The following is a 57671-nucleotide window of genomic DNA, read 5'->3' as shown; positions in this document are numbered from 1 at the left end:
TTTTGGCTGCATGGGTCTCAGCCACGCCTACGGCCCGGCCATGGAAAAGCAGCAGGCCATCCAGCTCCTGCAGGCAGCAGTCGAGCGTGGCATAACCTTCTTCGATACTGCCGAGGCGTATGGTCCGTTCACCAACGAAGAGCTCATCGGCGAGGCTCTCGCCCCCCACCGCGCAGACGTCGTGGTCGCAACCAAGTTCGGCTTCGACATCCTGCCCAACGGACAACGAGGCGGCGGCCTCAACAGCAAGCCAGACCACATCCGGCAAGTCGCAGAAGCCTCTTTGAAGCGCCTCCGCACAGACGCGATCGATCTCCTCTACCAGCACCGAGTGGACCCTGCAGTGCCGATCGAGGACGTCGCCGGTGCAGTGCGCGACCTGATCCAGGCTGGCAAGGTCAAGCACTTCGGCCTCTCGGAGGCCGGCGCAAACACGATTCGTCGCGCCCACGCAGTTCAGCCGGTCACCGCCGTGCAGAGTGAATACTCTCTCTGGACCCGCGACGTCGAACAGCATGGCATTCTCTCAGCCTGCGAGGAGCTGGGCATCGGCTTCGTTGCCTGGGGACCTCTCGGCGCTGGCTTTCTCACGGGCAAGATCGATGCCACCACCACATTCGACGCCACCGACTTCCGCAACCATGTGCCGCGCTTCACCCCGGAAGCACGTGCCGCGAACCAGTCGGTCGTCGATCTTCTGACGGGCATCGCCGAAAGCAAAGCCGCTACCCCGGCCCAAGTCGCGCTGGCATGGCTGCTCGCGCAGAAACCGTGGGTCGTTCCAATCCCAGGTACGACGAAGCTGTCTCGCCTCGAAGAAAATCTCGGGTCAGTCGCTCTCTATCTCTCCCCAGACGACCTGCACGCCATCGGCGTCGCCGTCTCCAAAATCGAGATTCAAGGACTGCGCCTGCCGGAAGCTGTCCTCAAGATGTCGGAACGCTGATCCACTCACCACGGGATGCGTGGCTCGTATGCAGGCGGGTCAGGCTCCCTACGACCACATACGCCCACCCGACGCAGGGCTCCGCGCAGAAGCCGGCAGCTACTTATGCCTGGGCGCGAGCACGACCACGCACACCCCGTCCCACCCGTCGTGCCCCACTCCCGCCGGCGGCGCATTGTCGAGCCCGATGTAACCAACATGCGCCGCCTCTAATTGGAAGTGCGCCTGCAGGTAATGGCTGACCAGTACGGAACGACGCCGCGACACTGCCAGCCGCGTGCTCGCATCCGCACCCCCCGAATATCCTTCCACGACCAGTGCTTGGTTCGTGAACTCGCCGCCGCCCTGCGCAAGCGCCTCGTCAAGTGCACTCTTGCCACGCGCAGACAGCTGCTCCGTTCCATCCGCCTGCGTATCGAAGAGGCTTGCAGTGGGAAGCCACAGCCGATGATCAGCCGGGTTCACAAACACCTTGTTCGTGCGGTACGTGGCAGGCGACAGCTCGCTCAACTGGTAATAGCCGCGCTTCTTGAAGAAGCCCTGGAAAAAGAACTCGTGCTTCAGCGCTTCCGTGTCGTCCGCCAAGTTCGCCGTGGCATTGTCGGCGTTGGAAAGTGAATCGCGCAGGTTCTCGCCGGCACTCAGTCCGCTCCGGTCCGGCGCGGTCGCTTCCGCGATGGTCTGGTTCAGCTGTTTGGAGGTTGCGTCCAGTTGGCCTGCTGCATCCTGCGCGCTCTTGAGCGTGTCGTCCACCTTCTGCGGCAGGTTGCGCGACTGTATGTCCGCAATCAGTTGATCCGTGCGCGTCGAGGCATGCGCCAGGCTACCGCTTGCATCCTGCGCATTGTCGAGCGTGTGCTGCACCTCGGCCGAGAACTTCTCATCGCGCAGCAGCAGACCCACCGCGCCGCGCCCCTGCTTGATGCCCGCAATCACGTCATTCGCATTGGCAACCGCCACGTTAACGCCGCCCAGCGTACCCTGCAGGCTGCCGCCCAGCTGCTTGATGGTGGCGTCTGCATCATTGATCGTTTTGCCCGCGTCTCCTACCAGCTTGTTGCCTTTGTCTAGCAGCGCGGCAAGATCGAACGGCTCTTTGCCCGGCAGTGTGGCATAAGCAGCCGCCGCCTGCGCATGCACGCTCCCGGTGTGAATCAAGATGTAGGTATCGCCCACAACGCCTTCCGTTGCGACGGAAGCAATGGAGTCCGTGCGGATCAGCCCGCGAAGCTTGGTATCAACCTGCATCCTCACGCGAAAGCGAGCCGAAGGAGAGTCCGGGATATCAATCCCCGTAACCTGCCCTCCCTCCATCCCGGCAACGCGTACCTTCGCGCCCTTCGCCACCCCACCCAGGTCCGCAAACTCTGTGTAGAGCACCATGTGGTGATCAAATGCCTTCTTGCGATTGCCGATCAAAAACAGGCCGACGGCAAAGAGGATGACCCCGGCAGAAACAAAGAGACCGACGATAAGGTTTCGCTTCGCCATCAGTATCGCTCCGATATCAACTTGCGCGCTGTTTCGCTTTGGCTCTGTTCCACTTCTTTTGCTGTGCCGTAGGCTACAAAGCGCCCATGCTCCAATACCGCGAACGTGTCGCCCACCCGGCGGGCTCCATGAATGTCGTGCGTGACGATCATCAGCGTCGTCTTCCGCTCGGTCTTCTGTTTCAGCAGCAACTCATCGATCTCGGAGGCGGTGATGCGGTCCAGGCCACTGTTGGGTTCATCGACCAGGAGCACCTTGGGCTCCAGCACCAGCGCACGCGCAAGGCCGGCACGCTTCCGCATTCCGCCGGAAAGCTCCACCGGCATTCGCTGGCCATCGTTCTCAAGGCCAACCTGCTGCAGCGTGCGGTGCACCGCCTCCTCCACCTCTGGCCAGGACTTGTTGCTGAGCCGTCGCAGCGGCAACGCGAGATTGTTGTAGAGCGAGAGAGAATCGAACAGCGCGGCATCCTGGAACAGGAAGCCGATCTTGCGGCGCACCTTCGACAACTCCGCTCCTTCAAGGCTGGCAATGTTGTCCCCGCAGACCCAGATCTTTCCCTGGTCAGGCCGCAGCAGCGCGATGCTCAATTTCAACGTCACGCTCTTGCCCATGCCGCTGCGGCCCAGGATGCATAACGCTTCGCCGGGTGGTACCGCAAAGGACACGTCGCTCAACACCTGCTTCTCGCCGAACGCCTTGGAGACATTCTCGAAGCGAAGCATTGCCCCCGCCTCTTTTCCGGCTGTCGTCTGGCCATCGTGCTGCGAAGCAGCCATGCCGTGGGAGGTCTCGCGCGGCTCGTTCATATCGCACTATCCGGAAACACGAAAAATATGCAGCGTATCAGGATCACGTCCGCAAGAATGATCAGCAGCGACGACAAAACAACGCTGTTGGTCGCGGCGCGGCCGACGCCGTTTGCGCCCTCGTTGGTCGTGTACCCGAAGTACGACGACACCGCACCGATGATGAACCCGAACACCGTCGTTTTGAGCACGGGCGGAATAAAGTTGGACCAGCCCAGGTCATCAAAAGCGCGCACAAAGTACAGGCTGAGCGAGATGTGCGAGTTGAAGTGCTCGCTCAGGAATCCGCCGAACAGCCCGCAAAAATCCATCAGCAGCGTCAGGATCGGCAGCGCGATCACGCAGGCAAGCACCCTTGGCACCACGAGGAACTTGAAGGAGTCCACCGAGAGTGACTCGATGGCGTCGATCTGTTCCGTTGCCCGCATATTCGCCAGCACCGCCCCAATGCCGGAACCAACCCTGCCCGCCAGCAAGAGCGCCGCCACAAGCGGTCCGATCTCCACAAAGAAAGCATCGGCCTGCACCGAGGGGATCATCGCCGTTGCCCCGAAAGTGACCAGACTGCTGCGCGTGTGGAACGACATCACTGTGCCAAGAGAGATACCGGAGGCAAACACCAGCAGCCACGACTCTGCACCCGCGGCAATCAATTGCTCGCGTAGTTGGGCCATCTCAAATGGAGGGCTGAACGCGGAGGTGATCACCCGCAGACCGAACAGGCTCATTGCCCCAAGCGCTTCGAGACTTTTTTTCAAGAGCTCCCCTTCGAAGAGATACGAGGCCAAACGCCAGCGCGGGCCTTTGCAGGCTAACACCGAGTCGCCATCCAGACCACCCAATCCCCGCAGAACTAAACCGCCACAACAGGGCAACCATACACGGGCACTGTTGCCGTTGAAGATGCAGCCGCACCTGGGCAAGTTGTTGCTCCGGGATGAAAATTCATCCTCGATGTGCATGTCGCCTTAAGGCAACAAGACTGGGCCTCGACACGTAAGCGCAACCACGGCCCACGCCACCAGGCGGTACATGTGGAAGCCGACAAACAGATCAAACATGCACACCTGCCGCGTCTGCGCCCAGCTGTCACGTTCCCATCCTTGAAATACCCAGCTCGATCCTGCACCCGCCGCTCCAACTCGGAGTCAATCCCGACCCGAATCAAGACGCGCGGAGCGTCGCGAGATCCGGCTTGGATGCAGCTCGATTATTCCCATCTGGTGCAATTATGGTCACACCCGGCACTCAAGTAACGAGACAAGGCAGTAGATTTCTTGACCTGCTCACGGATGCGCTTATTTTTGTGATCAGACGTGCAGTACTGTATGGCACCGTGTCCGTTACGTATCAAACGTCATCCAGTGGTAGGCTACGCGGCCACCTGATTTTGCGTACTCAAAAGGAGTCATGCGCATGACCGGCATCAAGCAAAACGCACTTGCAACAACCACAACAAAGGCCCTGAACACGCCACGAACGAGGATCAGCGGTCGCTTCCAATCCCTCGCGATCTGGGTGTTTGCGGCCGTACTTGTTCTTTCCTGCTCCGTCCGCCCTGCGGGAGCAGCAACTGCCACCTCCACCATGGCTGTAAGTGCCACCGTGGTGGCAACCTGCTCTATTTCCACGACCTCGCTGGCATTCGGCAATTACACGGGTGCCGCTCTCCCTGGCAGTGCGCTTCTTACAGCGCTATGCAGCAATGGCTCCACTTACAACATAGGCCTCAGCGCCGGTACATCCACCAACGCAACCGTCACCACCCGTGGCATGTTTGTGAGCGGCACACCCGCCGTCGTGCTCAACTACGCGCTCTACTCCAACTCAGCACGCACCACCAACTGGGGTTCTACCGTGGGCACTGACACCGTGAGCGGCACCGGAAACGGGGCCAGTCAAAGCCTGACCGTGTACGGCAACATACCGGCGGGTCAGTTCATCGCAGCAGGGTCCTACACCGACTCCATCGTCGCCACCATCACGTATTGATATGAGGCGGCGCTTGGCGGGTATGTTGAGAAAAGCGGTTGCTTCGGTCCTGCTTTTGCCCGGCGCGGGTCTCGCCGGCGCGCAGGCATTGGCAGTCATGCCGATCAGTGTCGCCTTGCTACCCGGGCAAAAAGCCACCAGCCTCACCGTGGTCAACAAGGGGCAGACTGCAACCTCCGTTCAGATCCGGGTCTACGGGTGGAGTCAGTCGGATGGCGACGATCACCTCGTGGCGTCGGACATCGTGATGGCGAGTCCACCGATCGCCACGATCGCGCCCAATGCCTCGCAGACAATCCGCGTGGTTCTCCGCCGCTCGCCCGAAGGTGAGGAGGAGACCTATCGCATCATCCTGGATCAACTCCCCCCGCCGCCGGAGCCCGGCGTCGTCCACGTGGTGCTGCGTATGTCGATCCCCATCTTTGCCGAGCCACACGGGCCGGTTCCCTCGCGCCTCACCTTTCACCTTGAAAAGCAGGGTGAAAACACGTTCCTCGTCGCTTCCAACACTGGGGATACCCACGAGACGCTGCGAGATATGAAACTTGCTCTCAGCGATGGCACCAGTGTTGAGGTGAAGGCACATGGGTCCCCCTACATCCTGGCCGGCGCCACGCGTCGTTGGCCGCTGGTCTCCGGCGACACGCTGCCTGCACACCCGGCGCTCCGGGTCTCGGCGCAGGGTGTTTCCGGTGCCATCCATCAACAAGTAGCCCTTGCTGACAACTTCTGATTGCTCGGCGCCGGCAAGACGATGGCTTCTCGTCTCCAGCGCCGTCCCTCGCTTTTCTCACTTGCTTCCACCATTTCCATTCACCACTGAATCCGCCGGCTATGTCGCCCAGATCTCTACAAATGCCAGTGCTCCTGCTTCTCCTGCGGTTGACGACACTGCCTGCCCTCGGGGATGAACAGGCCCTGCTCCTGGACGTGCACGTGAACGGGCACGCAGTCGGCAAGATCGGCGAGTTCGTCTATCGCAACGGGGTGTTGCTGGCGACGCGTGCGGAACTGGAGGATCTTGGAATTCGCGGACCGCTCGGCCTCGTGCGGCGAGGTCCCGGCGCCGCCGCAATGGGCGATGGACTGATCGACCTGGCGACCCTGCCGGGGCTTACCTGGCATCTCGACGAACAAACCCAGACTATCGAAGTCACCGCCACAAACGAGCGCCTGATGCCGGCCATCCTTGCTCCGGATGAAGCGCCGGGCGTTGCCCCGCCCAACCCGCATGCGACGCAGAGCGGCACCGGGGTGACCCTGAACTACGACATCGTCAATGAACAGATCGGCCGGCAGACCGCGCAAAGCGGCTCCATCGACATGCGTGGATTTTCTCCACGCGGCGTCGTGGAAAGCACCTTCCTCGCCTACTCGGGGGCCCCGCAGGTATCGCTCGCGGCACCCGCCGGTACTGGCAGCCGCATGCTCACACGCCTCGACACCAGCTACACCCTTGCCGACGTCAAGAGCCTCCGTCGCTACAACCTGGGTGACTTCATCACGGGCGGGCTCTCCTGGACACGACCCGTTCGGCTCGGCGGGCTGCAGGTCAAGTCGGACTTCAGCATGCGCCCGGACCTCATCACCTTTCCGTTGCCCACAGTCGCCGGTTCCGCGGCCGTACCCTCGACCGTCAACATCCTTGCCGATGGAAACCTTGTATCTTCGCACCAAGTCGATGCCGGCGTGTTTGAAGTGCCACAGCTACCCGTCATCAATGGCGCCAACACCATCACCATGACTGTGACCAACGCTCTTGGGCAGCAGGTCAACATCACGCAGGACTTCTACACCAGTGCCACGCTGCTCGCTCCCGGGTTGCAGACATTCTCCGCCCAGGTCGGCGCGTTCCGCCAAAACTGGGGAGTCATCAGCAACCAGTACGGCAAAACCACCGGAGTCGTCGACTACCGGCGCGGGCTGAGCAGCAGCATGACGCTTGAAGCGAGCGCCGAGGGCGCACCCGGAACGCTTATGGCGGGTGCGGGCGCCGTACTCAAGATTGACCATTACGGTGTCGTCAATATCTCTGCGGCCGGCAGTGACGGAGCACGTAGCAATGGCCGGCAGCTCTCGGTGGGCGCACAAAGAGTCGGAACCAGGCTCAGCCTCGGGGCCTCGGCCACCTTTGCATCGCGTGGCTTCACGGATGTGGCTGCCGTCAACGGCGAGCCCGTACCCCGTAGGCAGATCAGCGCGAATGGCGACGTCATGCTGCGGCACCTCGGCTCGGTCGGCATCGCCTACGCCGGCATTGATCAGGATGCGTCCCTCTACAGCGTGAATGGCTTCCTGGCCCCCTCGCAGCGCAACCACACACTCTACGGGAGCTATTCGCTGCAGGTGGGTCGCGCCACCCTCTACGCGAACGAGTTCATGAGCCTGACCGACAGCAACTCCAACGGTCTGCAGGCAGGTCTGACCATTCCGCTCGGCCGACGGAGCATCCTTGGCGTCAGCGCCGGCACCACCGCTGGCTCCGCGCAGGTGCAGGCGCAACGCTCTGCCTCCGAAATCGGCGACTGGGGCTACCAGGCCTACACCTCGGCAGACTCGGCGCATGGGTTCGCCCAGGCGCAGTACAAATCACGTTGGGGTCTGATGACCGCGGGCATCGATCAGAACCAGGGCGCGACCACCCTGCGCATGGAAGACCAAGGCGCCCTCTCCTGGATCGACCGGGGCATCTTCCCCTCCAACACCATCTACGACAGCTTTGCCATCGTGGACACCACGCGCATGGCGCGTGTGCACGTGCTGCAGGAGAACCGCAACGTCGGCACCACCGATGCCTCCGGGCGTCTGCTGGTTCCGGACATGCGCGCCTTCGACCTTAACCATCTCTCCATCGACCCCTCGGACATCCCGGTGGATGCCTCGGTCGATACCATCAATCAGGACGTGCGCCCGCAGGACCATTCCGGCGTCGTTGTGCATTTTCGAGTGCAGGAAAGCCATGGCGGTCTTCTGCGCGTGGTCGATGAACAGGGCGCACCCATCGAAGCCGGCAGCGAAGCCCGGCTGCTCGAAACCGGCACCACCGTGCCGGTAGGCTTTGACGGCGAGGCCTACCTCGTCAACCTGAACTTCCTCAACCATGTAGAAGTCACGCGGGTCGACGGCCGGCACTGCTTTGTCTCGTTCAACTACCTGCCGATCTCCGGCGTCATCCCCAGGATCGGCCCCCGCCTGTGCCGCGCTGGTCTGCCGTGATGCGCCGCCTGATCGTTGTCCTGTGCGCGCTTCTCGGTGCCCGGCATGCCATGGCCGCGGGCACATGCAGCAACCTCACGGCGCAACCCGTAAACTTCGGCAACTACACCAGCGCTGCCACAACCACGGGCGGTTCCGCCGTCTCGGTAAGCTGTACCGCGGGCACGGCCATTACGGGCTCCATCAACGCCGGGACCACCACCGGGGCGACCACTGCGGTGCGCAAGATGAAGAGCAGTGCCGGCGCCACCATCAACTACGGGCTCTTCCAGGACTCAGCACACACCACGAACTGGGGCAACACCCCCGGCACCGACACGGAAAACACCACCGCTACCGGCAGCACCCAGACAAGCTACGTGTATCCCTTGGCTTCTGCCGGGCAGTATGTGGCGCCCGGCACCTATACCGACACGGTGACGCTCACCGTATCGGGCGGCACCAGCCCCGTCTCCGTCACAATCGCGGTCACCGCCACCGTGGTCGCCATGTGCACACTCTCGGCCGGGCCCCTGGCTTTCAGCAACTACAGCGGCAGCCTCACCACGGCGACCGCGACCCTTTCCGTAACCTGCACCAGCACCACCACCTACAACGTGGGCCTCGACGCCGGCGCCGGCAGTGGCGCGACCGTGTCGACGCGCCTAATGACACTGAACGGAGCGACGCTGCCCTACCAGGTCTTTCAGAACTCCGCGCACTCGATCAACTGGGGCAACACCGTCGGCACCGACACAGTAGCCGGCATCGGCACCGGCACGGCGCAATCCCTCACAGGCTACGGTCTGATCCCGGCCGGACACCTGGTCACCCCCGGCACCTACACCGACACGGTCACGGCAACCGTCACCTACTGATCCTCCAATCTCGAAGCACTCCGTAGCACGACTTTCGGCATACAGTCGAAAAGGGCAGCTGTGTTTTCACCCGCATGCCCGTTTGACACTCCGACAGGTATTGACCCGTCTCGGCGCCGATTGAACCACCCCTCACCCGGCCCGCAGCAGCGCGTTCCTCTGCCGAATCGCCTCCTCCGATACAGGCGCAAAGATCTTCAGCCCGAACTCGATCGCGGCACTTTGTATCTCGTTCACCACCGGCCGCAGGCTCCGGTCATACTCCGCAAAGGCACCATCGAGGTCGCCACGATATCTCGCGAGCGCATCGGCAAAGGCAGCCGCACCAAGAATCGCCATCGATCCGCCCATACCCGCGGCAGGCGACGGGCAGTATCCCGCATCGCCCACCAGCGCCACGCGGCCCCTGCTCCACTGCGGCATGCGAATCTGGCACAGCTTGTCGAAGTAAAAGTCATCCCCGCGTCCCATCTCGTCCAGCAACTCGGGCACTCTCCAGCCCTGCCCTCTGAACCGCTCCAGGATCATCTGTTTCTGCTGCGCGCGGTCCCGCCGGTCATAGCCGATCTCCTCCGCGGAAAAGAAACAAAACGCTATGTCGGTCTTGCCGTTGTACGCGTTCAGCATCACGGTCCTGCCCGCGACGTTGAACATCTCCGAAGTGTTTTCCGGGATCAGCAGCTTGTGCACGATTGTGAGGGAAAAGTAGTTCTGCAGAAACAGTGAGAACAAGTGCTCCTCGCCGAAGCACAGCCTGCGCACGGCCGAGTGCGTCCCATCGCACCCCAGCAGCAGCGAAAAACCACGGCGCGTTCCACTCGCAAAGACAACGCCCACCTCGTCCGCGCACTCCTCCACGCCGGCGACGCTGTCGCCAAACACGAACTCCACATCATCCCTCACCCGGTCGAAGAGCAGGTCGAGCAGCGTGTCTCTCTCGATCTCCCAGCCCGCTTCCCCTTGATCTTCCCCGACCGCCCGCGCGGGTCTGCGCACGACCGGCTCTCCACTCGCATCCAGGAACTCAGTAGCCCTGGGAGGCAGACTGCTTGCCACGATGTGGTCCAGCAGGCCCATGCGCCGCATCACCTCCACGACATCTTCGCGAATATCTACGGGCGTCCCGCCCTTCCGCACCCCCGGCGCCACTTCTACTACCGTAACGGCGTAGCCGAGGCGCCTCATCCACCATGCCGAGACAAGCCCGGCGAAACTGGCGCCTGCAATCAGCACGGTTGGTCGGTTCAGGACGTAAAGTGCCGATGCGTTATTCATCGCTATCCTCTTGGCTATACCCAGTATAACTATACCCGGTATAACATGAGCAATGGCCAGTTCGCACGAAAACTCCCCGGATCGCCGTACGCAGAAGCGCCTCGCCACGCGGCAAAGGATCTCGGATGCGGCAACGGGTTTGTTCATGGAGCGCGGATTTGATGCGGTCACGGTAGACCAGATCGCCCATGCGTCCGGCGTCTCCCGCATGACTGTGTTCAACCACTTCGCCCGCAAAGAGGACATGCTCTTCGATCTCGATGAGCTCGGGCGTCAGGATGTGCTGGCTGCGCTGGAATGCCGGGATCTCGGCATCGCCCCCATCGAAGCATTGCGCCTGTTCGCGCACCGGGCAGTTGCCGAACGGCGGCCATACGTTCTGTTTTGCGAAGCGGGCACCGACCGTTTTGTGCAAACGGTCCAGGCCAGCGAAGCCCTGATGGCTCGAGCCCGCGCCATCCGCGACGAGTTCTCCGACCTGGTGGCAGCCGCACTCGCGAAGGCCACCGGCAGAAAGCGACCGGATCCCGATGCGAGCCTGGCTGCCTCACTCCTTGTCGCTGCATGGGCCGTGGCCTTCGTGGAGGCGCATCGGACCTTCAACACAGGGCAGGATGCAGCCAGGGCCTACACGACTTTCCTCGCCCTCATCGACCAGGGAAGCAACGGCGCAAAAGCGGCGGTCCCGGGTACACGCTACGTCTGACCTTTGCTTGGGCCGTCCCGCGCCTTTCTCCTCCGGTGCCCGGCACACACGCCCCTAGAAGCTGAACCGCGCACCGAACTGGAACTGCCTGGGTGTGTTGGCCGCACTCAAAATACGCCCGAACCCCGCCATCACGGTAGGATCCTGCTGCGCCTGCGGGTTCCAAAACACATTGGGATACCCGAACTGCACGGAGTTCGTGACGTTGTATGAAGCGACCTCGATCCGCACGCTTCGATCGCTGCCCAATGCAAAGGCCTTGTAGATCGAAGTATCCAGCTGGTGCGCGCCATCGGTGCGCACGCTCGACAGGAACGAGGGCGCGGTACCGGGCAGCAGCGGACTGGCAGGCTGCGAGAAGCAGCTGTAATCAAACCACTGGTTCGCCGTATGCGGTGCGTGTGTCGATGGGTCGCAGCTCAGGTCCACCCGCTGGTTGAAGTAAGGGCTGCCCGTACCCACCGGCGAAGCGATGGGAACGCCGTCGCTCAGGTAGGCGATGCCGTTCAGCGTCCAGCCCCCGAGCAGTTGATTGCCAACGCCTGCAAGGTTGAGCGCGCGTCCCTTGCCGATCGGGAGATCGTACGATGCCTGCACGTTGAACTGTAACTTCACATCCTGCGCGCTCACCGAGTGTTCCAGTTCCAGGTTCCGCCAGTCCTGCGGCGAGCCAGAGTGGTAGCCCACAAAACTGAGCGGTGGCTGGTTGTCGTCGGTCATCAGCTTGCCCCAGGTAAAGGTCGCAAGCATCGAGAAGCCATTGCTCATCCGCCGTTCGATCTTGGTCTGGAGCGAGCTGTACTCCGAGTCGGCAATCGGCAGGTTGTTGACACTCACCCCATCATTAAAGCCGCCGTCGTTGAATTGCGGAAACGGCTCCAGCGTAAACCACAGCGGCACCGTCGCCGCGCCCGCAAACGGGTTGGTCGCCGGCAGGATAGAAGCCAGCGGATTCGGCACCATCTCGCAGTTGCCGTCGCCCGTCACGCACAGCCGGTCTCCGTACTGCGCAATGGTCTGCAGCGGAAGCTGGTTCAGCGAGAGACCGACGGTGCCGAACGGCAGAAAGAGCCCGCGGCTGCCCACGTAGCCGATGTTGAAGACGGTGTTCCGGCCGAGCTGCTGCTCGATGCCGAAGTTGAAGTTATACGTCGTGATCGTGCGCGGCGAGTGCAGCACCGTGTTCAGGCCAGACCCGATGTTGGTCGCGAGACCCAGCGTACTGCCCGTCGGCTGCACCACCCCGTTCGGAAACGGGTTGCTCAGCGAGTTCAGCAGCACCGTGTTGCCATCGGCGTTGTACTGCGTTGCATTCCAGGTCGTGGAGGAGCCGAAGCCATCATCGTTCAGTCCCGGGTTGGCCACCATGTCGGTGCTCGGGCCATAGTAGATCCCGCCCCCGCCGCGCACCACCAGGCTGGTCTTCGGCTGCCACGAGAAGCTCACGCGCGGCGCGAAATCCTTCAGGTTGGTGGTAAACGGGCTTCGCGCCCCATCGCCTGCAAACCGCTCGCCTCCCACCAGCGACACGCCACCCACGTTGTACGCCGCGGTGGGGTCGAAGTACTCCAGGCGGTTGTGGCGCTCGGTGCGGCCGCCAAAGATATCCCAGCGCAGTCCAAGGTTCAGCGTCAGCTTGGGCGTCACGTGGTAGTTGTCCTGCACAAACGGCGCATAGTACGGGCTGGCTTCCGCCGCGAACACATCCTTGGTAAAGTTGCCCGACTCACCGCCCGGCGTCGAACCCATGCCCAGCAGGAACGAAGCAAAGTCGCTGCCATCCCCCGCGAATGTGGTGGAACTCGTCGCCGTGTTGTCGAAGCTGTACGCACCGGCCGGCGCAGGCGGCTGGCCAATGTTCATAAACTTCTTCTGGTACTCGAACCCCGCGCTCAGCTCATGCTTGCCAAACACCTTGGTATAGGTCGCGCTTACATCACTGTTCTCGCTGGCGAAAATAAACGTGTCTTCGTTGCCGGTGCCGCCGATCGGCGCCGTATCCCCAGCGTGATCGTAGGAATCTGCTTGAACACCACCTGGTCGGCAAGCGACTGCGGAAAGCCCAGCGACGTGATATCGAAGTTGTTCTGGCGCGGGTCGCCCGTCTGGTCTTCGTAGTGCCGCGTAAACGAGTAGCGCAGCTGCAGCTCCGAGGTCGGGCTCAGCGTGCGGTCGTAGCCGAACAGCACGTTGCGGGAGTTGGTCGTGTTCAGGTAGTAGTTCGGGTCGTACTCGTTGCTGCTTCCGTACAGGTCCGCATTGCCGAACACCAGGCGCCCGAACGAAAACCGTCCGAAGATGCGGTTCTTCTCCGACGGCACATAGTCAATGCGTATGTCGAACTTCTGCTGGTGCAGCGGATCGAGTCCCGTACCGTTGTAGTTATCCGTGTGATACGTGTCGCCATTGCCGGGCAGGTTGGGCTCGGGGTACTTGTTCGCGAACTGCAGCGCGATTGGGTTCAGATTCTGCTGCGGAATGACATTGCCCGCAAACGCCTGCCGCGTGCCGTCAGCATTGTCCGGCACCAGCGGGTTGTACACCGTAAAGCTGTCCGCCGAAAAGTCACCTGCGCGCTCCGCGTCGGTCGGCACCGTGTAGTAGCCGTTCTCAAGCTGCGTCTGCTGCGTTGCTTCGTAGTCGCCAAAAAAGAACAGCTTGTCCTTGATGATGGGGCCGCCAATCGCACCGCCCTCCTGGTAGCGATGGAAATCAAGCGGCGCCTCGCCCGGGTTGGACTGCTTGAAGAAGTAGTCATTGGCCGCCAGGGCGTTGGGTCTGAAGTAGCCGAACGCGTCGCCATGGAATTTGTTGGTGCCCGACTTGCTCACCAGGCTGATCACCCCGCCGCCGCCGCTCGCGTACGTCGCGGGCGTGTTCTGCGTCTCCACGCGAAACTCCTCCACCCCGTCCTCCGGCACCTGGAAAGCCGGCAGGATCGTCGCCGCGTTGTTTTCCGCGACGCCGATCGGGCTGCCGTCGAGCATGTAATACACGCTGCCCTGCAGCGACCCGTTGATGGTGTACGACGACACATCGATCAGCGAACGCGCGTTGTTGATGCCCGGGTTCTCCGAAGAGTTTGGCGTGCCATTGGCCGGCGCAACACCCGCGCTGAGCTGCACCAGTTGGTACACGTTGCGCGTCACCAGCGGCACGCGGTCAATCGCAGCCGATGAAATCAACTGGCCCACAATCGAGTTGCTCGCTCCCACCATCGAAGCCGACTCGTCCACAGTAACGGTCTGGTTCAGATTGCCCAGTTGCATCGTCACGTCGACCTTGCTGGCCGCGTCCACCGTGATGCTGATTCCCTTTTCGACCGCGGTGTCGAAACCTTCATGGCTGATGGCGAGGTCGTACGAGCCGGACGGCACCGAAACAAACGAGTACACGCCTGCCGCGGTAGTAATCGTGGAAAGCTTTGTGCCCTTCGCGACGTCGGTCGCGACCACGGTTGCCCCCGGCACGATGGCGCCGCTGGGGTCTAGGACCGTCCCGCTCAGGGCCCCGCGGCCTGCCTGCGCAAGCATGGTGGCCGAGCAGCACAGGACGCTGCTGAAGCAGAGGAGATGCAAGGAAGTGAACGTGCCTGGCTTTCTCGGTCGCATATCCGTCTCTCCGTTACGCCTCAGAATTCACTTGATTCAAACGTTTGAATAAGCGTTATATGTATTTCGGATGAATTTAGGGCCCGCCTTTCTGCATGTCAAGGAGAAAACTGAGCGAGCCCGCTTCGGCACAGAAGCAGCCTTCGCATTCCGTTCTGGGCTGCGGCGCAACGCTTAAAATCAGCACGCATCACCAGCAGCAAAACGGAGACGCAATGCCGCAAAGAAAATCCGGACACGTCACGCTGCTCGATGTAGCGCAGGCGAGCGGCTTCTCCGTGTCCACCGTGTCGATCGTGCTCAGCGACGCGCCACTGGCCCGCAGAGTCTCCGCCAAAACCCGCGAACAGATCCGCACCATGGCGCAGACGCTGGGCTACCACCCCGACGCCCACGCGCGCTCGCTGCGCCGGCGCAGCACGCAGACCATCGGCGTGCTGGCCTTCGACCTTTCCGACCCCTACTGCATCCCCATCATGCGCGGCATCCAGGCCGGCTTGCAGTCGGCAGACTACCTACCGCTCGTAATGGACGCGCAGACCCAGCGCAAACTCTTCGATCACTACCTCACGCTGCTGCTCGAGCGCCGCGTGGAAGGGCTGATCGTCATCGCCAGCTGGGTGTTCGAAGAGACCGACCTGCTTGCCGACATCCGCAAGAACAAGGTCCCGATCATCATCATCGGGCGCGATCTGACTGCGCGCGGCATCCCGTCCATCCTGGTCGACAACGAGGCCGGCGGGGCGCTCGCCATGCATCACCTCCGCTCCCTCGGCCACCGCCACATCGCCGTGATCCGCGGACCGCAGGAGATGAGCGACAGCGCGCCACGCTGGGCAGGCATTCAGAAAGTGACCGCCAGGAGCCGCGCCGCGCTCGATCCGGAACTCGTGTTGCAACTGCCCGGGCTGGCCGACGCGCTGTCGGGCTTCCATGATGCCTGCCGCATGGTCAAGCAGCTGCTCGCACGCGATCGGCCTTTCAGCGCAGTGCTGGCCTTTGACGACCTCACTGCGCTCGGCGTGATCCGCGGACTCAGCGAAGCCGGGCTGCGCGTGCCCCTCGACTGCTCCGTCATGGGCTTCGACGACGTGCTCCCAGCGGAAGTGTCAACGCCCGCTATTACCACCATCCGGCAGCCCTTGCATGCCATGGGCGTACAGGCCGCCACGCAGATGCTGCAATGCCTCAACAGCACCGCGAGCCCCTCCGCACGCAAGGCCACCCTGCTCAAATCGCATCCGGAGCTGGTGGTGCGGGAGTCCACGCAGCGTTTGCGCGTCGAACATGGGCGCAACAAGCGACCCGCGCCAGGCCACGGCACAGCCACCTTCCAGGAGTCCAATTGATCAAGCACTGTTGCTTTTCTCTTTCGATGCTGGTGTGCGTGGCCGCAACGATCGCGCACGCGCGCCCCCTTGCACAGCCGACCAGCCAATCCATCGAGGCCGGCTGGCAGCTCCAGTCCGCATGCTCCTTGCAGGCCGACGGCGCCGCGATCTCCAGGAGCGACTTCGTTGCCAACAACTGGATCCCCACCACCGTGCCGAGCACGGTGCTTGCGGCCCAGGCAGCGGCAAAGCTCGTGCCCGACCCGTTCTACGGCGACAACCTTCGGCATCTCGCCGGCACCGATTACCCCGCGGGCAAGAACTTCTCCAACCTGCCCATGGCCGGGACCAGCCCCTACGCCTGCGGCTGGTGGTACCGCACCACCCTGAACGCACCCGCAACCGCGCCCGACGGCCACACCTGGCTGCACTTCGGCGGCATCAACTACCGCGCCGACATCTGGCTCAACGGTACGAAAATCGCCGGCCGCGACAACATCGCTGGCGCCTACCGCACCTACGATCTCGACGTCACCGCGGCTATTAAGCCGGGCGGCAACAACGTGCTGGCGGTGGAAACCTTTGCTCCCACCGAGAAAGACCTTGGCATCAACTGGGTCGACTGGAACCCCAGCCCGCCCGACAAGGACATGGGTCTCTGGGGCGCAGTGGACCTCGTGCACACCGGGCCCGTCACCGTGCGCTCGCCCCTGGCCGTGACCCACTTCAGCGACGCCAGCCTGCACGCCGCCGACCTTGCCATCTATGTGGAGCTTCAGAACGCTACCGACCACGCCGTCACAGGCACCGCGCAGGGCACCGCGGCCGGTGCGAACTTCCAGCAGCGCGTGGAGCTTGCGCCGCACGAGCACAAAACGGTGGAGTTCGACGCCGCGCACTTCCCTGCGCTGCACCTCGCCAACGTCAAGCCGTGGTGGCCCGCACAGATGGGTGAGCCGCACCTTGAACCACTCAGCATCGGCTTCAGCATCGCCGGGGTCGAAAGCGACCGGCAGTTCGTACGCTTCGGTATCCGCGAGATGACCAGCGAGCTCACCGCCGGCGGCGCGCGCCTGTTCCGCGTCAACGGCAAACCCATCCTGATCCGCGGCGGCGGCTGGTCGCAGGACATGCTGCTGCGCACCGACGCAAAGCGGCTGGACGACCAGTTCAAGCTGGTGCGCGATCTCAACCTCAACACCATTCGCCTCGAGGGCAAGCTCGAGACCGACCTCTTCTTCCAGAAGGCCGATGAGCAGGGCCTCCTCGTCATGCTGGGCTGGTGCTGCTGCGACCACTGGGAAGACTGGAAGACCTGGACTCCCGCCGACCTCGGCATCGCGACCGACTCGCTGCGCGCGCAGATGCTGCGGTTGCGCCACCACGCCAGCCTGCTCGTGTGGCTCAACGGCAGCGACAATGCGCCGCCTGCCGACGTCGAGAAAGCCTATCTCCAGGTAGAAACAGCGACGCACTGGCCCAACCCCGTGCTTGCCGCGGCATCCGCAGCCGAGACACCCGGAGGCGGCGAGGACGGCGTCAAGATGACCGGTCCCTACGACTACGTGGCACCAAGCTACTGGTACGTGGACCAGCACAATGGCGGCGCGTTCGGCTTCAACACGGAGACCAGCCCCGGCCCCGCCATTCCCTCGCTCGGCAGCCGCGAAAAGTTTCTCCCCGATGCCGCCGCGTGGCCGCCGTCCGCTACCTGGAGTCTCCACAACGGCGGAGGTGAGTTCGCCAATCTTACTGTGTTCAACCAGTCCATGGAAGCCGTCTACGCAAAGCCCAGCTCGGCAGCCGACTACGAGCGCATGGCGCAAACCATGGAGTACGACTCCGAGCGCGCGATGTTCGAGTCTTACGGCAAAAACAAGTACACCTCCACGGGCGTCGTGCAGTGGATGCTCAACAACGCATGGCCTTCGATGATCTGGCACCTCTACGATTACTATCTCGACGCGGGCGCCGGCTACTTCGCTGCCAAGAAGGCCTGCGAGCCGGTGCACATTCAGTACTCCTACGACGACCGCTCGATCGTGGTGGTCAACAGCACCTACCAGCCATTGGACGCGCTGCACGCAACCGTGCACGTGCACAACGCCGCATGGCAGGAGCTCTACAGCACCGAGGCTGACCTTGGCGCGGGCTCCGACAGCACGCAGCGCATCGCCACCCTGCCCGAGCGGCTCTACTCCGGCGGCGAACGGCTGCTGTTCATTGACCTCTCCCTCAAGGACCGCGCCGGGCACGAAGTCAGCAGAAACTTCTATTGGGTCCCCACCACGCTGACCAGCTTCGACTGGCACGGCACAGACTTCACGCACACGCCCGCTGCCCGGCATGAAGACCTCACCGCGCTCAACACCCTGCCCCGGGCCGAGATCGCCACCGACGTCGAGCTCCGCAACACGCCGCGCGGACGCGAAGTACTCGTGCACTTCCACAACACCTCCGCGCACCTCGGCTTCCAGGTGCATGCCGCAATCCGCACACCCACGGGCGGCCTCGTCGCGCCGGTACTCTGGTCGGACAACTGGATCGAGATTCCGCCCGGCGAGTCCACGACGCTCACCGCGCTGCTGCCCGACAATGCAGGCGATACACCCGTCGTGCAGGTCCAGGGCTGGAACGTCGCAGCCACAACGCTTGCTCTCAACAAAACCCCTGCGATTCCCTGAGACAAGGCATGCGAGGGCACGCCATCCGCCGTGCAATAAGCAGGCACGCAGGACCGCCAGACAAAGGAAAGCCCAGAAAGATGCCGATGCGTACTCTTCTCCTGCTCGCGAGTGCTGCGCTGGTCTGCACCTCGCTGCAAGCCCGCGCACAACAGGCACCAGCCGCCGCCCCCGCCAGCATGCCCAGACCCTGGATGAACACGGCCCTCTCTGCGGATGCGCGCGCCGACCTGCTCTTGCGGCAGCTCACGCTTGATCAGAAGATCCAGCTGCTCCACGGCACCGGCGATCCGCACGACGGTCCCGAAGACCCGCACGCAAAAGACGGCAACAGCGGCTCCGGCTATGTCCCGGGCTTTCCCGAGTACGGGCTGCCCGGCATCCAGATGGATGACTCCGCCTACGGCGTGGCCTACTCCGCGGGCAGCGGACGCTACTCCACCGCGCTGCCCTCAAACCTTGGACTGGCCGCCACCTGGGACCCCGCGGTGGCCGAGCGCTACGGCAGCCTCATCGGGCACGAGTTGCGCGACCAGGGCTACAACATGACCCTCGGTGGCGGCGTCAACCTTACGCGCGAACCGCGCGATGGCCGCACGTTCGAGTACCTCGGAGAAGATCCCGTGCTTGCCGGCACCATGGTCGGCCACCTCATCCAGGGCGTGCAGTCCGCCCATGTCATCGGCCACATCAAGCACTACGCCGTTAACGATCAGGAGAGCGGGCGCCACGCCGTGTCTTCCGAAATCTCCGAACGCGCCGCACGCGAAAGCGACCTCCTTGCCTTCCAGCTCGGCATCGAGATCGGCAGGCCCGGCGCCGTCATGTGCTCCTACAACCGCATCAACGGCGTCTATGGCTGCGAGAACGACTTCCTGCTCAAAACAGTGCTCAAGGGCGACTGGCACTATCCCGGCTTTGTGGTGTCTGACTGGCTTGCGACCCACTCCACCGTGCACGCCTCGCACGCCGGCCTCGACAACGAGGAACCCGGCAACACCTTCTTCGACACGAAGCTGAAGGCGGCCGTCACCGAGGGTTCGGTCTCCACCGCGGAGCTCGATGATCACGTGCACCGCGTCCTGCGCTCCATGTTCGCAGCCGGCATCGTCGATGATCCACCGCAGAAAGGCGTGCCCGACGTCTTCGCCCACGCACTGGTGGCGCGCGAGATCGCGCAGCAAAGTATGGTCCTGCTGCGCAACGAAGCACACACGCTGCCCATCGATACGCACGAGGTGCACACCCTCGCGGTGATCGGCCGCAACGCCGATCGCGGCATGATCTCCGGCGGCGGTTCAGCACAGGTCGATCCTCCCGGCGGCAACGCCATCGGCAAGATCGACGAGAAAGACAAGAAGGCCGACTGGCAGCGCGCCGTGTGGTTTCCCGATTCCCCCCTCGCGGCGATCCAGGAACACTTGCGCTCGCTGCATGAGTCAACCCGCGTCACCTTCAACGACGGCAGCGACCTCGCCGCAGCCGCCGAGGCCGCGCGCCACGCAGACGTCGTGCTTGTGTACGCATACCAGTGGCAGGCCGAGGGCATCGATCTCCCGACCCTCGCCCTTCCGGACGCACAAGACGCCATGATCGCCGCCGTGGCGCACGCCAATCCACATACCGTGGTTGTGCTCGAAACAGGCGGCCCTGTGCTCATGCAGTGGGTGCACGACGTAGCGGCGATCGTGGAGAGCTGGTACAGCGGCAGCAAGGGCGCCGACGCCGTTGCCGATCTGCTGTTCGGCACGGTCAACCCCGGTAGCAAGCTTCCTGTTACCTTTCCCCTGCGCGACCAGGATCTCCCGCACCCCGCTTTGATTGAGCCGCCTCCTGCCTCGCAGGAAGACTGGACCGACACTGACAGGATGTCGAGACGCCTTCTGGCAGGGCTGCCGCCGTTCAGCGTCCGTTACGACGAGGCGCTCAAGGTCGGCTACAAGTGGTACGACGCCGAAAAGAAACCCGTGCTCTTCCCGTTCGGCTTCGGGCTCTCCTATACGACCTTCGCTTACTCCAACCTGCGCGTCGAAGAAGGCAGCGAGGTCACCGCAACCTTCACGATCCGCAACACCGGCGCGCGTGCCGGCGAAGAGATCGCCGAGCTCTACTCCACCATGCCGGAAACATCCGGAGAACCCCCGAAGCGCCTTGTCGGCTGGTGCAAACTCCTGCTGCAACCTGGCGAGCAGAAGACCACCACAGTCAGCATCCCGCTCGCACGCTTCTCCATCTGGGACGAGGCACACCACGGCTGGAGCGTGCCGCCCGGCAAGTACGCGCTGCTGGTAGGCCCCAGCTCCGCCACGGCAGCCCTGCAGCAAACGTTGAACCTCAAGGCAGAACCAACGGGGCTGACTCCCACGCATTGAACGGCAGGCCTGGAGCTTACCTGGCAATCACCCCAAGCGTGCGCAGCCACGCCTCCACCAGCTGCGGCCACGCCGTAGCCTGGTACCTGGTTCTGCGCAATCCAAACGCATGCCCACCCTCGGCATACGAATGAAACTCCACGGGCACGTGCGCCTTGATCAGCGCCGCCTCATAGCTCATCGCATCCCAGATGCTGTCCACATCATCGTTCTCGTTCTGCAGCAGAAACGTCGGCGGGGTCTGCGCACTCACCCGGCTCGCAATGTCCGCGTTCAGCCCGAGCGTGTTTGCCTTGGTAAACAGGTGGCCCGGGTACAGTGCCACCGCAAAGTCAGGACGGCAGCTTACGTCGTCGGCAGCGTCCACCCTGGCATAGATACGTCTATTAAAGTGAACACTGGTCGCCGCCACCAGGTGGCCGCCCGCCGAGAATCCAAGTACCCCGATCCTGTGCGGATCAATGTGCCACTCCGCTGCATGAAAACGCACCAGCCCGATCGTTCTCTGCGCATCCTCCAGCGCCATGGGCGACCGCGGATACGGTCCTGATCGTGGAGACTGCTGCGACCCGGGCACGCGGTACTTCAACAGCACACAGGTGATCCCTCTGGAAGTGAGCCAGTCGCACACCTCTGTCCCTTCCAGGTCGATCGCCAGCACCCAGTAGCCGCCCCCGGGAAACACCACGACGGCAGCCCCCGCGTTGTTTGCCTTGGGCGCATACACCGTCATCGTCGGCTGCGAAACGTAGCCTATGGCCACCATCGGACGTCCCGCCACCACGGCTGCCTTGGTGTCCTGCATCTCGGGCTTTGCAACCGGTTGCGCATCCGGCGCCGTGCCGGGCCATATGCGTATCTGCGCGTGCCCCGGCGACGGCTGCCACACGCCCTGCGCCGCCAGCACACGCGCAGCGAAAACAACAAACAGAATCAGCACTGTCTTCACAGGAGCTCCCTGCCATCACCCTTGGAATGAAGTTGGAATGAAGCAAAAACGGGCAAGCCTCGATCGCGCCCAAGTCTAGCTGCCGGCACTCCCACCCATGTCGCCAACTTCCGCACCGCATCCGGAAGGTAAACAAGGCGAGCAACGCAAACACCCACGCCCGCGGCCGAGCGGCACCTGCCACAACAAGTTCCGCCAGGCCCGCCGCTTCGTTGCGCCCTCCCATTGGAAGCAAGCGCCCCCACAACGCACCCTGCACTAGCATCAATCCATGGCGCAGGAACACAAGTGCAATGTCGACCGATACACCACAGCAGGCGCCAAATCCGGGCGCCGACAACCAGAACGCAGCACGCACCCGTCGCCGAGCAAAACAGCACACGCCATCCGCTCGCTCCTCGCGCGCAAAGTCGGCGCAAAGCCTCGCGCCTCCTGGCCGTCGGCACCCGGCATCGCGCTGCTGCTCATGGCCGCAACCGGCTGCACAAAACATTCCGACACCGTCCCCATGACACGCGCACACTGGCAAACCACCGGCACCGATGCCGTGTTCCTCACGCCCAAGGACTCACCCCAGGGCGTTCTTCAGTTGCAACGCGGCTCGGCCGAGCTCAAGGACCTGCAGTTCAGCGACGGCACCATCGACTTCGACATCGGCCTTGTTGGCCATGGCATCGTGGGCATCCGCTTCCGGGAGCGCGACCCGCACAACGCCGACGTCTTTTACCTGCGCCCACAGCCCAACTGCTCCACCTCGTTCGACTGTATCCAGTACATGCCGCTCGAACACGGCGCCTACGAGTGGGACCTCTTCCCGCAGTACGAAGCAGCAGCGCCCATCCATCCGAACGATTGGAACCACATCCGCATGCACGTCGACGGCAGGCGCATGCAGGTCTTCGTCAACGGCTCGGCTTCACCCACCCTGTCCGTCGACGACATGGAAGGCCCCGCCTCCTCCGGCTCGATCGTCCTTCACGGCCCGGCCAGCTTCCGCAACTTCAAGGTGACGCCCGCCAGCCCCGCGCCCACTGCAACTCCGTCAGCGGCAGCGGAGCCGCTCCCAGCCGGCTTCATCCGCAACTGGCAGGTTTCCGCCCCGGTGCGCGAGCTCACCTCCACGGACCCCGCGCTGCAGGCGCCCGTGGGCGACCCACCCGCCTACACCAGCATGCCCGCAGGCTCCGCCGCATGGCGCAGCATCTCCGCGGAACCGCAGGGGCTCGTCAACCTGTCGCGCGAAGTCGGTTCCAAACCGGATGGCTCGGCCACCTCGCTCGTCTGGCTGCAGACAACGCTCGACTCCGACCGCGACCAGCGCAAGCAGGTGCACCTCGGATGGGTCCGAGAAATCTGGGTCTACAGCAACGGTAGGCTCGTGCACGCGGACAGAAACCTGTACGGCCTGCCCGCCGCAAGCAAGTCGCCGGACGGACGGTTCTCCCTGCAGAACGGCTCCTTCTCACTTCCTTTGCACAAGGGGCACAACCAGCTCGCAATCGCCATCGACGACAACCTGCCCGGCAACACTCAGCACTTCGGCTGGGGCTTCGCCATGCGCTTCGACGACCCCTCCGGTGTCACTGCACTCACGCACTCACCGGCAGCCACCAGCCCTCAGTGACTCGCCTCATCCAGGGCAGCAGCCTGTAACCGCCGGGAGACACAGCGCCGGCGCGCGCCTGCGCCGGTCGCGAACAGCGCCAACAGCCATCCCGCGCTGGCACAGAGAATAAACTGCTGAAATGAACCGACGCACCCTCCTCTCCCTGTCCGCCCGCGCCGGCCTGCTTGCCGCACTCCCCCGCATCGCCCTTGCCGCTCCCGCCGGGCCAGCGCTGGCTGCCCCTTCCGCGGACCAGGCACGCTGGCAGGACCTGGAACTCGGGATGTTCATCCACTTCGGCAACGAAACCTACCTCAACGGCCGTCCGAGCTCCTTCTCGGTTCCCGCGTCCGAGGTCAACCCTGTCGACCTCGACACGGACGCCTGGGCACGGACCGCGGTTGCCGCGGGCGCCCGCTACATCGTGTTCGTGGCCAAGCATCAGTACGGCTTCTGCTGCTGGCAGACAAAGACCACAGACTTCAGCCTGAAAAGCTCGCCGTGGAAGAACGGCAAGGGCGACATCATGCGCGAGCTCCAGGCCTCCTGCAAAAAGTTCAGCCTCGGCCTCGGCGTCTATCTGTCACCGCGCGACGACCATTTCGGCGCAGCCACCGGCGGCATCTGCAAAACGCCCGAAGCGCAGAAGACCTACGACGCCATCTACCGCGAACAACTCACCGAGCTGCTCAGCCAGTACGGTGAGCTGGTCGAGGTCTGGTTCGACGGCGCAACCGCAACCCCCGTCGGCGACCTGCTGCGGCAGTACCAGCCCCATACCGCTGTCTTCCAGGGACCCAGCGCGACCATCCGCTGGGTCGGCAACGAAGACGGCTTCGCTCCCTACCCATGCTGGAACGGCATCGAGCGAAGCTACGCGGAGCGCGGCACCGGCACCGCACTTGATGGCACGCCCGACGGCGATGCCTGGCTGCCCAACGAAGTCGATGTATCGATCCGCCGGCCCGAGTGGTTCTGGACCCCGACGAACAGCAACAAGGTGCTGACTCAGGAGCAACTGCTTTCCATCTACTACCGCTCCGTGGGGCGCGGCGCGCAACTGCTCCTCAACATTCCCCCAACCCTTCCGGGCAGTTCGATCGCAAGGATGCGGACGCCGCTGCGCGCTTTGGCGCAGAGATAAAGCGCCGCTTTCACACCCCGATCGCCGAGGTCCAGGGCCGATCGATGCTGACGCTCCGCACCGCCACGCGGATCGATAGCGTGGTGCTGCAGGAGAACACCGCACGGGGCGAGCGGATGCGCGCCTATCGCCTCGAAGGCCGCGTGCACGGAGCTTGGGTTCCACTGGGCACCGGCACAGCCATCGGGCAGAAGCGCATTCAGCCCATCACCCCGGCCACGGTCGACGCCGTACGCGTAGTCATCACTGCCTCCGCCGGAACCCCTTCGCTGCGCAGGCTGGCAGTGTTCGACACCGGCGTCGCGCCTCCCTCGGACTGGAACGCCGCCGCCTCGCTCTGGGCCGCGGACCTGGTCGGCAGCTGGACCTGCGGGCACTTCACGCTTGACCTGCACGGGCACACCCGCGACGCCGCGCAGTACCGCCTGCGCCTGATCCCCCACGAGGGCGTCGTCACCGGCATCACCGACGTGGTCCTCACGCTCGGCGGCGCCGAGCAGCCCAGGATGCTCAAAAAGGTTCCCGGCAAGCCCAACGAACTGATCCTCGACGTCACCGGCATGGGCGACACCGGAACGATCTCGGGCACGGTGCAGGGCGCAGCCTCGGGACAGATCCTGCTCGGCAAAGTCTAGCTGCGCCGACGCCGGCAGCCGGAGTCAGAACGCGCGCGCGTGCAACCACCCGTCGCGCGCGACACCCCAACCCACTCGGTCAATGCAGCCGCGACGCCACGATCTGCGAACGGGACGAACTTCCCGCCAGCGGGTGCGACTTCAGCAGGATTTCAAACGGCGGAATCGTCCCGTCCGCCCGACTGGCTCACCGGGCCGAACAGTGCCACGTCCTCCTTCCAGCCCTTGGCCTACAACGCCGCCAATGCCGGCGCCGTGCTGCCCTCCGGCATCTATGCAACAAACGGAGCAGGCGTGCCCGTCACCACGGCGGGGCTCCCGGCCAACCTTCAAAACGGCCTAGTCTATAACGGTCTCAACGGAGTGCCCCGCGGCTTCTACCACAACAGCACCATCTATCCCGCGCCCCGCTACCGCAGGCACTGGTTGAAGTCAACAACAACTTCCGCGCCTCGCAGATCCAGAACTTCAGCCTCATCGTCGAGCGCCAGCTCTTTGCCAACGCCATCTTCCAGATCGGCTATGCCGGCTCCCTGGGCCGCCATCTCCGCATCGACACTGATCAGAACCAGGTCAAGCCGACCAGCACCCCGTACCAGCAAGGCTGCCTCGCGCCGGGACAGGCTCCCTCGGCCACCTACGACTTCGATCCGTGCCTCAACATCAGCGCCGTCTCCTCCGCCTATCTCCGCCCCTACCAGGGCATCAGCAGCATCAACGAGTACGTCTTCGTCGGCAACTCCAACTACAACTCGCTGCAAACGCAGCTCCGCGTCAAGCACAAGGCCGTGCAGACCACCCTCAACTACACCTACGGCAAGGCCACGGGTGATGCCAATGGCGGTAGCAACTACCGCACCTCCTACAGCACCGACCAGAACAGCTACTGCCTTACCTGTGAGTACGGTCTCAGGAACTTCGACCGCGCCAACTTCCAGTTCCGCGCCGAAGCATTCAACGTCACCAATCACCCCACATTCAACGGCGTCAACACCAGCGTCGGTCCGGATGATCCGGACCCGGGCGTCGTCAACAGCCCCGGCGATCCACGCATCATGGAGATCGTCGGACGCATCTCCTTCTAACCAGCCGCAACGAGCAACAAACTGCGTGAGCAGCAGCTTCCCCCCTTGCACGCGCAACAACAAAAATGCGGCCGCTTGGTGCGGCCGCATTTCCATGCGTCAGCAACTTATATCTGAAAAGTTACGGATACAGACTGACCTCGCTCTGCGCGTGCGGCACCGCTTCTGTAACCGGAACCGCGAGCGGCATCCTTTGCGCATCCGCGTCATACCTTCCATCCGGACCCATCGCCGCAACGCCGGTAAGTGCCTGGAACGCACGCAGCCTCGGCTCCTTGTCCTGCACATCCACAAACAGCACCGGGTTTGCCTCGCGCAGCGGCGGGTGGTGCGGGCTTGCCCACGTTGACACACGAATCGCCGCATAGCAACCGGCAAAGCCTGCGTACAGGTAAGGCTGATACAGCAGCAGTGGGATCGCGTACTTCGGATCCAGGATCGCCGACTCGCAGATATTGCGCGAAGGCTGCCGCCACGCATGGTGAAGGTCTCCCTTGAAGTGCACCACTTCATAACTGCGCGACTGGTCTTTCAGGTTGTGCTGCAGTGCCCGCTCCACCGCACGCGGCGTGTCGATCCCAAGCTCCAGCAAGCGGTTGCCGTGGAACGAGGCCCCCAGGTACTGCTGCAGAATCGCCTGCGCATAAAACGCGCAGTTCCTCTTGCTGTAGCTGTACCGGTAGTCGTGCTGCACCGCATCGATCTCTGCCAGCACCCTGCGGTCGTCTTCCGTCGAGGTTGCAAATTTCACCACGCGCAGGCTCCGCAACCAGGTACGTCCCAGGTACTTGGCTCCCACCGCCGGCTGCACATCCGGGTAGATCTCGCCGAGCGACGACGTCCATGCCGCGGCACCGCGCCCCGCGACACCGGGCCGCGTGCCAAGAAAGAACAGCTCCGCCGGAATCGCAGCGGCTCCCGGGTTCGGCCAGTACGCCGTGCTGGTCAGCACCAGTCCCGCTGTGTTCTCGCAGTAGCGAACATGCCCGGCAGCATCGAGGCACCCATGCGAGATCCACACCGACACATGACCGACGTTGCTTAGGAAACCCAGCAGGCCCGTCGGCGTCTCGATGACCAGTCCAACATCCGCGCGCGCAGAACACGGTACAACATAGAGCATGGCTGCGGTGATACCAAGAATCGCGCTGCGGCCCGCAGGAAAGCGTTGAAGTTTTTTGATTGAATTGCCTATTCCTGGTGCCTGGCTGAGCACGGTTCGGATCACTGAAGCGGCTCTTGCCACAACGGCAATCGTGGACATCGTATCGACTGCGTGCACCCTCGTGCAGACACGGGCACACAAGCAGGCCAGGGGCAGTCCAACAGCATCAACACGCGTCTGCAGCGAAGCGCCTCATGGTCCGGCACGCTCTCACCTGCGATCGCAAAAGATATGGCACACGCACAGCACTGCAGAATCGTCTGCAGCCGCATAACTTTTTCTGGAGCGCTGACCTTGCCATCGCTGCTTCCATGCCAGTCATATCGCTCGGCCTCGCAGGCAATCCAGATCTCCATTTCCCACAAAGCACAACTCACAGCGTTGAGCTGCCCAAGACGCAACGTCGCGCTTCCAACCTTCAACGTCGACCGTAGCATCGCCTTATTAGATGCTCAAGCACGCGCGTTGCTAACTGCGTCATCCAGTGTTTCTCTAACTCCCGGCTTGTTGATCAGGAAACAACTGTTCCCGGATGTCGTCTGCTGGACGGAAGCAGCCGCGTTGCTGTGTTTAAACCATCTCAGCAAAAGCAACCGAAGTAGCCATTCGCCTCGTGCTGGCCGCACCCAACCACTCCACTCGCGCGCGGCGCCGACTCCACGCCTTTGCCCCATGCAGACTGCGCACTTCCAAGCACGTCCTCGCTGCACATCAACCCGGCGCGTCGGCCTGTGCACCCGCGCCCCGGCAATGACATGATGGGAAGGTGACTCGCAATACCCTCCTGCTGCTCGCCCTCGTCCTCCTGGTCCTCATAGGCATTGTTCTGCTCGACGCTCGAAACAGCCGCAACACGCCCAGCAACGCCTCGCGCCCGATCCCCCGATCCGATGCATCGAGACAGCACCGGCGCGAAGGCGGCCGTGAGAGCTCGCGCAGCCGCGAATCGGGCCGCCGCGAAGAACCCCGCATGAGCTGCGCCAGCATCGGCGTCGCCTGCGCCTCGCAGTACTTCGCCTCGTGGCAGTGGCCCGCAGATCAGAGTTGCCAGGCGACCACGCGCGGCGGCTACCCCGAGCCCGACCGGCGTTGCACCCCCGGCGGCGTTGTTCCAGGCGTCACCGCCGACACGCTGCGTGCGCCCTCGTGGAGCACCCGCTGCCTGCGCAACTGCCAAAGCAGCGAGCAGCAGAAACACGCAGCCTACGCCTGGTACGGCCTGTCCGTTCCCCCGCAGAACAGCGGGCAGACGCAGGTATGCGAACTCGACCACCTGGTCCCGCTTGAGCTCGGCGGAGCCGACGACATGGGCAATATCTGGCCCCAGTGCGGCCCCGACGATGCAACCCTGCGTGCTCGCTACTTCAAGCAGAAAGACATTGTTGAAAACTACCTGGCCGCCCGCGTCCGCGCCGGGCAGATGCCGCTGACCGAAGCACAGCAGGGCATCGCCACCGACTGGGTCCAGTACCTCGCCAGCGCCCGCGCTGCCTGCGCCGGGTCCCGCTGCGGCACCCATCCCGCCGAGCCATAAGCTCCGCACATACGGCAGCAGCAGCAGCGCTCGCCAAACGGACAACCCCCACGCACGCCTTGCGAACATCAAGACATCGCAACGCTGCTGCTTGCTTCCTGATTGCCGCTGACACCAACGAAAGAACCGCCCCACCCGCTCCACAAAACCGCCACCAACGCGCGCAGCCCGTCAGTCAGTCAATCAGACTCAGCCCCGCAAACCACTCTGCGTAGCAGGTATTCTTCGCCATGTGCCGATTCACATCCGGCGCGCCGTCCGTCCACCACGGAGCACCACGCTCCCCCAGCGCCACCTTGGCTGCATCCACCTGCGCACGCGCCTGCTCGCGCCCAGCCATGTCACCCGCACGCATTGCGGATCCCTTGGCCCGCCGCGCCGCCATCAACACCTTGGTCCAGTGCTGTCGTTTTTGCACGCTCAACTGCGGATTGCTGCACCGCCATAGGCGCCCGCGCACCACGAAATACCGTCCATCCGGCGTCGTCGGATACGCCTTCATCGAGCGACCCGCACCGCATCCGTCAAGCCACTTAAACCGCTCCGCACACGCAGTCCCCTCCGTCCCGCAGCCTGACTTTCTCGCACAAAAATGGCCCGCTCCAAACCTCCGGAGCAGGCCATTCTCTTAGTCCCCCTGGCCCACGGCAGCGGCTCTAAGGCAACCGCCCTGCACATGCGCCACGACCGCATACTTACTGTGGTGTCTGCGCAGCCTTCTGCTGCGCATCGATCGACTTCTGCTGGTCCTTCGCCGCCTTGGCCTGCGCCTTCGCTGCTTTTTCCTGCGCCTTGGCTTTTTTCTGGTTCTGCTTGGCCTGCTGTTCCACTTGTTTTTGCTGCGACTTCTGGTCGGCATCTGACTGCTGCGCAAACGACGCAACGTTCCCCATCAACAGCACGCCCATAGCCACCGCGACCACTCCATGTTTCACTCGCATCGTGCACTCCTCTACGTTTCTGCAACGAAGTATCAGATGCACCAGCCGGGTATTCGACCCGCCTCCGCGACGAAAAGTCACCCGCTTCCTGGCTGTCGCTTTCGACCTGCAATCAGCCCGTCCCTTGAGACTTTCCCCGCAGTCGTTCGTCACACTCTTACCGACCCCTGTCGGTTCAAGGAGTGCTATGTCGTTCATCCTCAAGAGCATCGCCACCGCTGTTCTCTGTGCGACCATCGCGGCGCCTGCATCGTTCGCCCAGGACCATCACGACGATCACGCTGCGGATCATCACGACAATCACGGCGGGGGCTATGTCCGCCACGACGACTGGAAGAAAGGCCACAGGATGGCATCGGCCGATTGGGCGCGCGCCCAGCGCGTTGACTATCGCACCTATCACCTCAGCGCGCCTCCGCGCGGCTACGAGTGGCGCTCAGTAGATGGCAACTATGTGCTGGCAGCTGTTGCCACCGGCTTGATCTCGTCCGTGGTCATCGCGTCCACCATTCACTAAAGCCCGCGCCTCAGGCGATCTCCTCGAGCGGCTTCCGCTCTGCGGCCACGCCCCAGATCGCCTGCGCGACCCCGGCCAGCAGCATGATCAACGCGCTCGCCATGAACCCGTAAAAAATCGGCGCGCGCTCCCCACGATTCAACAACATGCCGAACACTGCCGGGCCCAGCACCCCGCCCAGCAGTGTGCCGGCCGCATAGAAAATTGCAATTGCCGACGCGCGGATCGGCTGCGGAAACAGTTCGCTCGTCGTCAGGTATGCGGAACCCGCTGCCGACGCGGCAAAGAAGAATGAGGCAGCCCAGAACGCCACCTGCGCTACCGTGCTCAGGTGCCCCTGCACAAACAGCACGCTCGACACCGCAAACACCACCCCGGTCAGGCAGAAGTTCAGCGAGATCATCACCCTGCGCCCTACGCTGTCAAACAACCGGCTCAGCAGCACCGGCCCCACAAAGTTGGTGAATGCGATCGGTAGGAACAGCACCCCCGCATGGGCCGCAGAAACTCCGTAGAACCGCAGTAGCACAAGCGTGCTCGAAAAGAAAACGGAGTTGTAAAAAAATGACTGCGCCATGGTCAGCCCAAGGCAAAGCAGCGCACGCGGACGGTTCTTCCTGTTCAGCAGCAGCCCCACTTTGCTGAGGGTCGAGCGCACGTCCCGCTGGAGCGTGATCGCGTGTGGCACTGGTGCCAGGCTGCCAAACTGCGCGTGCACGCTCTGCTCGATCCCTTCCACAATCGCCGTAGCTTCCTCCACGCGCCCATGCGTCAACAGCCACCGTGGACTCTCAGGGATGAAGCGGCGCATAAACAACACCACGATCGCAATCGGCACACCGCTCAACATCGCGAACCGCCAGCCCAGCCTCAGTCCAAACATGCTGTCTGACAGGAAGCCCACCGCCACGAGCGACCCCAGGATCACCCCGACCCAGAACGTCGAACCGATCACAAGGTTGGCCGTGCCGCGCACCCGCGCCGGGATCAACTCGTCGATCGCAGACGTGATCGCCGTGTACTCGCCCCCGATGCCCGCACCCGTCAGCACCCGGCACAGCGTAAACGTCGCGAGATTCCACGAAAGCGCCGTTGCCGCCGTCGCGCACACATACACGGCCAACGTCCAGAAGAACAAACTCTTGCGCCCATACACGTCCGCGAGGTAGCCGAACAGCAGCGCGCCCAACACCGTACCGCCCAGGTAGCCCGAAGAAGCGATTCCCAATTGCGCATCGGTCAGGTGCAGCGTCGTGACCGACTGCAGGGCGCCGGACAGTGATCCGCCCACGCCGCCTTCCAGCCCGTCCAGCAGGAACGTCACACCCAGTGCCGTGGCCATGCGCAAATGCCACCGGCTCCACGGCAGGCGATCCAGACGCGGTGGAACGTCGGTCTCAAACGCGATTGCTTCCGCTTGCTGCGCTGTGCTTTGCATACTCGCCCTCAAATGCGCTTCTTGGCCCAACCGCCCCGCAGAAACAGAAACCCACTCAGCAGCAATGCCAGCACCTGCGCCAGCAGCACCGCCAGAAACACGCCGCGAATTGCCAGGTGCGTATGCCTGGCCAGCACCCAGGCAAGCGGCAGCTCCACCAGCCAGAACCCGAAAAGATTAATGTACGCAGGCGTCGTGGTATCGCCCGCGCCGTTGAACGCTTGCATAAACACGGCGCTGAACGCGAAGAACAGGTTACTCACGCTGAAGATCCGCAGGCACTCGACCGCGATCGGTTCCGCCTGCTTCTCATGCCCGAACACACTCACAATCGGCTTCGCGAAAAAGAAAAACAGCAGGCAGGCGAAGCTCAGCAGTGCCAGGTTCAAAAAGCCCGTGCGCCACACTGATGAGCGCGCCCGCGCCACGATGCCCGCTCCCAGGTTCTGCCCCACCAGCGTGGCCGCTGCATTACTCAACCCGAGCGACGGCAGCATGATGAAGTTCAAGATGCGCACCGCGATCGTGTATCCCGCAATCGCCGGCGCGCCAAACAGGCTCACGATCCGCACCAGCCCCAGCCAGCTTCCCTGCTGTAGCAGGAACTGCAACATGCCTGCACTCGCCACGCGCACAAACCGCACCATTTCGGATGGCTTCACCTTCAGGTGCTGCCACCCAATGCGCAGGTGCCCGCTGCCTTTGGCCAGCAGGTACCCCTGGTACAACAACGCCAGCCCGCGGCCTGCAAGGGTCGCGACCGCAGGCCCCGCCACGCCCAGCTTAGGAAACGGGCCAATCCCGAAAATCAGCAGCGGGTCCAGCACGAGGTTGATGCCGTTCGCGACCCACAAGAGCTTCATCGCGATCGCCGCATCACCCGCGCCGCGAAAGATCGCGTTATTCAGTGACAGCAGGATCACCACACCCGAAAAGCCCAGCGTAATGCGCGCATACGCAAAGCCCACATGCCTCACCGAGGCCGTGGCTCCCAGTAGTCCCAACAATTTGGGCGCCAGCAGAAACAGCGGCACGCCGATCACGACCGACAACAGGAGGCCCACCACAATCGCCTGCACTGCATCGATCGATGCGCGCTCCGTATCGCCTTCCCCGATCCGCCTCGCCACCAGCGCCGTGATCGCGGTGCTTAGCCCCGCGCTTACGGCGAAGGCAAGCGTCATCAGCGACTCCGTCAACCCGACCGACGCCACCGCATCGTTGCCAAGCACGCTGACCCACAAAATATCCACCAGCGAAAACACCGACTCCAGCCCAAGCTCCAGCATCATCGGGATGGAGAGCAGGAGCACAGCGCTGTTCAGGCTGCCTCCCGTCAGGTCTCGCTTCGTACCGGTAAGCGCCTCCTTCACAAGCGCGAACCAACCCTGCTTTCCCTGCGGAATCACTTCAGTCGCCACAGAACTCCTGGTCGCCCCGCGGCGCGCCAACCCGGCAACACGCCTGCTTTAGGAGCTTTATCCGAGACCACAATGCAACAAGCACTTCGCTGGCCGAGGCGAGCTGCCGCGATGAAAACTCATCAACCCCTGAAACCCATTCGCCACACTCCTGCAACGCACATGGTTGCAACAGGACGCCTACCGCAACTGCAATCTCACCCTGCAACGACGACCTCGCACCTCCTCAGGGTCAGCCAGCACGGGGCAGCAAACATGCTGCCCCGTGGGTGCACCATCCGCCCCCAGGAATGCGGCAGCGAGCCTTTACGGCTGCCCCATGCCGCCACCCGCGCCATAGATGTTCCCGGTCGTGTAGCTGGCATCGTTGGCGGCAAGCTGCACATAAATGCTCGCCAGTTCCGCCGGCTGCCCGGCGCGCCCCAGCGGATACTTCTGCCCGTAATGGATCAGGTGCTCCTGCGTTGCGCCGCCCGAAACCTGCAGCGGCGTCCAGATCGGCCCCGGGGCCACACCATTCACGCGAATCCCCTTTGGCCCAAGCTGCTTTGCCAGCGACTTCACAAAGTTCACCGTCGCGGCCTTGGTCTGCGCGTAGTCATACACGTTGGCGCCGGGGTCGTACGCCTGCTCCGAGGCCGTGGCTATAATGCACGATCCGGGCTGCAGGTGCGGCAACGCAGCCTTGAAGATCCAGAACGGCGCATACAGGTTGGTCTTCAGCGTCGCGTCGAACGCCTCGGTGGTCAACTGCAGCAGGTCTTCGCACTCCTGTTGCCGCCCTGCGTTGGACACGATGATGTCCAGCCCGCCAAGTCCAGCCACCGCCTTCGTCACCAGGTCCTTGCAGTAGCTCTCCTCGCGCAGGTCGCCGGGCAACGGAATCGCCTTGCGCCCGGCAGCCCGGATCAACTCGATGACCTCCACCGCGTCCGACTCCTCCGTCGGGTAGTAGCTGATCACCACATCCGCGCCTTCGCGCGCATACGCGATCGCCGCCGCACGTCCCATCCCGGAGTCGCCTCCGGTGATCAATGCCTTGCGACCAAGCAGCCGGCCCGATCCCTTGTAGCTGCTCTCGCCGTGGTCCGGGCGCGGATTCATCTTGCTCGCCAGCCCGGGCCACGGTTGGGTCTGCCCCGGGTACGGCGGCTTGGGGTACTTGGTTGTGGGGTCCACAAATGGCGCAGCCGTTGTCGCACTCTGTGTGCCTGCCACGGTCTGTTCCGCCACGGCCGGCACAGCTGCCGTAAGCGCCGCGCCCGCGATCCCCGCGCCAAGGTTGGCCACAAGCTCGCGTCGCGAAAATGTATTGTTGTCAGAACTCATCTCAGCCATGCCTCATGCTTTCCAGTCGTGCACCCGGGCCACGCAGTGCACTGCCACGCTTGCGCCCGGCACCCTGTAGATGGAGCGCAGCCTATCCACCTGCGTTGCCCTGCCGTAGGCCGGCTTCACAATGGAGTTTCAGTGCGTGAAGCGCTCACCCGGGTTCAGGCGCCCCCGCCGCAGTCTGCTCCTGCCCGCGCGCTCGACCGCAGTTCACCCTCGCGCCATCGCCATTTCATCCTGTCACCCCGGAGCGACGCGCGCTGTCATCCTGAGCAAAGCGAAGGATCTGCGGTCGCCCGCACACCACATCCCGGCCCTTGACCATTCGCCGCCCTGCTCGCGTACGGTAGTACAGGGCAGCCAGGCTCCCCCGGAGACACGCCGATGCGACTCGGACTCTTTACCGCGGTGTTCAACCAGCTTTCCTTCGATCAACTGTTACCGCGGCTCAGGCACTACCCACAGATCACCGCGCTCGAACTCGGCTGTGGCGGTTGGCCCGGCGCCAGCCACATCGACCCTGCTTCCCTTCTGGCCAACCCCTCCGAGGCCAGGACCTACCGCGCGCGTCTTGCGGACGCCGGCCTCGCCATCAGCGCGCTCGCCTGCCACGGCAACCCCGTGCATCCCGTCGCTGCCACTGCCGCCGCCTACGACCACGCCTTTCGCCAGTCCGTGCAACTCGCCGAGCTGCTGTCTGTACCCACGGTTGTTACGTTTTCCGGCTGCCCCGGCGGCGCTCCCACCGACACGACCCCCAACTGGATCACTGCAGCCTGGCCGCCTGAGTACCTCGAGTCCCTGGACTGGCAGTGGAACCAGCGCCTCATTCCCTACTGGCGCGAGGCCGAGCAGTTCGCCCGCAACGCCGGCGTCCGGGTCGCGCTCGAGGCACACCCCGGCTTCTGCGTGTACACCCCCGAAACCCTGCTCCAGCTACGCGCCGCCACGGGCCCATCGCTCGGCATCAATCTCGATCCAAGCCACTTCTGGTGGCAGGGCATCCACATCCCCGCAGCCATCCGCACACTCGGCGACGCCATCTTCCACTTTCACGCGAAAGACGTCTCCCTCAACCCCCTCACCACGGCGGCCAACGGCGTGCTCGACACCAAGAGCTACCTGCGCATGCAGGACCGCTCCTGGCTGTTTCGCAGCGTGGGCTGCGGCCACGATGAGCTGGAGTGGAAGCAGATCATCGCCGCGCTGCGGCTTGCCGGCTATGATGGGGTTGTCAGCATCGAGCACGAGGACGCTTTGGCCTCCACCCACGAAGGCCTGTCCACCGCCATTGCCATGCTCAGCCGCGTGCTGCTCACCGAGCCGCCTACCGAAGCATGGTGGGCGTGACCAGCAAGCATGGTGGACCTGACCAGCGAGTCTACCGAATCTGGCTCCTCATGTCGGGTCACTCGCGCGGTGATGGCTCTCTTGGAGGTTCCCAGGCTTGCAGGCCAGGATTGTTCGAGCTCTCTTCCTGCGCAAAAGCCTTGAGGTTTTGCCGGGCGTAGTCCGTGCTTTGCGTCCGGGATGCTTGTCTCACCCCTTTCGAAGCTATCGGCCACCGATTATGATCCGGTGCAGGAGGCACTTGCCATGTTCCCTGCCGGATGGACCCCTTTTGGAGGCAACCGATGGTCCATGCTTGGATGGCTGCTGATCGGTCCGGTGTACCTGGATAGCCTGCACCATGGGCCGTCCCCGCTATCGCACCGGCTGGCGTGGGCTGCCGTCGACGTGTCGGCCGCCGCTCTCCTGTACTTCGGCGAGCGAGACGAAAAGAAGAAACGCACTGCACACCGCAGGAAGGTCGACCTTCGGCACTCAGAGGACGAGACACGCGACGTTCCTTCCCAGGATCGCCAGGGCTGACATCCCATCCTTTGCCTGAAGGCTTCGAAGCGTACTCTCCGACCCATCAGCCAGCGACGAGGCAAGCCCGGGAACCGACCCGCGCAACGACCCTGGCGGCCTGCCGCCAGCCAGCATCGCACAGCCCGTCACGGACAAGCGGCTCCCGACCCACTCTCGCCCGGAAGCGCGGCGAACACCGACCGCGACATGCCCGCGTGTTCCCCCAGGCGTCTGCATGCTTCGGACCCCCACGCCGGCCCTGTTCCTATCTCCACGCAAAGCGCTATCAGAACCTGCCCATCGCAAAATCGGCCAACCGCTTGCCACCCGATTGAGCAAGAAGACGATTCCCTAGCCATTCACCCGACGCATCGAGAAGCCGGGCATGCAACCGGAAAAAGAACCACCTGTCCTGTTCCCAGAGTGCCCGCTGCACGCTACCCTCCGGGGCAGGGCCATGCGGGAATCAACCCGCTCATCACGCGGGTCCGGAACACGCATATGGCTCGGAGTCCGTGGCGTTCATGGCAGGTCGCGCCAGACGTCCACGCTGAAACCGCGGAGCGGCGGAACCGCACGAGCGCCGTGACGTGCCAACCCGGTTGCTGGCGAAAGACTCGGAATCATCCCCCGCACCCCAGGCAATAGGTATCGCAAGGTGTCCAGATATCGGTGCTGCCATGCCTCGGACACTGCAGCGCGGCATGCGCAGAAGGCTCGTGCCATCTACCCAGGGTTGACCACCCCCACGCATCCGGCACGAACCAGACGAACCCCGTGCCGTCCGAGTGAACTCCACAAGCAAACACCGCCGCAATCCGCAGGCGCACATCTTACCGGAAACCGCCACAATCCAGTGGCACGCATAAACATGCAGCGACTGAAATTGGATTTTGCAACTGGCGCGTTATCTTGTGCATAGTTATGCACCACCTTCGCAAACCCTGCATATTTATAAAACGACTTTTCGCCATGTGCACAAAATCGTGTCACTTTTGCCTAAAAATGCCAGCTTTCCGCGCTTCCGCCGCATCCGTCAAAACCGCCGCCCCAGGCCACTTCGCCCCCATCCGCTCTGCTAGTTCCGCAGCATCACCACCGACCCATCGAAGTCAAACTGGAAGCTCATCTCGTCTACACCGGCCTCCTGCATCACGCCCCGCAAACGCTTGCGATCCGCGCACTGCAACAGCAGGAAGCCCGAGCCACCCGCGCCCACCAGCTTGCCACCCGTTGCCCCGCCGGCCCCGCGTGCCAGCTCGTACAACTCGTCCACCCGGCTGCTGCTCATGCCTTCGCTGCGCTGCCGCTTGCGCAACCAATGCTCGTGCATGATCGCGCCATACGACAGCACCGCGCCGCTACACAGCACGCTCTCCGTCTCATAGCCCAGTTGCTTGGCGAAATGGAGGTCCGACAGCATCTTCTTGTCGCGCCCCTCTGACTGCGTCTTCTGCGTCTGCAGCAGCGCCGAGGCCGAGCGCGTCGATCCTACAAAAAACAGCATCAGGCTCTCCTCGAGCTCCCGCATCGTGGACTCCGGGAGATTCAGCGGCGCCACACCCACGCTGCCATCGCGCCGGTAGTCCTGGCACAGCAGCCCGCCATAGGCGGCGATGTACTGGTCCTGCTTGCCCACTGGCTGCTGCAGCCGGTTCATCTCGATTTCCACCGCTTCCTGAGCCAGCGTTTCGCTCGCTACGTGCTTCTGCCGGTACGCATACAACGCATGCAGCAACCCCACCGTGAAGGTCCCGGAGGAGCCAAGCCCCGTGCCCGCCGGCACATCCGCGACGCTGCCCAACTCCACGCGATCGCCAATGCCGTGCATCTTCAGCGCTTCGCGAAACAGCGGATGCTTGATCGCGTCGACTGTCTCCGCATGCTCCGTATCCGAGTACTTGAGAAAGTAGCCCGCGAAGAACGAGCGGTTCGCCGTGATGTACACGTACTTGTTAATGGCCGCTGAGATGACAAAGCCACCGAACTCGCGATAGTACGAAGGCAGATCGGTACCGCCGCCTCCCAGTGAAATGCGTAAAGGTGTTCTCGCGATAATCATGCGCTTCGCTCCGGCTGTGTACGCTGCGCCCGGAGCACACGGCCCATCTCCAGCAGGCCCTCGGGCGAGCCAATTTCATAAAATCGCTCGCTGACTTCAAAGCCAGCCAGCTGTTCGCGCTCCAGCAGCGCGGCCGTCACAGCAGCCAGGTCGAAGCGCTCGCCCGCAGTCCAGCGCGCAAACGCATCCGCGCGAAAGCAGTTCAGCCCGTAGTCGATATGCAGCATCTCTGGCGTCTGCTGCTGTTTCGCGTACGCAATGATCCGGCCCGCTTCAAACTGTACGTTGCTCGTGTCCCACCGGCCTTCGTTGCGATACACCGTCATCATGCCGGCACGACCCTGTGCCACAAACGCCGCCCACACTGCCTTGAGCGAAACCTTCAGGTACGAGTCTCCATACATCACCAGGAACGCCGGTCCGAGCAGCGGCAACGCGTTCAAAAGCGCGCCGCCTGTGCCCAGCGGCGCAGCCCCGTCCGGCGAGTACGTAACCGCACAGCCCCACGCGGAGCCATCGCCCACATAGGCACGTACCTGTTCTTCAAAGTGCCCGCAGCACACCACGATTCGTCGCACCCCTTGCGCCGTCAGCAGTCGGAGCTGGTGCCCGATGAACGGCTCACCATCCACCAGCAGCATCGACTTGGCACGGTGCAGCGTAGCCGGGCGCATCCGCGTCGCCATGCCCCCAGCCAGCAGCGCCACCACCGGCAGCGCGTCCTCACGCATGCAGCACCCTTTCCTCCACCCGCAATCCGTCCAGGGCGGCGCGGATCGCTTCGCGACTGCTCCACCGCGACTCCCAGCCCAGCGCTCGGATCCGGTCGCTGTTCAGCCGAACCACGGGCACGTCGCCCTTCCAGCCCCGCGAGCCGCCCGTAAACACATACTCGGGCCTTCCGCACAGTCCAAGGCTCGCGACCGCTTCGTCCGCGATCTCCTCGACCGTGATCGCATCCTCGGTCGACACGTTGAACACCTGGTAAGCCTCCGCAGTCCGCTCAGCGGCAAGCAACACCGCGCTCACCACGTCGAGCACGTGAATATACGACTTGCTCTGCTGCCCGTCGCCCAGAATGCGCAGCGTGGTCGGATCGTTGGTGAGTCTCCGCAGAAAGTCAAAGCCCACGCCGTGCGTCTGCCGCGGTCCCACCACGTTGGCGAACCGAAAAGCACAGGCCCGCAGTCCGAACATGGCGCAGTAGCTTGCGATCAATGCCTCCCCCGCAAGCTTGCTCGCTCCGTAAGTCGACACCGGCTGAAACAATCCCGCGTCTTCCCGCACCGGCGTGAGCCCAAGCTCCCCGTACACGCCGCTGCCGGATGCGTACAGCAGCTGCGGTACGCCCGCTCGCCGCATCGCTTCGACCACGTTGTTTGTCAAAAGCGTGCCCTGGTAAAAATCCACCTCAGGCTCGGTGGCCGCGCGGGCTATGTCTGGGTTGGAAGCCAGGTGGATCACGACGTCGTGATCCATCATCGCCCCCGCAAGACGCGGGAGGTCGCTCACCTCCGCGTGCACCACCGTCAAGCGCTTGTCTGCTAGGTGCTGCTCGTAATGCCAGGAGCGGCCTGAAGAGAAGTTGTCGTAGATCGTGACCTTGCGCGCAAGCTCCGGCTCCGACAGCAAGTGGTCCACGAAGTGGCTGCCGATAAAGCCTGCCCCGCCCACGATGAAGTAGTTCCTGCCCCGCCGGGCGAAAGCCTCCGGCTGCTGAAACGCCAGCAATGTCATACGCCAAGCCCCTCCCCCGCGCGGCCCGCCTTGCAGGCACAGGCTCAAACGCCCATACGCAAGGCATCGGCCCAGCTGGCTCCGCTCTCATCAAAAAATCAGGAATATTGCAGCGAGCATACCGCGTTCCCCCGCCACCTGCTCCCGAAGAGCGCAACTTTCTTCCCATCAGGGGACTTTCGTAATCGCATCGGTGACGAATCCAGGAGTGCGTTTGTGCCGCTCCTCCTACATTCGCCATAGCGCTCACACACACTTACAAATCGTTCCCTCCGAGGACAAACACATGAATTTCAGCACCGACCTACAGGTGAAATTGTTTTGCGACGCCGCCGATATAGAAAGCCTTCTGACCATGTACAGCAAGCCTTATATCAAGGGCTTCACCACCAATCCCACGTTGATGCACAAGGCAGGAGTGAAGGACTTCAGCGCTTTTGCACACGCCGTGCTCACCGCCATCCCCGACCTGCCGGTCTCCTTCGAGGTCTTCGCGGATGATGAAGCAGGCATGGAGCGGCAGGCTCGCCTGATCGCCTCCTGGGGGCGCAACGTCTATGTCAAGATCCCTGTCACCAACACGCAGGGTTTCTCCACTATGCCGCTCGTGCGCCGCCTGTCCCGCGACGGCATCGCTCTGAACGTCACGGCGCTTATGACACTTGAACAGGTGGGACGCGTAGCCGCCGCACTCGATCCAAACGCCAGGGCTATCGTCTCCGTGTTCGCCGGGCGTATCGCGGACACGGGCGTGGATCCGGTTCCGCTCATGCGCCGCGCGGTCGAGATCCTGGAAGAGCGCCCGCTCGCCGAGCTGCTCTGGGCCAGTTCGCGCGAACTGCTCAATGTCTTCCATGCCGAGGAATCAGGCACGCACATCATCACCGCCACGCCAGAGATCCTCTCCAAGCTCGCGCTGGTCGGCAAGGATCTCACGGCGTTTTCTCTGGAGACGGTGCGGATGCTCTACAAGGACGCCATGCTGGCGGGCTATGCTCTGAACGATCGTCCGGCGGGGCGAGCATTGCCTGCGATCCGGCGGCCTATGCCGCAGCCTGGCCTCGCTTCCTAAAGGAGTTCAGCCGCGCTGTGCAGCGCTACACCCTCTCGCGAACAGCCGAGAGGATCTGCTGCACAGCGTCGGCCAGGCCCATGCTTCCGACGTCGACCTGCGCCGGGTCGGGCGCTATTCGCTCCTGCCTCGTATCGACCCAGGCCGTCCGTACCCCGGCCGCTCGTCCGCAGGCCATGTCCGTCGCCCGATCCCCGATCATCCAGCACTCCCGCAACGCCAAGTTGTGCGCGCGCGCTGCCTCCAGCAGAAAATAGGGCTCAGGCTTGCGGCACACACAGCCACCGTCGCGCCCAGGCGCGACGCCTGCCTGCGGAAAGTCCGGATGGTGCGTGCAATAAAACGCGTCCGCCAGCTCCAGGCCGGCAGACGCCAGAAGTGCGACCAGTTTGCGGTGCATGGACGCAAGCGTGCCCGGGCGCGATTTGCCCTTCGCCTCGTTCGGTTGATTGGACACAACGAACAGGAGAAAGCCAGCCCCACTCAGCCGGGCGAGGGCGGGCAGCACATCCGGGCAGAGTGCGAATTCCGCAGGCGTGCGCGGGCTCTCCCAGGCGCCCGTATCGGCGTAGAAGACGTTGCGATTCAGAACCCCATCGCGATCCAGGAAGACAGCCCGCCGCTGCGGCGCAAGCCCCGCGGTGATTTGCACCTCGTTACGCAACCGCAGGCGCCGTGCTCTCCCACTTCATCTCGCGCGCCCGCAGCATCGGGTGCGATACCAGCAGGTGCCAGATCACAGCCTGGAACGCCTCCACCAGCGCCGTCACTGTATCGGCCGACAACGTCGGGATAACAATGGCCTCGTCCGCCACCTGTGCCGTGTAGCCGCCATCCCGTCCTACAATACCCAGGATGCGCGCGCCCACTTCCTCTGCCAGTCGCACACTGTTGACCAGGTTCATGCTGATGTTGTTTGCAATGGAGCCGCCACCCACCGAGAACACAAAGAGCATGTCCTTCTCGCAAAGCCGGCTGCCGCGCAGCCAGTTCGCGTAGCAGCTGTCCCAGCCGTCATCATTGATGCGCGCGGTCAGCTCGGACACGTTGTCCGACGGCGAGTACGCCTCAATCCCGGCAATCTTGCGGAAGTCGTTCACTGCATGGCCGGCATGGCCTGCGCCGCCGCCAACGCCGAGGAAGAACAGCCGTCCGCCCCGTTCCCGTACCTCCACAAGCATCTGCAACATGCGGTGGATCTGTGCTTCCGGTATGCTGCCTGCGATTGCGCAGGCCTCCTGGAGAAATCGCTGAGTGTAGGTCATCTGTCGCCCCTGGCCGCGCTTTCAACCCTGCGGACCTGGCAACCTATCGGCATCCGGCCCGCAACGGTTCACGTTGCAGGCCGATTATTTTCGCGAACTCAGCCTTCTTCCAGGTGCCTACGACCTTCGGGCAGTCTCCCCCACGTGCCGGCCCTCCTAGTGGGCCGCTTCTTCCACTGGCATCACAGGCTCATCGCGCAGCACCGCTGCGATGCTGTGCCTCCCCGCGTACGCCACCAGCAGCAGCCCGGCCGCCATGCTGCCCACGCTCGCGACCTGCGCATTGCTCAGCCCCCAGTAGATCCGAGGGTTCAGGCGGATGAACTCCACCAGGAACCTTGCCGCGCCACTCAGCACCAGGTACTCCCCAGTGATCCGCCCGGCATTTAGCAGCCTCCCTGCGGCCGGCCGGCTTCTGCGCCACAGGTAGACCGCGATCCCCAACGCGACCAGGCACTCGTACAACGGCGTCGGGTGCACCGGGTAGTTCACCGGGTCGATCCCATGGGGAAAGCTCATGGCCCACGGCAGGTTGCTCGCGATGCCGTAATCGCCATCCCCTGACGTGAAGCAGCCGATCCGCCCTATTCCGTAGCCCAGCGCCGCCGACGGCGCGCACAGGTCAAGCATCGACAGGCTGCGCACCCGCACCTCGCGCGCCTGCCACAGCAGCGCCACGATGCCGCCCACCAACCCGCCAAACCACGCAAGTCCGGCACGGTCCAGCAGCACCTCTGGATGCGCGATCAGCAAGGCCGGATCCTGCAGCACGTGCCAAAGCTTCGCTCCCAGTACCCCGGCAATCGTGGCAATTGCGATAATGCCGACCGCATCGCCCGGCAGCGCGTAACGGCGGAGGTTGCGATGCAGCAAAAAGCCTGCGCTCAGCGCAGCCAGGGCCAGCATCAGGCCGAAGGTAGGCAGCGCGAAGCGGCCGATATGCAGAAAAGGGATCATAGGCGGTTCTTCAGTATAAAACGCGGGCGCAGACCGTATGGCGCGCCCTCTGCCTCGCGCCGCCCACATACACTATGCTGGATCGAGATATTCCCGCTGCCGCGCGCATGCGCTTCTCCACCCCGAAAGAGGACGATGGCTACTCCCTCCCCGCTGCCCATCCTTTACACGCAGGCCCAGATCCAGACCCGGGTGGCCGAACTCGGGGCCGTGATCTCCCGCGACTTCGCTGGCCAGAGCATCGTGCTGGTCGGTGTGCTCAAGGGCGCCGCCATCTTTCTCGCCGACCTAGCCCGGCACATCCAGCTCGACTGCACCTTTGACTTCGTGTCGGTCTCGAGCTACGGCAAGGGCACCACATCGAACGGACAGGTCAAGCTCATCAAGGACATCGACGAGTCCATCGAAGGCAAAAACGTCATCCTCGTCGAAGACATCCTCGACACCGGCCTGACACTCTCTTTCCTGCGCAAGATCCTCACACAGCACCACCCCCGCGTGCTGCGCCTCGCCGCGCTGCTCGACAAGCCCAGCCGCCGCCTCGAACCCATCGAAGCAGACTACGTCGGCTTTCAGATCCCGAACCACTTCGTGATCGGCTACGGTATGGACTTCGCCGAGCGCTACCGCAACCTTGCCGACATCTGCCTGATGCCCGCTTCGCCCGAACCCTCCGCCTGACCACCCGCCGGCCACGCACCCCGGCCAGCCCCACCGCACCTGAAAGCTCACCTCAAACCAAACGAGCGCGCATGTATTCCGACACACCCAGCCCATCAGCCCGGCCCGCCTCACCGCCGGCCGAGCTCTCCCAGGCCGAGATCCTCTCCACCTTCCCGGACGCCCGCACGCTTGCCAGCACGCTCGATCACACCCTGCTCAAGCCCGAGGCCACCCGCGACCAGGTGCTCGCCCTCGCACTCGAGGCAGCCGAGCACCGCTTCGCCTGCGCCATGGTCAATCCCGCCTGGGTTCCCAGCGCCCATGCAGCCCTCTTCGGCACGGGCGTGCGGGTGGGCACCGTCATCGGTTTTCCGCTCGGGGCCTCCTTGTCCACGACCAAACTCACGGAAGCGCACGATGTGCTCAAGGCCGGTGCGCTCGACGTCGACATGGTCCTCAACATCGGGGCGCTCCGCTCAGGCCTGCTCCAGGTGGTCGGTGACGAAATTGCGGAGATCGCACGCGCCACGCACGGCGAGGGCGCCATCCTCAAGGTGATCCTCGAAACCTGCCTGCTTTCCGACGAAGAAAAGCGACAGGCCGCCGAGCTCTGTCTCGAAGCGGGCGCCGACTTCGTCAAAACCAGTACCGGGTTCTCGACCGGCGGCGCCACGGTGGCAGACATCTACCTGCTGCGCTCCATTGTGGGCCAGCGGTGCGGCGTCAAGGCATCCGGGGGCATCCGAACCCTCAACGACGCCATCGCCATGGCCGCGGCCGGTGCCGGCCGCATCGGCGCCAGCGCCTCGGTCGCCATCCTTCGGGCGTATCAGCAGTCCACTCGCCCGTAGAGTCCGCATGCAACCGCCCAAGAGGCGCGCTATCATGCTGGTCAAGCGTGCATCGCCGTCCGCGGGCGACGCCCCAACGTTTCAGCTTCAGGACCGAGGAGAGGAGTGAGCGAAGAGCAGAACAATCCGTCGCCTGAAGTCGACGATCTCCATACCCTGGAATCGTTCCGCACCTGCGACGCTTCTGCCCTGCCCGCCGCCTCTGCCTACCGTGAGCTCAGCCCCGCCGCCGAGCCGGATCGCACCCTGTCGGCCCTGGAGTCGCTTCCGCCCGTCACCGCGCAGCCCCCCATGGCGACGGAGTTCCTGATCCGCCTGGCCGAAACCCTCAACACCACGCTCGACCTCCGCACCCTGCTCAAGCAGACCGCCGAGCTGGTCCGCGCCGTCCTCGACTTCCGCATCTTCGCCATCTTCCTGATCAACGAGCGCACCGGCGAGCTGCGCATGCGCTTCCAGATCGGCCACGAAGCCGAAGCAGAGCGCATCCGCCTCAAGATCGGCCAGGGTATCGTCGGCCGCGTCGCCGAAACCCGCCAGGCCCTGCTGGTCAACGACGTCAGCCGCTCCACCGACTACTACGAAGCCAACCCACGCGTCTGCTCCGAGCTCGCCGTGCCGCTCATCGTCAAGGGCCGCATCATCGGCGTCATCGACATCGAGAGCGAACAGCTCAACTACTTTCGGCCCGAGCACCTCCACCTGCTCACCCTCACCGCCTCGCGCATCTCGCAGGCAATCGAAAACGCCCGGCTTTACTCACGCGTCGCCCGCCAGGCGCAGACTCTCCGCGTGCTCAACGACATTTCCCGCGAGTTCACCTCGATCCTCGATCTGCCCATGCTGTTCCAGCGCATCGGCGAACTGCTGCTGCGCTTGGTGGACTTCCAGTTCTTCACCATCTGGATCATCAACGAGAACGACGGCGTGCTGGAGAGCCGCTTCGCCACCCGCTTTGGCGAGCCCATCGCCGTGCACGAGCGCCTGCCCGTCAATCGCGGGCTCGTCGGCGAGGCCATTGAGCATGGCACCCTGGTCAACGCTCCGGACGTGCGCAAGGACGAGCGCTACCACATGCAGAACCGCGAAACGCGCTCCGAGCTGATCGTCCCGCTCATGTACCAGAGCCTCGTGATTGGCCTGCTTGATCTCGAACACACGCGCGCCAACTACTTCAACGAAGACCACGAGCGCACCCTCACCACGCTCGCCGCGCAGATCGCCATCTCCATCGAGAACGCCCGGCTGTACCAGCGCGTCGCCCAGCAGGAGCAGCGGCTCGAGCATGACCTCGACATGGCGCGCGAGGTGCAGCTGCGCCTGCTGCCGCACGTGGCCCCGCAGCATGAGCATGCCGAGTTCGCCGCACGCTTCCTGCCCGCGCGCGCCATCGGTGGCGACCTCTACGACTTTCTGCGCTACAGCCCCACCAGCTCCGCCGTCGCGCTCGGCGACGTCAGCGGCAAGGCCGCGCCGGCCGCCCTGTACGCGGCACTGGTCAGCGGCATCATGCGCTCCGCCGGCAGCAATCACCTGGGCCCGGCCGAGATGCTGGCCCTGCTCAATGACTCGCTCCAGGAGCGCCACGTCACCTCGCAGTACGTCGCCATGGTCTATGCCGTGTGGAACGACGAGAACATGACGCTGCAGATCGCCAACGCCGGCGCCACCCAGCCCCTGTTCTACCGCGCACGCGGCGGCTCGGCGCACGGCGGCCCCGGCACGCTCGACATCGTCCAGGCTGAAGGCTTCCCGCTCGGCATGTTCCCTTCCGTCGCCTACGAGGAGATTTCGCTCGCCGCCCGCCCCGGCGACGCCCTCATCTTCCTGAGCGACGGCATCACCGACGCGCAGAATCCCGAAGGCGAAATGTTCGGTCTCGAGCGCGTCATGGACCTGGTCCGCCGCAACTGCAAGACCAGCGCCGCCGAGCTCGCCTCCATCCTGCTCGGCGCGGTCAGCGCCTTCCAGGGCGGCGCCGAACGGTTCGATGACGAAACCGTGGTCGTGCTGCGCGTCCGCTGACCGACCTCTTGCGCCTTCCCCGAGCCGTCCCCACGCCGACCCAAACGCACATCCGCTACGATGGAAAGGATTCCTTTACCCCGGAGCGACTTTTCCTTGCACGATTCCAACGCAACTCAGACTCAGCTGATCAAGCCCGCGCGCGGCATTCAGGGCAGCGTCCAGCTCCCCGGCGACAAGAGCATCTCCCACCGCTATGCGCTGCTCTCGGCCCTGGCCACGGGCACCACGCGCCTTTCCAACTTCTCCACCGGCGCCGATCCCTGGAGCTCGCTCGGTTGCAGCGAGGCACTGGGTGCGACCGTCACCAGGCAGGAGGGCGGCGTGGTCGAAATCACCGGCACCGGCGGCGTTCTGCGCGCCCCCTCAACGGCGCTCGACTGCGGCAACTCCGGCTCGACCATGCGCATGCTCGCCGGCCTGCTCGCGCCACAGCAGGGCACCTTCACGCTTATCGGCGATGCGTCCCTCACGCGCCGTCCCATGGAGCGCGTGCGCAAGCCGCTCGGGCCATGGGTGCCGAGATCTCGCTCACCGATGGCCACGCGCCCATGGTGATCAACGGCCGCGCGCTCCGCGCCACCGACTACACAACCCCTACGCCCAGCGCGCAGGTCAAGACCGCTGTTTTGTTCGCTGGTCTTCAGGCCGAGGGCACCACCATCCTGCGGGAATCGGTACGGACCCGCGACCATAGCGAGCTCGCCCTGCGCGCCTTCGGTGCCGAGCTCGAGCGCGACCTTGACTCCGTCACCATACGCGGCGGCCAGAAGCTCACCGGCATCGACGCCACCGTTCCAGGCGACCTGTCTTCCGCAGCCTTTTTCCTGTGCGCAACGCTGCTGTTCCCCGGTTCCTCGCTCGTCTTTGACCAGCTCAGCATGAACCCCACCCGCGCCACCCTGCTTGACGTGTGCACGGCGCTCGGCGGCCGGCTCAGCGTGCTCAACCTTGAAGAGCAGCACGGCGAACTCGTCGGCACCGTGCAGATGCACGCGCCCGAAGCCGGCATGCGCGGCACCGTGATCTCCGGCGGTCTGTCCGCACAGATCATCGACGAACTGCCGGTACTCGCCGCCATCGCCCCCTACACCGAGCAGGGCATCCGCATCCGCGACGCCAGGGAGCTGCGCGTCAAGGAGTCGGATCGCATCGCACTGGTCGCGCAGAACCTGCGCGCCATGGGCGCTGAAGTGGAAGAGTTCGAGGATGGACTGGATGTGCCCGGCGGCCAGACACTGCACGGCGCCGAGATCGACTCCGGTGGCGATCACCGCATCGCCATGGCCTTCTCGGTCGCAGCCCTGCGCGCGGAGGGCGACACCCTGATCAAGGGCTCCGAGTCCGCCGCCATCTCGTTTCCGGAGTTCTTCAACCTGCTCAACGCGGTGGCCATCCGCTAGCCGCTCCGCGCGGTGCGTGGCGCATCCCGGCCACGCACCGCAGCCCCACGACAATGCCGACCATGGGAGGAGTTTCCAGCACCCACTCCTCCCCAGGCCGTGAGCTTAGGTCGTGCTCTTAGGTCGTGCTCTTAGGGCTTGAGCTTCCAGATCACCGAGCTGCCGTTCAGGCTCCAGCCATCCCCCTGCCGCCCCAGCACAAAATACCGCCCATTGCTGGCCTTGGTATCCGGGGTCGACATCAGCCCCACCGCAACCAGCGCCTGCTTGTGGTCCGCAGAAAACGCCACCCGCGAAAAGTACACCAGCGACGTATAGCTCCAGCTCTGCGGGATATCCATGTCGGTCGTCAGGTGGTAGTTCAGCCGGCTGTTGAGCTTCGACGGCACCACCGAGCAGCGGTCGTTCACCTTGAGAAACTCGGCGCTGGTACTCGGCTGCAGTGCCGGCAGATCACGCTTCACGATCGCGAGCCGCGCCTCGGGCGTCTCCGTGCCGCGCAGCCCGTTGCAGCCGCCGATCGAGAGCTTGTTGCAGGCATCCGCCCCGCACGCAAACGTCGACGTCATCTCCGCCACCAGCGGCTGGCTCCCCGCGCCAATGGTGCTGGCCGCATCGAGCACCGCGGCATAGATCGCGCGCTCATCGGCCGCAACAGGATCAGCAGCAGCCCCCTGCTGGGCCCGGGCGAGCGCCGGCGCAAAACTGTTTGAGAGGCAGCCCAGGCAGAACAGGCCAACGCACACCGACGCGAAACGGGAAACACCGAGCAAACGCATATCTCAATCCTTGCACACCACGCCAAACCCCGGGGCAATCTACATCCGGTCCATGCCGAAGCTCAGCCCTGGCAGAACCCGGGCAAAGCTAGGGACGCGGACCAGGTGGCGGCTGCGGCCCAACCCTAGGCTGTGCCGGCGCAAGCGAAGCCGGCGCCTGCTGCTCCGGTGTCGCAGCCTCCAGCCCCGGAATCCGCGGCATCTGCGTCACCGTTCCTGTCACCGCATCCCCCAGGCTGATGCCGTACTTGTCCAGCGTATCCGCCAGGATGTTATCCAGTGCAGCCCGGTCCTTCGCATATGTCGCCCGCGCGTTGATGAAGTTATCCTGCGCCGTGGCCATGTTGCGCTCCTGCTGCAGCACACTGGCCGTGGTCGAAGCGCCCAGTTCCAGCTTGCGGCTCTCGGCCTTGAGGCTCTCCGCCGCATACTCGCGCGCCGCATCAGCCGAGGCCACCTGCGCGCGATCGTTGCGTAACGCATACTGCGAGTTGATCACCTGCATCCGCACCTGCACATACAACTGCTCCAGCCGCATCTGCTCCTGTCGGTACTCCAGCACCGAGCGCGCCTGCTCCGACTGTGCCTGGCGGTTGCGCAGCGGCACCGTCAGGGACAACCCCGCGCCCTTGTTCGGAGACGAGTTGTTGAACGTGTTCTGAAACACATCCCCGTACCCGACCTGCGGCAACCCGGCGCACGAGATCCCGAACGCGGCAGCCTGCGCACTTGCGCAGAGCGGGTTCACCTGGCCGCCGATCCCCGAGCCGCCATAGAAAGCAAACGCGTCCAGCGTCGGCAGCAGCCCGTTCTTCTCGCCCTTCAGCGTGATCTCGTCATTCTTCAGCGCCAGCAGCGCCTGCTCAATCTCCGGCCGGTTCGCCTCCGCCTGCCGCACCAGGTCATCCACCGGCATCGTCTCTTCCGGCGTCTCCGCAAGGTTCACGCGGTCGGTCGGCACCACGGGCGCGCTTGAAAACGCCGGGTCTTCCAGGTTGCGCGAAATCGCCTGCTTCATCACGAGCTGCTGATACTCCAGCGTGTTCTTGGCTGCGACCAGCGCCTGCTGGTCGCTCGCGGCAGCGCTCCTTGCATTCACCACGTCCAGCGGCGCCAGCGTGCCAATCTCCAGCTGCCTCTGGTCGTCGGCAGCCAGCCGCGAAGACTGGTCCAGAGCCCCCTGCTTGGCCTGCACATCCTCGTACGCGCTCACCAGGCCCCAGTAAATGTTCTCCACCTGGTTCACCGTGTACAACACCTGCTGGCGAAACGCCGAGTCGGAAACGCGCCGGTTATTCTTCGCCTGCACAATAAATCGCCCGTTGATCCCCGTGCCAAACCCGCGCAACAGGTGCTGCGTCAGTTGCAGATTGAACACGCTCTGCGTCGCCGGGCTGTAGGTCTGGAACGGGCTGTTCTGCGTGATGTAGTTGTTGTTCCACGAGAACTGCGCCTGCGTGCCGGTCAGAAAGCCCTGCGTGTAGGTGAAGTTGTACTGGTTCTCGTTCTGGTTCAGCCGGTCCGTGCCCGTGAACACCGTATTCAACTCCGGGGTAAACGAGCGCTGCAGTTCCACCAGCCCCGTCAGCACCGGGTCCAGCTGCTCCGGCAATGGTCCTCCCTGGTTGGTCGAGAGCGCCAGTCCTGAAGCACCGGCCGCCGCGCCGCCCGAACTCACACTGGTGCCGCCCGGGCCGCCGCCCGAGGAAAGCGACGCGGTCGCCGTGCCGATCGTCCCCGTCACCAGCCCCGCATTCACGCCCAGCAGTGTCGCTCCTGACCTCGCCCGCAACAGGTCCGTATCCGCGATGTCGAGGTTGTACCGCTGGATAGCGATATCGAAGTTGTTTTCCAGCGTCAGCGCCACGGCATCACTGAGGCTCAAGAACAGCCGCCCGTTCCGGATCAGGTCATTGAGCCGGGTGGTATTGGTGAAGCGCGGAGGCGTCGTCGTGGTCGCGGTATATGGGGCAAACGGGTGCGGGAAATAGCCTCTTGGCCGTTGGAAATCCCGATCATCCGGCCGCATAAAGAGAGGCTGCGTCGGGTTGGGACGCGGCTCTGTTGGTAGCCCTGCCGTGGTGTTGTCCGTGGAAGGCGCAGGCGGCGGCGTCTTGCCTTGCTGCCCCGTCGCGCCCGAAGCATTGTTCGCTCCTGAAGCCTGTGCCCCGGCGGGCAAAGCAGGTACGTTGCACATGGCGATGCCGAGAAATGCCAGGCCGATGACTCCGCGGGCGTCCAGCATCCCTCTACTCGCGCCATGCACGCCAGGCGTGCCGCGCTTCCCGCTCCACCATCTTCTGCTGCCTGGGTGCATCCGCGTCCTTTGGTGAGGGAGTTACCAGCGAACTGCCACAGCCGGGAACAGAACCGACCACGAAACTGCCGGCCCGGACGGCGCCACAACTCCCGTCCTGATCCGCCTCTGGCTGAAGTCACCCGCGAGTATAACCCAGCACTCCGCCCCGCCCATGCGCCTATCTTCCGTGCCTCCGGTACGCTGATCCTATGTCGCACGCAAGCCCTCCCTCCACCTGGAAGCTCACCCTCAGCTTCGACGGCAGTCCCTTCGCCGGCTGGCAGGTTCAGCCCGGCCGCCGCACGATACAGGGCGAACTGGTGAAGGCCCTGGCACGCGTCACCGGCGAGCGGACGCTGCCGCAGGGCTCGGGTCGAACCGACGCAGGCGTGCACGCGCTTGCACACGTCGCCTCGGTGTCGCTGCAGAGCCCCATCCCCGCCCACAGTCTCAGGCGCGCGCTCAACAATGTCCTGCCCGCGGCTATCCGGGTCACCGCGGCCGAGCTTGCCCTGCCCGGCTTCCACGCCCGGCACAGCGCGGTCCGCAAAACCTACGAGTACCGGGTCTTCCGCGGCAATCTCTGCCCGCCCTGGCTCGCGCCCTACGTGCTTCCCTATACCTTCAGGCTTCGCTTCGAGGCCCTGCAGCGTGCCGCCTCGCTGGTGCTGGGCACGCATGACTTTCGCTCCTTCCAGTCGCATGAGCCCGACCTGTCCACGCGCGTCGAAGCTGGCGGACGGCCGGCGCCGCCCACCACGCGCACCATGCACGAGTCTTTCTGGGAGCAGCCCGCCCCCGACCTGCTGGTCTACCGCGTCACCGGCTCCGGCTTTCTTCATCACATGGTGCGCAACCTCGTCGGCACCTTTCTCGACGCCGGGCGCTCCAGGATCGATCCCGAATCGATTCCCGGCATGCTCGCCGAGTGCTCACGCTCTGCTGCCGGCCCAACCGCGCCCGCCAGCGGCCTGTGGCTTCACTCCGTCGAGTACCCCGCCGGCAGCCTTCTGGCCGGGCAACAGGCAGCCCCGGCTCCCGGTGCTACGCTTGGGTACACCCCCGTTCCCTGACCGTGCGCCTGCCGCATGGGCCAGGGAAGCCGCCGATACGGGCGTGCCTCACGGACCACACACCTCGATGATCACCTCAGCTTTCAGCCAGGTCGGACAGATCGCCTCGCAGCGCAGCGTGCATGCTGCCCTGGCCTGGCTGCACCTCCACGAGCAGCAGATCATGCGCTGGCAGCTCGAGTGCGTCGCCATCCCGGCTCCCCCGTTCGCCGAGTCTGCCAGGGCTGCCTGGATCGCGGCCCGTTTTGAAGCCCTTGGGCTCGCCGACGTGCATCAGGACGAAGCCGGCAATGTCCTTGGCGTGCTCAACCCCGCTCCACCCATAGCCGACCCTGCTGCCCTGCCAGGCCAGCCGCCCGTGATCCTGCTCTCCGCCCACATGGACACCGTGTTCCCCGGGCACACGCCGCTCGACCCCGTGCTCACCGGCACCCGCCTGCGCGCGCCCGGCGCCTGCGACAACGGAGCCGGCCTCGCCGCCCTGTTCGCCGTGGCCGCGGCCCTGCGCCACGCGGCCATCGCGCCCCGCTGCCGCATCGTCTTCCTCGGCAACGTGGGCGAAGAAGGCGAGGGCGATCTCCGCGGCATCCGGCACATCTACGCCCAGCCGCACTGGCGTGCCAACATCGCCGCACACCTGGTGCTCGACGGCGCCGGCCAGACCATCGCCGTCACCGAGGCGTTGGGCAGCCGCAGGTTCGAGGTCCTCGTGACCGGCGCCGGCGGCCACTCCTGGACCGACGCCGCGCGCCCCAACCCCATCGTCGCCCTGAGCGAGGCCATCACGCGCCTCCGCAGCAAACAAACCAGCCTCTCGTCCTCCGCGGAGCCGGCAGCAAAAACCAACGGCCACAAGGGCCGCGATCACGCCCGCCCCAAAACACGCACCACCTGGAGCATCGGCACCATCGAGGGCGGCTCCTCCGTCAACGCGATCCCCGCAACTGCCACCGGCCGCTTCGACCTTCGCTCCACCGACGCCGCCGAACTGCTCCACCTAGAGGTCGAGCTGCACCGCGCAGTGGAAGACGCAGTGATCGCCGCCAACCGTGGCTGCCCCGCCGAGCACACGCTGCGCTTCTCCATCCGCAACATTGGCGACCGGCCCGCCGGCGCACTACCCGAAGATGCGCGCATCCTGCTGCTGCTGCGCGCGGTGGACCGCCACCTCGGGCTGCGCACCGAGCTGCGCACCGCCTCCACGGACGCCAACATCCCGCTCGCGCTCGGCGTCGAGGCAATCAGCCTCGGAGCCGGTGGCGCAGGCGGCGGCATCCACACCACCGCCGAGTGGTTCGACGGGCGCGGCCGCGATGTGGGCCTGCGGCGCATCCTGCTGCTGGTGCTCGCCCTGGCCAACTGCGACGCTGACTCTCCGCACGAACCGGACGAACCAGGCCATCTGGATCATCTCGACGAACCTGACGAGGACCAGCTCAGCAACCACAACCCCGGCCACGCCGTGGAAAACACGCCGACCGACAGCCTTCCGCAAGACCCCGCCGCGGAGCTCTAACCAGCGCCCCGCCGCCTCACACACCCGCCGTCCCGACAACACAATCAGCGCAAGCGAACGTCGTGCAAATCGCCAGGCACCTTGAAGCCGCGCACACACATACTCACCGCCCTGCGCCCCGCCAACCGATGGACATCGGTCGCGCAAACCTTAAAACGTCTTCGCACTGCCTACGCGCACACAGCTCCTCAGCAGGACAACCAGCCAACACCAGCATTCCCGCAAACCCTGAGCGGTGTGACGCTCGCCTGCGCACACCCACCGCCAGGCACCCAGACCCGCCAAAACCCCGCGCATCCCGCAAGGCTCCAAGCAACTTCGCGCCTGCCGAGCGCAGCCTCCGTCGGCGCTCTCACCGGCCTGAACGCCCCGCCGACGCCACAAACCCGGCTGGTACACTCGCCCGGTGACTCCCTCCTTGCTGTTCCACAATGGCCGCATCCTCACCGGCGAATCCCTGCTTACAGCCTCCCCGCGCATCGTCTCTGCTCTCCTGGTACGCGACGGCCTCGTAGCCGCCACCGGCCACGCTGACGACCTGCGTGCGCTCGCTACCCCGGGTACCCTCGAAATCGATCTCCACCACGCCTTCTGCATGCCCGGCTTCAACGACGCGCACCTGCACCTCGGCGAGGGCGCACGCCAGCGGCGCGAAGTGGACCTGGCCGGTGCCGCCTCGCTCGACGAGGCACTCGCCCGCATCGCCCGCGCCGCGGCCATCGCTCCGGCCGGCGCCTGGCTCACCGGCGGTGGCTGGGATGAGCACCTCTGGCTCGGCGCCACGCTGCCCACCCGGCACGATCTGGATCGCGTGACCCGCGGCCATCCCGCCGTATTCGCCCGGATTGACGTCCACCTTGCTGTCGCCAACTCCGCCGCCCTGCGCCTCGGCAACGTCGACCGCCACACCATCGCGCCGACAGGCTCCACCATCGACCACGACCCCTCCGGCGAGCCCACCGGCATCCTGCGGGAGCGGCCCGCCCGTGCGCTGGTCGAGCAGCACATGCCCGCACCCACTGCCGGGGCGCGCGCCGACGCTCTGCGCGCCGTCCTCGCCGAGGCCCTGCGCTGGGGCGTCACCTCCGTGCAGGACAACTCCACCGACGAGGATTTTGCCGCCCTCTGCGCCCTCCATGCTGCCGGTGAGCTGCCAGTGCGCATCAGCGAGTGGCTGCCATTCGACGCGCCCCTTGCGGACCTGCAGCTCCGCCGCGACCGCGCCCCGCAGGACCGCTTTCTGCGCACCACCATGCTCAAGGCGTTCCTGGACGGCTCGCTTGGCTCCCGCACCGCCGCCATGCTCGAGCCTTACGCCGACGCCCCCGGCGTCACGGGCCTGCCCTTCTACACGGCGCAGCGCCTGGAGGCACTCGCGCTTGAGCGCGCCGCGGCAGGGTTTCAGCTGGGTTTCCACGCCATCGGCGACCACGCCCTGGCCCTCGCACTCGACGCCTTCGAAGCCGTGCGTGCCCAGCATCACGCCGCGCCCGGCGCTTTCCCGCCGATCACGGCCCGCTCTCGCGTCGAGCACGCGCAGACAGCCTCCCCGTCCGACTTCCAACGCACCTCCGCCGCCGGAGCCATCGCGTCCATGCAGCCCAATCACCTGCTCAGCGACCTTCGCTGGGTCGGCGCACGCCTGGGCCCCGGGCGCTCTGCCCGCGCCTATGCCTGGCGGTCGTTTCTGGACGCGGGCGCCGTGCTCGCCTTCGGCACCGACTTTCCCGTCGAGCCCCTCAATCCCTTCCGCGGCCTCTACGCGACCCTTACCCGCCGGCCGGAACAGGGTGGCGACGCCTTCCACCCGGAACAGTGCCTCACCATCGCCGAGGCCCTTTATGCCGCGACCCAGGGGAGCGCCTACGCCGAGGGGTCCGAGAGCTGGAAAGGCATGTTGGTCCCCGGCCATGTCGCCGACTTCGTGGTGCTCGATCGCGACCCGCTCACCGCCACCCCACTCGAGATCCTCCACACCGAGGTCGTCCGCACAGTCATCGGCGGACAGACGCGCTACCAGCGCCCCGACCCCGCCGAGCCGCGCTGCTGATGCCGGGCCCGAAGATCTCCCGCACCACCACCGCACACCTGCTGCTGCTTTTCGTGGTACTCGTCTGGGGCAGCACCTTTGTGCTGGTCAAGGCCGCCTTGCAGGATGTCTCTCCCCTGCTCTTCAACCTCATGCGCATGTGCCTCGCCGCCGCGCTGCTGCTGGCGCTGTATCGCCGGCATCTCCGGGCGATCACCTGGCCAACCCTGTCCGTCGGCGCGCTCGCCGGCGTGCTGCTGGCCGGCGGTTACCAATTCCAGACAGCCGGCCTGCAACACATCCCCCCGGCCCGGTCCGCTTTCCTCACCGGCCTCATCGTGATCTTCGTCCCATTCCTTTCGCTGAGCCGCCACCTGCGCGTTCCCGGCGCTGCCCCGCCACGCGCCGGGGCATTCGCGGGTGCGGCCCTCGGCTTCCTCGGCCTGGCACTCTTGGCCATCCCGGCCGGGCAGCCATGGGCCCTGGCCTCGCTCGGCCGCGGCGACCTGCTCACCCTTGCCTGCGCCTTCTGCTTCGCGCTGCACCTGCTTTGCCTCGCCCACGGCTCACGACACGTTCCCTTCCAGTCCCTCGCCGCCGTGCAGATCACCACCGCCGCCCTCCTGATGGCCGCGACCCTGCCCATCTTCGAGCCACACCCGGTCTTCCACGCCACGCCCCGTTTTCTGCTTGCCTGGCTCGTCTCTGCCACGCTCGCCACCGCCGCCGCCTTCGCCATCCAGAGCTGGGCGCAGGCCTTCCTGCCCGCCAGCCACACCGCGCTCATCCTGGCGCTCGAGCCGGTGTTTGCTGCGGCCACCTCGTTCGTCGTGCTCGGCGAGCGGCTGGAGGGCCGGGCGCTTGCCGGCGCTGCCCTGGTGCTCGCCGCCATCCTGCTTTCCGAGCTCTTTCCCTCCGGCGGCGTGCAGCCCACCGCGCATGAGGCCGCCCCGCTCCTGTGACCGGTGCACCCACCCGCAGCACCATCAAAGTGCACCGGACACTTTCCGCGAGACACTTGCCGGCACC

47 protein-coding genes and 1 pseudogene (1 of these 48 running past the window's edge) are annotated in these 57671 nt (G+C 64.5%); 26 read left to right on the top strand and 22 right to left on the bottom strand.

Features of this window, described 5'->3' with window-relative positions; genetic code table 11:
- Positions 1 to 946, top strand: partial view of an aldo/keto reductase gene (locus D1Y84_RS15820; RefSeq protein WP_124849548.1) — the 3' portion only. It extends 50 nt beyond the left edge of the window; the window shows 946 of its 996 coding nt (coding positions 51-996); the start codon falls outside the window, past its left edge; its stop codon occupies positions 944 to 946.
- A gap of 99 nt (positions 947 to 1045) precedes the next feature.
- Here D1Y84_RS15820 and D1Y84_RS15815 read toward each other — a convergent pair whose 3' ends face one another.
- From D1Y84_RS15815 to D1Y84_RS15805, 3 genes are read right to left on the bottom strand one after another with little or no spacing between them, the layout of a single operon-like run.
- Positions 1046 to 2437: an MlaD family protein gene (locus tag D1Y84_RS15815; protein ID WP_124849547.1), complete on the bottom strand. Its 1392-nt coding sequence runs from the start codon at positions 2435 to 2437 to the stop codon at positions 1046 to 1048.
- Entirely contained in the window at positions 2437 to 3246 is an 810-nt protein-coding gene (locus tag D1Y84_RS15810) for an ABC transporter ATP-binding protein (protein WP_233581472.1), read from the bottom strand. The genes D1Y84_RS15815 and D1Y84_RS15810 overlap by 1 nt, the downstream gene beginning before the upstream one ends.
- Complete coding sequence (locus D1Y84_RS15805; protein WP_233581471.1) at positions 3243 to 4208, bottom strand: ABC transporter permease; 966 nt, start codon at positions 4206 to 4208, stop codon at positions 3243 to 3245. The genes D1Y84_RS15810 and D1Y84_RS15805 overlap by 4 nt, the downstream gene beginning before the upstream one ends.
- A gap of 454 nt (positions 4209 to 4662) precedes the next feature.
- Between D1Y84_RS15805 and D1Y84_RS15800 the strand changes: the two genes are divergently transcribed.
- From D1Y84_RS15800 to D1Y84_RS15785, 4 genes are all read left to right on the top strand, one after another.
- Complete coding sequence (locus D1Y84_RS15800) at positions 4663 to 5238, top strand: spore coat U domain-containing protein (RefSeq protein WP_124849546.1); 576 nt, start codon at positions 4663 to 4665, stop codon at positions 5236 to 5238.
- A gap of 22 nt (positions 5239 to 5260) precedes the next feature.
- Positions 5261 to 5971, top strand: a complete 711-nt coding sequence (locus tag D1Y84_RS15795) for a molecular chaperone (protein ID WP_158615516.1) — start codon at positions 5261 to 5263, stop codon at positions 5969 to 5971.
- 122 nt (positions 5972 to 6093) lie between these two features.
- The gene (locus tag D1Y84_RS15790) at positions 6094 to 8454 is read left to right on the top strand and encodes a fimbria/pilus outer membrane usher protein (RefSeq protein ID WP_124849544.1); all 2361 of its coding nucleotides are present in this window, start codon (positions 6094 to 6096) and stop codon (positions 8452 to 8454) included.
- Positions 8433 to 9311, top strand: a complete 879-nt coding sequence (locus D1Y84_RS15785) for a spore coat protein U domain-containing protein (RefSeq protein WP_124849543.1) — start codon at positions 8433 to 8435, stop codon at positions 9309 to 9311. The genes D1Y84_RS15790 and D1Y84_RS15785 overlap by 22 nt, the downstream gene beginning before the upstream one ends.
- 132 nt (positions 9312 to 9443) lie before the next feature.
- On the opposite strand, the gene D1Y84_RS15780 is transcribed toward D1Y84_RS15785, so the two are convergent.
- Positions 9444 to 10586 carry an FAD-dependent monooxygenase gene (locus D1Y84_RS15780; RefSeq protein WP_124849542.1) on the bottom strand — a complete coding sequence of 381 codons (1143 nt, stop codon included), beginning with the start codon at positions 10584 to 10586 and terminating at the stop codon, positions 9444 to 9446.
- Positions 10587 to 10638: 52 nt separating this feature from the next.
- On the opposite strand from D1Y84_RS15780, the gene D1Y84_RS15775 reads away from it, so the two are divergent.
- On the top strand, positions 10639 to 11292 hold the full coding sequence (locus D1Y84_RS15775) for a TetR/AcrR family transcriptional regulator (RefSeq protein WP_124849541.1): 654 nt from the start codon (positions 10639 to 10641) through the stop codon (positions 11290 to 11292).
- Positions 11293 to 11346: 54 nt separating this feature from the next.
- On the opposite strand, the gene D1Y84_RS18555 is transcribed toward D1Y84_RS15775, so the two are convergent.
- Positions 11347 to 13155, bottom strand: coding sequence for a hypothetical protein (locus D1Y84_RS18555; protein WP_370245784.1), 1809 nt, complete (start codon positions 13153 to 13155; stop codon positions 11347 to 11349).
- Positions 13156 to 13223: 68 nt separating this feature from the next.
- Positions 13224 to 14870: a carboxypeptidase-like regulatory domain-containing protein gene (locus tag D1Y84_RS18550; RefSeq protein WP_233581469.1), complete on the bottom strand. Its 1647-nt coding sequence runs from the start codon at positions 14868 to 14870 to the stop codon at positions 13224 to 13226.
- 248 nt (positions 14871 to 15118) lie between these two features.
- Between D1Y84_RS18550 and D1Y84_RS15765 the strand changes: the two genes are divergently transcribed.
- From D1Y84_RS15765 to D1Y84_RS15755, 3 genes are all read left to right on the top strand, one after another.
- Entirely contained in the window at positions 15119 to 16252 is a 1134-nt protein-coding gene (locus D1Y84_RS15765; protein ID WP_124849540.1) for a LacI family DNA-binding transcriptional regulator, read from the top strand.
- Complete coding sequence (locus tag D1Y84_RS15760; protein WP_233581468.1) at positions 16249 to 18918, top strand: glycosyl hydrolase family 2; 2670 nt, start codon at positions 16249 to 16251, stop codon at positions 18916 to 18918. Before D1Y84_RS15765 ends, D1Y84_RS15760 begins: the two co-directional genes overlap by 4 nt.
- Before the next feature lie 80 nt (positions 18919 to 18998).
- Positions 18999 to 21290 (top strand): glycoside hydrolase family 3 C-terminal domain-containing protein, encoded by a 2292-nt coding sequence (locus tag D1Y84_RS15755; protein ID WP_124849539.1) that lies wholly within the window; start codon positions 18999 to 19001, stop codon positions 21288 to 21290.
- 16 nt (positions 21291 to 21306) lie between these two features.
- On the opposite strand, the gene D1Y84_RS15750 is transcribed toward D1Y84_RS15755, so the two are convergent.
- Positions 21307 to 22239 carry an alpha/beta hydrolase gene (locus D1Y84_RS15750; RefSeq protein ID WP_124849538.1) on the bottom strand — a complete coding sequence of 311 codons (933 nt, stop codon included), beginning with the start codon at positions 22237 to 22239 and terminating at the stop codon, positions 21307 to 21309.
- Between the two features lie 271 nt (positions 22240 to 22510).
- Between D1Y84_RS15750 and D1Y84_RS15745 the strand changes: the two genes are divergently transcribed.
- The 3 genes from D1Y84_RS15745 (at position 22511) to D1Y84_RS15735 (ending at position 25624) form a co-directional block, all read left to right on the top strand.
- Positions 22511 to 23863 (top strand): family 16 glycoside hydrolase, encoded by a 1353-nt coding sequence (locus tag D1Y84_RS15745; RefSeq protein ID WP_124849537.1) that lies wholly within the window; start codon positions 22511 to 22513, stop codon positions 23861 to 23863.
- 121 nt (positions 23864 to 23984) lie between these two features.
- Positions 23985 to 24989, top strand: a complete 1005-nt coding sequence (locus tag D1Y84_RS15740) for an alpha-L-fucosidase (RefSeq protein WP_124849536.1) — start codon at positions 23985 to 23987, stop codon at positions 24987 to 24989.
- A gap of 44 nt (positions 24990 to 25033) precedes the next feature.
- Positions 25034 to 25624, top strand: a complete 591-nt coding sequence (locus D1Y84_RS15735; protein WP_124849535.1) for a hypothetical protein — start codon at positions 25034 to 25036, stop codon at positions 25622 to 25624.
- A gap of 410 nt (positions 25625 to 26034) precedes the next feature.
- On the opposite strand, the gene D1Y84_RS15730 is transcribed toward D1Y84_RS15735, so the two are convergent.
- A complete protein-coding gene (locus D1Y84_RS15730) occupies positions 26035 to 26385 on the bottom strand; it encodes a hypothetical protein (RefSeq protein WP_124849534.1) in 351 nt (116 codons plus the stop codon).
- A 27-nt stretch (positions 26386 to 26412) separates the two neighbouring features.
- Between D1Y84_RS15730 and D1Y84_RS15725 the strand changes: the two genes are divergently transcribed.
- A complete protein-coding gene (locus D1Y84_RS15725) occupies positions 26413 to 26709 on the top strand; it encodes a hypothetical protein (RefSeq protein ID WP_124849533.1) in 297 nt (98 codons plus the stop codon).
- A gap of 121 nt (positions 26710 to 26830) precedes the next feature.
- On the opposite strand, the gene D1Y84_RS15720 is transcribed toward D1Y84_RS15725, so the two are convergent.
- Positions 26831 to 27832: a hypothetical protein gene (locus tag D1Y84_RS15720; protein ID WP_124849532.1), complete on the bottom strand. Its 1002-nt coding sequence runs from the start codon at positions 27830 to 27832 to the stop codon at positions 26831 to 26833.
- Positions 27833 to 28640: 808 nt separating this feature from the next.
- Between D1Y84_RS15720 and D1Y84_RS15715 the strand changes: the two genes are divergently transcribed.
- Positions 28641 to 29408 carry a hypothetical protein gene (locus D1Y84_RS15715; RefSeq protein WP_124849531.1) on the top strand — a complete coding sequence of 256 codons (768 nt, stop codon included), beginning with the start codon at positions 28641 to 28643 and terminating at the stop codon, positions 29406 to 29408.
- Between the two features lie 175 nt (positions 29409 to 29583).
- On the opposite strand, the gene D1Y84_RS15710 is transcribed toward D1Y84_RS15715, so the two are convergent.
- Together D1Y84_RS15710 and D1Y84_RS15705 are read right to left on the bottom strand one after the other, a co-directional pair.
- On the bottom strand, positions 29584 to 29826 hold the full coding sequence (locus tag D1Y84_RS15710) for a hypothetical protein (RefSeq protein ID WP_233581591.1): 243 nt from the start codon (positions 29824 to 29826) through the stop codon (positions 29584 to 29586).
- A 277-nt stretch (positions 29827 to 30103) separates the two neighbouring features.
- Entirely contained in the window at positions 30104 to 30349 is a 246-nt protein-coding gene (locus D1Y84_RS15705; RefSeq protein ID WP_124849529.1) for a hypothetical protein, read from the bottom strand.
- A 187-nt stretch (positions 30350 to 30536) separates the two neighbouring features.
- Between D1Y84_RS15705 and D1Y84_RS15700 the strand changes: the two genes are divergently transcribed.
- On the top strand, positions 30537 to 30866 hold the full coding sequence (locus D1Y84_RS15700) for an RcnB family protein (RefSeq protein WP_124849528.1): 330 nt from the start codon (positions 30537 to 30539) through the stop codon (positions 30864 to 30866).
- 10 nt (positions 30867 to 30876) lie between these two features.
- On the opposite strand, the gene D1Y84_RS15695 is transcribed toward D1Y84_RS15700, so the two are convergent.
- The 3 genes from D1Y84_RS15695 to D1Y84_RS15685 form a co-directional block, all read right to left on the bottom strand.
- Positions 30877 to 32304 carry an MFS transporter gene (locus D1Y84_RS15695; RefSeq protein WP_124849527.1) on the bottom strand — a complete coding sequence of 476 codons (1428 nt, stop codon included), beginning with the start codon at positions 32302 to 32304 and terminating at the stop codon, positions 30877 to 30879.
- Positions 32305 to 32312: 8 nt separating this feature from the next.
- Positions 32313 to 33725, bottom strand: coding sequence for an MATE family efflux transporter (locus D1Y84_RS15690; protein ID WP_124849526.1), 1413 nt, complete (start codon positions 33723 to 33725; stop codon positions 32313 to 32315).
- A 306-nt stretch (positions 33726 to 34031) separates the two neighbouring features.
- The gene (locus D1Y84_RS15685; RefSeq protein WP_124849525.1) at positions 34032 to 35054 is read right to left on the bottom strand and encodes an SDR family oxidoreductase; all 1023 of its coding nucleotides are present in this window, start codon (positions 35052 to 35054) and stop codon (positions 34032 to 34034) included.
- 387 nt (positions 35055 to 35441) lie between these two features.
- Between D1Y84_RS15685 and D1Y84_RS15680 the strand changes: the two genes are divergently transcribed.
- A complete protein-coding gene (locus D1Y84_RS15680) occupies positions 35442 to 36407 on the top strand; it encodes a sugar phosphate isomerase/epimerase (protein ID WP_124849524.1) in 966 nt (321 codons plus the stop codon).
- 246 nt (positions 36408 to 36653) lie between these two features.
- Positions 36654 to 36929 (top strand): hypothetical protein, encoded by a 276-nt coding sequence (locus D1Y84_RS15675; RefSeq protein ID WP_124849523.1) that lies wholly within the window; start codon positions 36654 to 36656, stop codon positions 36927 to 36929.
- A gap of 1060 nt (positions 36930 to 37989) precedes the next feature.
- On the opposite strand, the gene D1Y84_RS15670 is transcribed toward D1Y84_RS15675, so the two are convergent.
- The 3 genes from D1Y84_RS15670 to D1Y84_RS15660 are packed head-to-tail and all read right to left on the bottom strand — an operon-like array spanning position 37990 to position 40710.
- On the bottom strand, positions 37990 to 38973 hold the full coding sequence (locus tag D1Y84_RS15670) for a galactokinase (RefSeq protein ID WP_124849522.1): 984 nt from the start codon (positions 38971 to 38973) through the stop codon (positions 37990 to 37992).
- Positions 38970 to 39704, bottom strand: coding sequence for a nucleotidyltransferase family protein (locus tag D1Y84_RS15665; protein WP_124849521.1), 735 nt, complete (start codon positions 39702 to 39704; stop codon positions 38970 to 38972). Before D1Y84_RS15665 ends, D1Y84_RS15670 begins: the two co-directional genes overlap by 4 nt.
- Complete coding sequence (locus D1Y84_RS15660; RefSeq protein WP_124849520.1) at positions 39697 to 40710, bottom strand: NAD-dependent epimerase/dehydratase family protein; 1014 nt, start codon at positions 40708 to 40710, stop codon at positions 39697 to 39699. The genes D1Y84_RS15665 and D1Y84_RS15660 overlap by 8 nt, the downstream gene beginning before the upstream one ends.
- Positions 40711 to 40996: 286 nt before the next feature.
- Between D1Y84_RS15660 and D1Y84_RS15655 the strand changes: the two genes are divergently transcribed.
- Complete coding sequence (locus tag D1Y84_RS15655; RefSeq protein ID WP_124849519.1) at positions 40997 to 41782, top strand: transaldolase; 786 nt, start codon at positions 40997 to 40999, stop codon at positions 41780 to 41782.
- Between the two features lie 25 nt (positions 41783 to 41807).
- Here D1Y84_RS15655 and D1Y84_RS15650 read toward each other — a convergent pair whose 3' ends face one another.
- From D1Y84_RS15650 to D1Y84_RS15640, 3 genes are all read right to left on the bottom strand, one after another.
- The gene (locus D1Y84_RS15650; RefSeq protein WP_158615515.1) at positions 41808 to 42446 is read right to left on the bottom strand and encodes an HAD-IIIA family hydrolase; all 639 of its coding nucleotides are present in this window, start codon (positions 42444 to 42446) and stop codon (positions 41808 to 41810) included.
- The gene (locus D1Y84_RS15645) at positions 42439 to 43047 is read right to left on the bottom strand and encodes an SIS domain-containing protein (RefSeq protein WP_124849517.1); all 609 of its coding nucleotides are present in this window, start codon (positions 43045 to 43047) and stop codon (positions 42439 to 42441) included. Before D1Y84_RS15645 ends, D1Y84_RS15650 begins: the two co-directional genes overlap by 8 nt.
- 156 nt (positions 43048 to 43203) lie before the next feature.
- A complete protein-coding gene (locus tag D1Y84_RS15640) occupies positions 43204 to 44004 on the bottom strand; it encodes a prolipoprotein diacylglyceryl transferase (protein ID WP_124849516.1) in 801 nt (266 codons plus the stop codon).
- 135 nt (positions 44005 to 44139) lie between these two features.
- Between D1Y84_RS15640 and hpt the strand changes: the two genes are divergently transcribed.
- The 4 genes and pseudogenes from hpt to aroA all read left to right on the top strand — a co-directional run bounded on the left by hpt (position 44140) and on the right by aroA (position 48946).
- The gene (hpt, locus tag D1Y84_RS15635) at positions 44140 to 44685 is read left to right on the top strand and encodes a hypoxanthine phosphoribosyltransferase (protein ID WP_124849515.1); all 546 of its coding nucleotides are present in this window, start codon (positions 44140 to 44142) and stop codon (positions 44683 to 44685) included.
- Between the two features lie 71 nt (positions 44686 to 44756).
- On the top strand, positions 44757 to 45518 hold the full coding sequence (gene deoC, locus D1Y84_RS15630; protein ID WP_124849514.1) for a deoxyribose-phosphate aldolase: 762 nt from the start codon (positions 44757 to 44759) through the stop codon (positions 45516 to 45518).
- A gap of 105 nt (positions 45519 to 45623) precedes the next feature.
- The gene (locus tag D1Y84_RS15625) at positions 45624 to 47543 is read left to right on the top strand and encodes a GAF domain-containing SpoIIE family protein phosphatase (RefSeq protein WP_233581467.1); all 1920 of its coding nucleotides are present in this window, start codon (positions 45624 to 45626) and stop codon (positions 47541 to 47543) included.
- Positions 47544 to 47603: 60 nt separating this feature from the next.
- Positions 47604 to 48946, top strand: a pseudogene (gene aroA / locus D1Y84_RS15620) (3-phosphoshikimate 1-carboxyvinyltransferase).
- A 131-nt stretch (positions 48947 to 49077) separates the two neighbouring features.
- Here aroA and D1Y84_RS15615 read toward each other — a convergent pair.
- Both D1Y84_RS15615 and D1Y84_RS15610 read right to left on the bottom strand, forming a co-directional pair.
- Positions 49078 to 49725 carry a hypothetical protein gene (locus D1Y84_RS15615; RefSeq protein WP_124849513.1) on the bottom strand — a complete coding sequence of 216 codons (648 nt, stop codon included), beginning with the start codon at positions 49723 to 49725 and terminating at the stop codon, positions 49078 to 49080.
- An 88-nt stretch (positions 49726 to 49813) separates the two neighbouring features.
- The gene (locus tag D1Y84_RS15610) at positions 49814 to 51970 is read right to left on the bottom strand and encodes a TolC family protein (RefSeq protein ID WP_233581466.1); all 2157 of its coding nucleotides are present in this window, start codon (positions 51968 to 51970) and stop codon (positions 49814 to 49816) included.
- Positions 51971 to 52233: 263 nt separating this feature from the next.
- On the opposite strand from D1Y84_RS15610, the gene truA reads away from it, so the two are divergent.
- The 4 genes from truA (at position 52234) to D1Y84_RS15590 (ending at position 57604) form a co-directional block, all read left to right on the top strand.
- Complete coding sequence (gene truA / locus D1Y84_RS15605; protein WP_124849511.1) at positions 52234 to 53097, top strand: tRNA pseudouridine(38-40) synthase TruA; 864 nt, start codon at positions 52234 to 52236, stop codon at positions 53095 to 53097.
- Positions 53075 to 54613: a M20/M25/M40 family metallo-hydrolase gene (locus D1Y84_RS15600; RefSeq protein WP_370245783.1), complete on the top strand. Its 1539-nt coding sequence runs from the start codon at positions 53075 to 53077 to the stop codon at positions 54611 to 54613. The genes truA and D1Y84_RS15600 overlap by 23 nt, the downstream gene beginning before the upstream one ends.
- Positions 54614 to 55019: 406 nt before the next feature.
- Entirely contained in the window at positions 55020 to 56663 is a 1644-nt protein-coding gene (locus tag D1Y84_RS15595; RefSeq protein ID WP_124849510.1) for an amidohydrolase, read from the top strand.
- Complete coding sequence (locus D1Y84_RS15590) at positions 56663 to 57604, top strand: DMT family transporter (RefSeq protein ID WP_124849509.1); 942 nt, start codon at positions 56663 to 56665, stop codon at positions 57602 to 57604. The genes D1Y84_RS15595 and D1Y84_RS15590 overlap by 1 nt, the downstream gene beginning before the upstream one ends.
- The last annotated feature ends 67 nt before the right edge of the window (positions 57605 to 57671 follow it).

Source organism: Acidipila sp. EB88, from assembly GCF_003858395.1.
GTDB lineage: Bacteria > Acidobacteriota > Terriglobia > Terriglobales > Acidobacteriaceae > EB88.
Note: the sequence above shows the minus strand (reverse complement) of the source record. Positions and strands in the feature narration are given on the sequence as shown.

What these genes read in the sequence shown, in the direction of transcription:
- D1Y84_RS15815 (WP_124849547.1), bottom strand. Translation starts at nt 2,437, where the DNA reads ATGGCGAAGCGAAACCTTATCGTCGGTCTCTTTGTTTCTGCCGGGGTC.
- D1Y84_RS15810 (WP_233581472.1), bottom strand. Translation starts at nt 3,246, where the DNA reads ATGAACGAGCCGCGCGAGACCTCCCACGGCATGGCTGCTTCGCAGCAC.
- D1Y84_RS15805 (WP_233581471.1), bottom strand. Translation starts at nt 4,208, where the DNA reads ATGCACATCGAGGATGAATTTTCATCCCGGAGCAACAACTTGCCCAGG.
- D1Y84_RS15800 (WP_124849546.1), top strand. Translation starts at nt 4,663, where the DNA reads ATGACCGGCATCAAGCAAAACGCACTTGCAACAACCACAACAAAGGCC.
- D1Y84_RS15795 (WP_158615516.1), top strand. Translation starts at nt 5,261, where the DNA reads ATGTTGAGAAAAGCGGTTGCTTCGGTCCTGCTTTTGCCCGGCGCGGGT.
- D1Y84_RS15790 (WP_124849544.1), top strand. Translation starts at nt 6,094, where the DNA reads ATGCCAGTGCTCCTGCTTCTCCTGCGGTTGACGACACTGCCTGCCCTC.
- D1Y84_RS15780 (WP_124849542.1), bottom strand. Translation starts at nt 10,586, where the DNA reads ATGAATAACGCATCGGCACTTTACGTCCTGAACCGACCAACCGTGCTG.
- D1Y84_RS15775 (WP_124849541.1), top strand. Translation starts at nt 10,639, where the DNA reads ATGGCCAGTTCGCACGAAAACTCCCCGGATCGCCGTACGCAGAAGCGC.
- D1Y84_RS18555 (WP_370245784.1), bottom strand. Translation starts at nt 13,155, where the DNA reads ATGAACATTGGCCAGCCGCCTGCGCCGGCCGGTGCGTACAGCTTCGAC.
- D1Y84_RS15765 (WP_124849540.1), top strand. Translation starts at nt 15,119, where the DNA reads ATGCCGCAAAGAAAATCCGGACACGTCACGCTGCTCGATGTAGCGCAG.
- D1Y84_RS15755 (WP_124849539.1), top strand. Translation starts at nt 18,999, where the DNA reads ATGCCGATGCGTACTCTTCTCCTGCTCGCGAGTGCTGCGCTGGTCTGC.
- D1Y84_RS15745 (WP_124849537.1), top strand. Translation starts at nt 22,511, where the DNA reads ATGGCGCAGGAACACAAGTGCAATGTCGACCGATACACCACAGCAGGC.
- D1Y84_RS15740 (WP_124849536.1), top strand. Translation starts at nt 23,985, where the DNA reads ATGAACCGACGCACCCTCCTCTCCCTGTCCGCCCGCGCCGGCCTGCTT.
- D1Y84_RS15735 (WP_124849535.1), top strand. Translation starts at nt 25,034, where the DNA reads ATGCTGACGCTCCGCACCGCCACGCGGATCGATAGCGTGGTGCTGCAG.
- D1Y84_RS15720 (WP_124849532.1), bottom strand. Translation starts at nt 27,832, where the DNA reads ATGCTCTATGTTGTACCGTGTTCTGCGCGCGCGGATGTTGGACTGGTC.
- D1Y84_RS15705 (WP_124849529.1), bottom strand. Translation starts at nt 30,349, where the DNA reads ATGCGAGTGAAACATGGAGTGGTCGCGGTGGCTATGGGCGTGCTGTTG.
- D1Y84_RS15700 (WP_124849528.1), top strand. Translation starts at nt 30,537, where the DNA reads ATGTCGTTCATCCTCAAGAGCATCGCCACCGCTGTTCTCTGTGCGACC.
- D1Y84_RS15695 (WP_124849527.1), bottom strand. Translation starts at nt 32,304, where the DNA reads ATGCAAAGCACAGCGCAGCAAGCGGAAGCAATCGCGTTTGAGACCGAC.
- D1Y84_RS15685 (WP_124849525.1), bottom strand. Translation starts at nt 35,054, where the DNA reads ATGAGTTCTGACAACAATACATTTTCGCGACGCGAGCTTGTGGCCAAC.
- D1Y84_RS15680 (WP_124849524.1), top strand. Translation starts at nt 35,442, where the DNA reads ATGCGACTCGGACTCTTTACCGCGGTGTTCAACCAGCTTTCCTTCGAT.
- D1Y84_RS15675 (WP_124849523.1), top strand. Translation starts at nt 36,654, where the DNA reads ATGTTCCCTGCCGGATGGACCCCTTTTGGAGGCAACCGATGGTCCATG.
- D1Y84_RS15670 (WP_124849522.1), bottom strand. Translation starts at nt 38,973, where the DNA reads ATGATTATCGCGAGAACACCTTTACGCATTTCACTGGGAGGCGGCGGT.
- D1Y84_RS15665 (WP_124849521.1), bottom strand. Translation starts at nt 39,704, where the DNA reads ATGCGTGAGGACGCGCTGCCGGTGGTGGCGCTGCTGGCTGGGGGCATG.
- D1Y84_RS15660 (WP_124849520.1), bottom strand. Translation starts at nt 40,710, where the DNA reads ATGACATTGCTGGCGTTTCAGCAGCCGGAGGCTTTCGCCCGGCGGGGC.
- D1Y84_RS15655 (WP_124849519.1), top strand. Translation starts at nt 40,997, where the DNA reads ATGAATTTCAGCACCGACCTACAGGTGAAATTGTTTTGCGACGCCGCC.
- D1Y84_RS15645 (WP_124849517.1), bottom strand. Translation starts at nt 43,047, where the DNA reads ATGACCTACACTCAGCGATTTCTCCAGGAGGCCTGCGCAATCGCAGGC.
- D1Y84_RS15640 (WP_124849516.1), bottom strand. Translation starts at nt 44,004, where the DNA reads ATGATCCCTTTTCTGCATATCGGCCGCTTCGCGCTGCCTACCTTCGGC.
- hpt (WP_124849515.1), top strand. Translation starts at nt 44,140, where the DNA reads ATGGCTACTCCCTCCCCGCTGCCCATCCTTTACACGCAGGCCCAGATC.
- deoC (WP_124849514.1), top strand. Translation starts at nt 44,757, where the DNA reads ATGTATTCCGACACACCCAGCCCATCAGCCCGGCCCGCCTCACCGCCG.
- D1Y84_RS15615 (WP_124849513.1), bottom strand. Translation starts at nt 49,725, where the DNA reads ATGCGTTTGCTCGGTGTTTCCCGTTTCGCGTCGGTGTGCGTTGGCCTG.
- D1Y84_RS15610 (WP_233581466.1), bottom strand. Translation starts at nt 51,970, where the DNA reads ATGCTGGACGCCCGCGGAGTCATCGGCCTGGCATTTCTCGGCATCGCC.
- truA (WP_124849511.1), top strand. Translation starts at nt 52,234, where the DNA reads ATGTCGCACGCAAGCCCTCCCTCCACCTGGAAGCTCACCCTCAGCTTC.
- D1Y84_RS15590 (WP_124849509.1), top strand. Translation starts at nt 56,663, where the DNA reads ATGCCGGGCCCGAAGATCTCCCGCACCACCACCGCACACCTGCTGCTG.